The organism is Butyricimonas sp. BSD2780061689_150309_C8 (genome assembly GCF_015560935.1).
In the GTDB taxonomy this organism is placed as follows: domain Bacteria; phylum Bacteroidota; class Bacteroidia; order Bacteroidales; family Marinifilaceae; genus Butyricimonas; species Butyricimonas paravirosa.
Map to the genome: position 1 here is coordinate 1 of NZ_JADMSV010000020.1, position 57,671 is coordinate 57,671.

Sequence of the window (57,671 nt, forward strand, 5' to 3'; positions counted from 1 at the left end):
TAAGTGGGTCAGTTTCGGTTATAAAGGTGGGTCAGGTGATTTTTATAATAGTGGGTCAAGTGACTTTATATTTTCCATCAATGGAAGACTCCTATCCGGGAGAGAGCGATGGAGTTTAACGGTCACACGATTCATTATTTCCGATTAAAAGGTTTTTTCCAGCTTTTCTTCGGGGGGATGTTCGAACGATTTGAACGCCCTTATTATACATTTTTGGGTGATTATGTCGTTTTTAGTAATTCTCCTGCCACACTCGCCGAGATGATTAAAGAGTACGTGCTGGGAAACACATTGGAGAATGACGAGAAGCATACGCGTTTAAAAGGGCAGTTGGGAAGTCGGAAGAACGTGTTCGGTTACGTGCAGACGCCCAATACATACGAGTATTTATATGATTCTTTCAAGGCGGGTTCCCAAGAGAGTCTGGAGAAGAACAGAGGGGCATTTCTGAGTTTTGAAACGATCGGTTTCTCGTTATCCAAGGAGGGAGGAATTTTTGAGACTCAGATTATAGCGAATTATAATGATAAGGCTCCCGAGGAGTACAAAATGCGAGAGTTAAATCGTCAATTTGAGAATCAGGTAAACAAGATCGAGGCAGGTTTTTATTATCCCGTGATTCCCGATAGTATTGCGGTGAGTAATCAAGAGTATTACGAGTACAAGTCAGAACAGGCCATTTTCAAAGGGGCTCTGAAGGATGGAGAGCCGGATGGCGTGTGGTGCGTGTTTAATGTTGCGGGAAAGTTGCTCGGACAATTTCCGTATGGCGACGGAAAGATAGACGGGGTTGCACCGTTTTTTTACGAGAACGGGGATTTGTTGGCTCAGGTGACTTATAAGAACGGGGTGATTGCGGGCTATAAGGAGTTTTTTCCGGACGGGACACTTCGTACGGAGATCGTATATCGGAAAGGTGTACGACACGGCACGGCAAAGTTTTATTATAATACCGGGCATTTGTTCTGTGAAGGACGTTACAAGAACGGGCGACAGACCGGAAAATGGCGGTATTATAAAGTAACGGGGGAAAAACTTTATTAATTTTAGATTTTAAATTTTAGATTGAAAAATTTAATGATTTCGTGGTTAAGAAATCGTAGGTGAGGTCACTGAACTATGGAATCATAAATTTAGTGAGTTCCTCAATTTAAAATCTAAAATTTAAAATCTAGAATTATAGGGTTTGTTTTAAGATCTTCACGAGCGAGTCTCTCGTTTGAATGAAACGAGGCATATTTTCCGGTGAGATCGGTTCTTTGGGAGGTGAACTCATTTTTAACGGATTGATGGGAGTTCCATTTTTATATACCCGGAAATCCAAATGAGGGCCTGTTGCCAATCCTGTACTACCGACATAGCCGATAACATCACCTTGTTTCACCCGTTTGCCCGGTTGGATGCCTTTGGCAAATTTGGAAAGGTGCATGTAGGTTGTGGTATAGACGCTGTTGTGTTTGATGGTTACGTAGTTTCCACCACCGTTGGCTTGAAAGGCCTTTTTCACGACAACGCCGTCCCCGATGGTATGTACTTCTGTGCCTGTCGGGGCTGCATAGTCTACGCCATGATGTGCCCTGTATCTTTTTAGTACCGGATGGAACCGGTTATTGGAGAATCCCGAAGAAATACGGGAGTATTTTAAGGGAGCTTTTAAAAAGGTTTTTTGCAGGCTGTTTCCTTCTTCATCAAAATAGGCCAATTTTTCGTTTTGTTCAAAAGGAATGGCATAGAAGTCTTTACCGGAATTGGTGAAAATGGCAGCTTTCACGTTGAAGTCCTGCAAAGGTTTGTCTTCCACGTATGATTGTTCGTAAAGGACACGTACGGAATCACCTTTGGCTATGCCGTAGAAGTCGATGCTCCATGCGTAGATATCGGATAGCGTGACAGCGAGCATGGGGTCTGTTTGGGCATCAACCATGGCATTCCATAGATTGGAGTTTATAATAATATTGGCCGTTTTCTCTTTGGTCACGATGTCTTTTTTACCCACGTAAACATCTGCGGTTTCCTTGAAATCTATGACGACGTATTCCAAGGCATTTTTTTCGTAAATGAAAAATTCCGGGGTGCGAAGACTGTCTTGTGCCAAGAAAAGAGTGTAGTTTTGACCTCTTCTGATACTTCGTACGTCAAAGACGTCCTTGCAGCGTTGGGAGATTTCATGGATCTTGGCTGGTGATACCTTGTATTTGGAAAGGATTAGAGAGAGATTCTCATTTTTCCCCACGGTACCCTCTTCTATAATAAAGTTTTCATCAGGGATACCGTATTTGTAATGAATTTGTTGTTGTTCGGTCGTGTCAACAACTTCCTCTACCGCACTGGCTTCTAATATCGCCTCCTTGTTTCCTCTGTTGCTGGGCCAAAAAATAATAATACCTAATATAAGCCCTATGGTAGCCCAAATCCAAATCCATTTCGTTTTTTTCATCTTTTCCGTTTGATTCCTAATGTTCACTCAAAATCCGGGATGCAAGTTAGGGGATTCCTCTTGAAACTGCAACAAGGGAGGAATGTTTTTTTATCCACATGATTTTCAATGTGTGAAAAGATTCTTAATGTTGTTATTAATAAAAAGTTAAAGTCATTTTTTTAATATTACTCCTATTAGGATTTTACTATTTTTGACAAAACACAATATAAAAAAATGTTCCTGATTTTTTGGTGTGTATTTGTTTCTGAAGTGATGATGTAAAAGTTGAAAATGTTATTTTCTTCTGAAAATACAAAATGGTGATTAATGTAATTTGATGTAAAACAACTTGTTGATGAATTTGAATATCTTAAAGATTTCATAAAGTTGATTTTTGAATAACACTAAATTGTTTTTGGAACGTCTTTTTATAAAGTTTATACCTGTTGTTGTAGACAATATTAATTTTAATAACAAGTTTATGGAAGAGCCAATTGTAAAAGTCGAACATTTGTCACATCGTTACAGCATTCAATGGGCCGTAAGAGACATTAGTTTCGAGATTCCCCGGAGGGGGATATACGGGTTGCTAGGGTCTAACGGGGCCGGAAAGTCAACCACGATGAATATTATTAGTGGAGTTATCAAGCAAACCGAAGGGCAGGTTTTTATCAAGGGCATTGATGCCCGTAAGAGACCGGTTGATGCGAAACGTCATATCGGTTTTTTACCGCAGAAACCACCTTTGTATGGTGATTTGACGGTGGAAGAGTATTTGATTCATTGTGCAAGATTGCGTTGGGTAGCTGATAAGGATATTATCCCGGCGGTGGATGAGGTGCTGGCAAAATGTGGTATAACTCATTTCCGTAAACGTTTGATCAAGAATTTATCCGGTGGTTATCAGCAACGGGTTGGTATCGCACAGGCTATCGTTCATAAACCTGATCTGGTTATCTTTGACGAGCCGACAAACGGGTTGGACCCGAACCAGATTATGGAGATCCGTCACTTGATCCGTGATATTGCCAAGGATCGTACAGTGATTCTTTCCACTCATATTTTGACTGAGGTTCAAGCCGTTTGTGATCATATTTTGATGATCGAGGAAGGTAAGCTCGTGTTTATGGGAACGGTGGATGAATTTGATAATTATATTATCCCGAATTCTCTCTATGTTTCAATGATAGATCCCCCCGTTGCCGACGAGTTGGCAAAGATCGAGGGCGTTCTTGGTGTGGAAGAGTTAGGAAACCGGAATTTCCGTATTCGTTTCACAGAAGCACAGGAGGTTATTGACCAGATCGTGAAACTAAGCGCCGCTAACGATTGGCGTTTGTCTGAGGTTCGGGTGGAGAAGAGTTCCCTCGATAATATATTCGCAGAATTATCTAAGAAAGCACATTAAAAAATCGGGTTATGTTTAAAATGATATATAATATAGCGAGGACGGAATTGCAGATGTTGTTCTATTCTCCTGTGGCGTGGCTAATTTTAGTCGTATTTGGAGTACAATCGGGAATGCTTTTTGCCGACCAATTGGCCGGGCTTGTGAGTTCTCAAGAAATGGGATATGATATTCAAGGTTCCACGATTAGTATCTTTGCCAGCAGATGGGGGGGAGTTTTCACCACGATGCAGAATTACCTGTATTTCTATATTCCTCTGTTGACCATGAGTTTGGTAAGTAAGGAGTTGAGTAGCGGGTCTATTCGTTTGTTGTATTCTTCTCCGATTACGAATACCCAGATTATCGTGGGAAAATTCTTCTCCATGATGATTTACGGTCTTATCATGATTGGTATTTTATTCTTGATCACGCTTTGTAGCTGGGCAGTCGTTAAGGATTTTGAATTATCCATGGTTTTAACGGGGTTGTTGGGATTATACTTGTTGATCTGTGCTTACGCGGCTATCGGTATTTTCATGTCCAGTCTGACTTCTTATCAAATCGTGGCAGCTATCGGTACGTTTGCCGTGTTAATGGTATTAAGCATGATTGGTGGATGGTGGCAGGATTACGATTTTATTCGTGACGTGACTTACTGGTTGTCCATGCCCGGGCGAAGCGGAAAGTTTATTGCCGGTTTGATTTGTAGCGAGGATGTTCTTTATTTCGTTATCGTGGTTTGCCTTTTCTTGGCATTAACGATTATTCGTTTGAACTCGGTTCGTCAGAAAATTCGCTTCGTGATTACTTTAGGAAGAAATATCGGTGTTATTTTCTTAGCTTGTTTCTTGGGATATTTGTCTGCACTTCCGCAGATGAAACTTTACCATGATGCGACGTCAACGAAAATGAACACGTTGACCCCGAATAGCCAGGATATCGTGGCGAAGTTGGATGGTGGTATGACAATAACTACTTACATTAATGCTCTTGATCCGGGTGCATCTTGGTATGCTGCTCCTTATTTCCTGAAACCGGATATGGAGCGTTTCGAGCAATATTTACGTTTCAAACCGGATATGAAGTTGAAATACGTGTACTATTATGATACCACGGCGAACCCCATGCTGGACAGAAGATTCCCGAACGCAACACTTCGCGAGAAAATGGTGGAGGTTTGTAAGATCTACGGTTTGGATTCCAACAAGTTTATGGCTCCGGAGGAAATTCGAAAAATTATTGATTTGTCGGGAGAAAATAACACGTTCGTGCGTCAGATTGTTCGTGAAAATGGTGAAAAAGCATGGTTGAGAATATACAATGATATGCAACGTTTCCCGAGTGAAAAAGAGATTTCAGCCGCTTTCAAACGGATGGTGATGGATCTCCCGAAGGTCGGATTCGTGGAAGGCCACGGAGAACGTAGTTATTCTGGTGGTAAAGACCGTGATTATAGTGCGTTTGCTAATGATAAGGGTTTCCGTTACGCTTTGGAAAATCAAGGGTTTGATGTTGCAAAAGTTACGATGGATCAGCAAGTGCCTGAGGATATTAATATTATCGTGATTTCTGATATGCGGGAGTGGTTTACTCCGGAGCAGGAGGCTAATTTACAACAGTATATTGATCGGGGAGGTAATTTGTTCATCTTGGGAGAACCAAAACGTAGAGACGTGATGAATAATTTGTTTGCCAAGTTCGGTTACGAGATGACAACAGGTGTGCTGGTTAAGAGAGACACGAACCTGCAAGCTGACGTGATTCTTTCCTACCCGACGAAAGAGGCTGATAGTATTGCTTATGATTTTGGGGCAATGCGTAGTCGTCGTATGGTTATCACGACACCTAGTACCGCCGGATTGGAGCAAATTGCCGATAAGGGTTACACGGTGACGAATATGTTCAAAACTGACACGATCGGAGTTTGGAATGAATTGGAAACGACAGATTTTATTGATGATACCGTGCGTCTGAACCCGGCTATCGGTGAGGTCGAGAAGATCTATAATACCGTGGTTGCGTTGTCCAGAAAAGTGGGTAATAAGGAACAGAAAATTATTTTGACCGGTGATGCGGATTGTATCAGCAACGGGGAATTCGGACGAAGAGTTCCAGGAGTCCGGACTGCAAACTTCTCGTTAATTACCGGAAGTTTCTTCTGGATGTCGGATAACGAAGTGCCTATTGATGTGAGACGTCCTGCACTTCCGGATAATAAGGTGTACGTGGAAAAAACCGGAAGTAAGGTGATTAAATGGTCGTTCATGATCATATTGCCTCTATTGCTAGCGGGAATAGGTATCTTCTTGTGGATTCGTAGAAAAGGAAGATAAAAGATACTGAAGTTTATGATCGGGTGATCGCAAAATCACCCGATCATAAATTGTAATGGTATTAAAAAAGATTCTATAATTTAGAGAGTTAAGAGAATTAAAATATGTATATTTGTAAGGATGTGCATTTTTAATTTTCAATTTCAATTTTTAATTCATATAGGATGAGCTTTAAAATAGACAAACAGACGTTGGACGATCTGGCCATTTTCGGTAATAACCGGACGAAATCTGTTTATGATATTTTCAACCGAACCCGTACACGAGGAGGTGCGAAAATTCTTGAAGAGATGTTCTTGTATCCCCTATCGGATGCAGACCAGATAAACGAAAGAAGTGACGTGATTCGTTATTATCGTGATATCGAGGCCGAATTCCCGTTCCGAGGAGAGATTTTTGACACGATGGAATTCTACTTGGGTAACACGGACAGGCGTACACAGTTGATGACGCAGGATAACACGTTAGGACGGAAATTCAAGAATCTCGTTGGGACGGATACAGAGTATACCCAAATCCACAACGGGATTGTTTGTTGTATAGAGTTGTTGAACACGCTGGATGCCTTCTTGAAGAATTCGAAGGCGGATGCCGGTAACAAGACCATCGCGGAGTTGACGGCTAGTTTACGGGGGTTACTGGGTAACGAGAAGTGGTCCTGGTATGTTTCCGAGAAGGGAAAGAAGAAACTGGGTTACGAGCAGGCGGTAGTTTACGATCGGGTGTTGCGTTTCGAGGAACGGGATAAGCTAATGAAAATTTTGTATTACGTTTATTTGCTGGATGTTTACATGGCGGTGGCCAACGTGGCGAAAGAACGTGGTTTTGTTTTCGCGAAAGCTCACCCGAATGACAAGAACACGTTGGTTATGAAAGGGGCGTTTCATCCTTTCCTCACGAACCCTGTCGGTAACACGATCACGGTGGACGAGAATAGTAACGTGATTTTCTTGACGGGAGCGAACATGGCCGGGAAGTCGACTTTCATGAAGAGTTTTGGCATCACGGTTTTCTTGGCTCACGTGGGATTCCCTGTCCCCGCGAAGGAAATGGAATTTTCAGTTCAAAACGGGATGTTCACGACGATTAACTTACCGGATAACTTAAGTATGGGATATAGCCATTTTTATGCTGAGGTTTTGCGGGTGAAGAAGGTGGCACAACAAGTTCGGCAAACGCAACACCTGATCGTGGTGTTTGACGAGTTGTTCCGCGGTACAAACGTGAAAGATGCTTACGATGCGACAGTGGCGGTGACAGAGGCTTTTGCCGGAATCCGTAATTGCACGTTTATCATTTCGACTCATATTATAGAAGCGGGAGAGGTACTGAAAGAAAGGTGTGATAACATAAATTTCGTTTACTTGCCGACCAAGATGGAGGGAAGTAAGCCTGTTTATACCTACACGCTAGCTCCCGGTATCACGGATGATCGTCATGGTATGATGATCGTGAATAACGAACATATTATCGAAATCATTAAAAATGGAGAAGCATGAGTTTTGAGACAGATAAACAGACCCTGGATGACCTGAATCTTCTGGGGAAATACAAGAATAATTCCGTTTACAGTTTGTATGTCGGGACGATCACCCGGGGAGGTGAGCGCAAGATGGAGGACATGTTCCTGCACCCGTTGACAGACGCGAAGTCTATCAACGAGCGTTCAGCCGTGTTCCGTTATTTTAGAGATCATGATTTCGGTTTTCCTTTCGGGAAGGACGAGTTTGATGTCGTGGAACAATATATTGCCGGGGCTAGTGGAAAGCGTGCTTTTATGAACATGTTGCAAATTGCGCGGGCAAAAGCCATGTTTTACATCAGCCATGACCCGGAATTCGGGATTATCCGGGATCGTATCGTGACATCGATTGAATTTTTCCGGAAGGCCCGGACTTATTTTGACGAGTTGGGACGTGACGTTGCCGGGAATCCTTTCCAAAAGATCGCGGAGCGTGGAAAAGCTTTGTTGAGCGATAGCCGGGTGACGAAGTTGTTGGAGAATTCTCGTCGGGAGAATCCCGGTTTGATGGATATGATTTGTTTTGACCGGAATTTGCGGTGTGTTTCTCACAAGAATTTTAAGGAAGTGATCGAGTTATTGCAGGAGATTGACGTGAACGTGGTTGTAGGTAGCGTGGCCAGGGAGAGAAACTTCTGTTTTGCGGAGGCAGCTGATGACGGGGAGATCCTGGTTGCCATGAAGGGGTTGCACCATCCTCGTGTTGACGGGGCGATCTCTAACGACCTGGAGGTGACGGCCACGAAGAACGTGTTCTTCCTGACGGGTGCTAACATGGCTGGAAAGTCCACGTTGATGAAGTCATTCGGTATCGCGGTGTACCTGGCCCACATGGGCTTCCCCGTGGCAGCAACTTCCATGCAGTTCCGTATTCAAGATGGAATGTACACGTCTATTAACGTGCCGGATAATATTAACTTGGGTTACAGTCATTTCTACGCGGAGGTTCTTCGCGTGAAGAAGGTCGCTATCGAGGTGAGTCGTGACAAACGCTTGATCGTGATTTTCGACGAGTTGTTCAAGGGTACGAACGTGAAAGATGCTTTCGACGCGACACTGGCTGTCACGGAGGCGATTGCCGAGAGAAAGAATTGCGCGTTTATGGTTTCTACCCACATTATCGAGGTGGGACAGGAACTCGGGAAACGTTGTGATAACGTGACGTTCGAGTATCTCCCGACCGTGATGAAAGGTAAGTTGCCAACATATACTTACAAGTTGGAGCCGGGTATCACGAGTGATAAACACGGTATGATTATTATTAATAACGAGAAGATTATCGAGATTATTAAAGGAGAGGTTGCCTCTTAGTCTGATAAAGATTTCAGAATAATATATTGATCCCGGGAATAGTAATTGTTCCCGGGATATTTTTTTTTGTTCGCAATTATAAATTGATTTCTATTCGCTTTTTTACTTTTAATGTGATTATATTTGTGTTCGTCAAAACGTAATGCAAGATAGATGTTGAATGAAATTGAGGTTGGCTTGATCTGTTTATCAGAGAGAAAGAAGTTTAAAGAGGTGTACGAAGAGTATTTTACCGCTTTGAAGTATTTCGCCATGCGTTACGTGAAGGATGAGGAGGTGGCTTGTGATCTGTTGCAGGATGTTTTTGTCAAATTGTGGGAGAAGGGGGATCGGTTCGAGAACGAGATGCAATTGAAGACTTATCTGTACCGGGTTGTTCGGAATCATTGCCTGACTTATATTCGGGATACCCAAAGGAAAGAGAAACGTATGGAGGGTTTCGAGGTGGAAGAGACAGAGGAATCGTTCGTACACCAGATGATCGAGGCTGAGATTTACGCTTTGATAAATGATATTTTCGAGGAACTTCCGGATGCTTGTAGGAATGTTTATATGAAAAGCCTGGAAGGTAAGAGCCACAAGGAAATTGCGGAAGAATTGCATATCGCAATCACTACAATTAAAAAGCACAAGACGAACGCAAATAATTATTTAAGAGGACGGTTGAAGGATTTGCTACTTTCTGCCATATTCTGTGGAGTTTAATTATTTGTGCGTTGTATTTATTATGGATAGACTATTTGCCAAGAGACTTTTGTGCAATTTTGAGAACTTTTTGATGAAATTTTGTTACCAAAATTTTATGGGAGAGCGCTGATTTACTGTGAGGAAACCGGTACTGTTATCTGGTAGAGAGTATGATGTGGTTGATTATGAGCGGAAGAGTGGGTGTCGGGCCGTATGCCTTGGTGATCTGATTTTTTTTCACGCAATATATGTATATTTAAAGATTTAAGTGATTGATTTTTATGATCCTAGTTGTAATTTTGTCTTGATTTTTATCATAACATGATTTTTATTGAAAAAAAATCAGATTCGGAATACTACCTTTCATGCATTTTGGAGTTCTTAATATAGAAATAATTAAAAATGGATTTTCAAATAGGAAATAAGATACATCTGATAGCATGAATATGGATAGTAAGAGAATAGAAAAATTAATAATGAAAGCACTTTTGAAAGAGATTTCTGAAGGGGAGCGGTGTGAGTTGGATGGGTGGTTGAATGCTTCTGAACAAAACAGGAATTTTTTCGAGAGTTTGCATTCGGAGATGTATTTAAAGAAGGCGGTGGGAGATCATAATCGGCTATTGCGGGATGCGGGATGGAAACAAATAAAGAGAAAAACGGTGGAAGTGAGGTCTCGTAAGATTCGTTTGCAGGTGTATCGTGTTGCGGCGGCGATTATTTTCCCTTTAATGTTAGGAGGGTTTATTTGGTATATGATGGGTTCTGTGGAGAAACGGTCAGGATTACCTTTAGCACATCAAGAGATAAAGGTGGGAGGATCTAAAGCAGTGGTTACATTATCAACGGGAGAGCGGGTTGCACTTTTCGGTGACACTACGGTATGTATGAATGACGGGTTGTCCACGATGATTAATCAGCAGGATACGTTGAATTTCATGAAAAATAACGACGTGGTTGTAGCGGAAAATAGTTACACGGTTATTGAGATTCCGAGAGGTGGAGAATATATTGTTCGATTAGAAGACGGAACCGTGGTTTATTTGAATTCTGAGTCGGAATTGCGAATGCCCGTTCATTTCGGATCAGAAGAGAGACTGGTTTGGTTAAAAGGCGAAGCTTATTTCAGTGTTAAGCACGAGAACAAGCGTCGGTTTATTGTGAGAACGGATAGGGCTGATGTCTCGGTGTTAGGAACAGAGTTTGGAGTAAGGGCATACTCTGGCGAGAAAGAGTTCTTGACGACTTTGGTGAAGGGTAGAGTTGAGGTGAAGAGTGAAAATAACGTGCATCGTATTGTGCCGGGAGAACAAGCGAAAGTTGATAATACTGGAAATATAGCGGTTACGAAGGTGAATACGGATGAATTTGTCGCTTGGAAAGTGGGGCGGATCGTGTTCACGGACGCTCGTTTGGAGGATATCATGAACGAGTTGCAAAGGTGGTATGATTTCAACGTGTTTTACGCAAGTTCGGAACTCAAAGAATTGCGTTTCTCGATGGATATTGTGAAATACAAGGAGGTTTCGGAGATATTTGACCTGATGGAGAAGATTCGAAGAGTCTCTTTTGAGGTAAATGGGAATAATGTGATCTTAAAATAAAGAGAGTAGTACCGCAAATACCACTCTCTTAAATGCCTGATAACAGACAAATGTAAAATCAATACAAAGTTATGGAAAATAATTAGAACAAGAAAAAAAAGGGAACTCATTTCTACCGCAAATAGAATTGAGACTAAGGATAGATAACAGACGAATGTAAAATCAAACAAATTATTTTTATGAAAAAACATCATGAGAGTTTGCGGGGTTTTCCCCGTTGGCTGTGCCGGCTACTATTATTTGTGAATGTTGTGCTGGTGACGGTATCGTTTTCATTTGCTCAACAGAACACGAATCGGGTTACGATTGACATGAAGAATGCTTCTTTATCAGAGGTGTTTAACGAGATTAAACGACAGACGAATTTGAGTTTCATGTTTAGTAACGACGATTTGAAGAATGTTCCGAGAAAGGATGTCCAGATTAAAAATGTCACGGTAGATGAGGCAATGAAGAAATGCTTGGAAGGGACAGGCTTGGAATACGAGCTGACGAATAACGTGGTTGTTATTCGTAAAGCTGCTGCAAAAATTGAAAAAGCACAACAAGTAACATTAACTGGTACTGTGCGAGATAAAGATGGCCAGACTTTACCGGGAGTGTCCGTTGTAATTAAAGGAACTTCTTTAGGAGGGGCAACAGATATTGATGGAAAATATCGATTCACGGTTCCTTTGGCGAAGGATATGGTATTGGTATTTTCTTTCGTGGGGATGGAGACCAAGGAGGTGGTATATAATGGAGAATCGACTTTGGATGTGACCTTGGATCCTGATGTAACAGAAATGGCCGAGGTTGTCGTGACAGGTATTTTTACCCGTAAAGCGGATAGCTATACCGGTGCCGTGACGACGATTAAAAAGGAGGATTTGCAAAAGGTTGGTAACCAGAACGTGTTGCAATCACTGAAAAATATCGATCCTTCTTTCCAAGTATTGGAGAATAATGAATTCGGTTCTGATCCGAATAAGGTTCCGGATATTCAGATGCGTGGAGCGTCTAATTTTTCAGATATGAAAGATAAATACCAGACAAACCCGAATCAACCGCTTTTCATTGTTGACGGATTCGAGCAGTCGATAGAGAAAGTAATGGATATGGATATGAACCGGGTGGCTTCGATCACCTTATTGAAAGATGCAACAGCCAAGGCTCTTTATGGTTCTAAAGGTGCTAACGGGGTTGTCGTGATCGAGACTGTGACCCCGGAAGCCGGAAAAATGAGAGTTTCTTATTCGGGCAATCTTAGTATTCAGGCTCCAGATTTAGGGAGTTATGATTTGGCAAATGCGGCAGAAAAACTAGAGATCGAGAAAAGAGCAGGTGTTTACACGGATAAATCGGGACGTCCCAATGTGCAACAACAATATGATGAGAAATATAACGAGTATTACAAAGAAATCTTGCGGGGAGTGGATACATATTGGTTGAAAAAACCTTTACGTGTGGGAGTGGGACACAAACACTCGTTGAATTTTGAAGGAGGAGATGACATTATCCGGTATAGTATTGATTTTTCGTATAATAAAGTCGCCGGGGTAATGAAGGGGTCTGATCGTGAAGTGATTTCTGGTGGTTTTAATTTTCAATATCGTTACGGTAAATTCCTTTTTAGAGATCAATTGTCTGTCACTTTTAATAAGGCTGACGAGTCTCCTTATGGGGCATTCTCCGAGTATGCAAAATTGAATCCTTACTGGAGAGCTTACAATGATGATGGTAGTATTAGGGAGGTTATGGGAGATTACCAGATCGCAAATATGCAGGGAAGTCATCCTATATATAATCCGATGGTAAATGCTTCATTAAACACGAAAACCTCGACATCTTATACTGATGTCACGAATAATTTTTATGCAGAGTGGGATGCTTTCGAAGGAATGAAGGTAAAAGGACGTTTCGGGTTAGTTAGCAGCAAAAATGATAGTGAGGTGTTTTTACCGCGTGATCATACGTCTTTCCGGGATATATCGCCTGATAGCGAGGATTATTTTAATAGAGGGAAGTACACGAAAGGTAATGGCACGCGTTTAGATTATAATGTGGATCTTTCTGCGAATTATTCAAAATTGTTTGGTAAGCATTTGTTATTTGCTAATGCCCAGTGGAGTATAAGTCAAAAAAAGAGTGAGATGGTATACTTCCAAGCTCAAGGATTTGCTAATAACAAGATGGATTATATCACGAATGCGAAAGAGTATGTTTCCGGTAGTCCTTATGGAGATGAATCAGTCGTGAGGGAGACTAGTGTTTTGGCCTCTGTTAACTATTCTTATGATGACCGCTATTTATTAGATGCAACTTATCGGGCGAATGCTTCTTCTCTATTTGGTGCAGACAAACGTTGGGGAAGTTTCTGGTCTGCAGGTATTGGTTGGAATATTCATAAAGAAAGGTTCTTCGAAGGAGTCAGTTTTTTGGAGAAATTGAGATTAAGAGCTTCAACGGGGTATTCCGGTTCGCAGAACTTTAATTCTTATCAAGCGATAGCCACTTATAAGTATTATAACGAGAGCTATGATAATATTATGGGATCGTACTTGATTAGTCTGGCGAATCCGGAATTACAATGGCAAAAGACTCAGGATAATAATTTTGGTATAGAGTTTTCGGTGTTGAATATGTTGGATGTTACTTTTGACTATTACATAAAGAACACGGAAAATTTGTTGACTCCTGTTTCACTTCCTCCTTCAGCTGGTTTTGATAGTTATATGGAGAATTTAGGCGAGACGCAAAATCGAGGTATCGAGGCAAAAGTTAATCTGCGTGCGATAAGAGATACGAAGCGTGAAATGTATTTAAGCGTGTTTGGCTCCCTTATGCATAATAAGAACAAAATAACCAAGATTTCAGATGCATTGAATACATTAAATAATACTCGGGATGAGGAGAAGATAGAGAGTAATATACCGGATCACGAAAATGGAAAGGGTGTGACCAAGCCTTCAACCCGTTATGCGGAAGGGCAATCTATGAATGCAATATGGGCGGTGAGATCATTGGGAATAGATCCAATGAATGGTGATGAAATCTTTTTATCAGCGGACGGTAAGATGGTTTATAAATGGGATCCGAAAGATCAAGTGGTTGTCGGTGATGATTTACCCAAGGTTTCCGGAACTTTCGGTTTTAATTTTGAATATAAAGGCTTTTCTGTAAACACGTCGTTTTATTACAGATTGGGTGGACAATATTATAACCAGACTTTGGTAAATAAAGTGGAGAATGCCGATATACAATATAATGTGGATCGTAGAATGTACACGGATCGTTGGACAACTCCGGGAGTTGCGGCTAAATATAAAGCCTTTAATAGTAGTGAACCCTTTACCCGACCGACATCTCGTTTTGTTCAAGATTTAAATGAATTGCAGATGACATCGTTAAATATAGGATATGATTTCCGCAATTGCGGTTTCATGAAGGGGGGAGCAATTGAACGGTTAAAATTGCAATTCTATGCGAATGATTTGTTCAGATTATCAACGGTGAAAACGGAACGAGGTACTGAGTATCCGTATGCTAGAACGTATTCATTTACTTTACAGGCAACGTTTTAGATTTTTGAATGATAAAAAAGGAAATTATGAAGAATATAGTACATAGAATAAAGTTATCCGTTTGGGTTCTTCTGGTTTTGTTTGTTACAACTTCCTGTGAGAGCTGGTTAGATGTGAAACCTAAGACGGAAGAAGAAGCTGAACGTATGTTTAGTACAGAAGAAGGATTTAAGTCTGCTTTGGCAGGTACTTATATTTCTCTGAGTCAGCCCGAGTTGTACGGTAGAGAGTTAACCTTCGGAATGGTAGGTGTTTTAGGACAAGAATGGGAAAAGGGAGGAACCTTGGATCAAACCAGCTCGGCATATTCTTTTTTCTTGCGATATAGATATGATGAGACGGTGTCAAAAGCAATTGTGGAGAAAGTGTGGGGAGAAATGTATAAGACGATTGCTAATGTGAATACATTGATTGAGTACACGGATAAAAAACGGGATGTGTTGAAAGGGAATAATTATGAAATTATTCGCGGAGAGGCTTTGGCTTTAAGAGCTTTTATTCATTTTGATCTTTTACGGTTATATGCGGAAGCTGATTTTTCTGAGGCTGCAGAGGTTTCAATCCCTTATGTGAAAGAAGCTAAACCAGCGATTGCTCCACAATATACTCCGGCAGACGTGGTGGAATTAATTCTGGGAGATGTAAAAGATGCTCTTGATTTATTGGAGAAAGATCCCATTTATACGGGGCAGGATGTCTCTGGTGAGGATAACGGTTATTTAGCCAATCGGAATTTCCACTTGAATTATTATGCTGTGCAAGGTTTGAAAGCCAGGGTATTAGCTTATGCAAAACAAATGGATAAAGCGGCAGAGGCAGCTTTGATCGTGATTGGTGCGCAGGAAAGTAAAAATATTTTTCCTTGGGTGAAAAAGAATGATATAAATCCTAGTGATGTAACATTGAAAGATCGTACTTTTTCTACCGAGCATCTTTTTGCCTTGAATACGATCAAATTGGACGAAAATATCAAAGGATATTTTAAAGAGACGACGTCACCGATGCTTCCTCGGCAGGCAATCACGGGTGGTTCGAATTATTTGTATGATGTGGCTGATTATCGTTTGAAGTGGTTTGATAATGAGAATGGGTTGGTAAATGTGTTTTCAAAATTCTGGCAAAGCGATAAGAAAACGGTTGATGGGGTTGTTTTACCGAAGAGGGATAGAATGCCAGTGATTCGGATTTCAGAGATGTATTATATCGTGGCAGAGTCGATGAAGATGTCTGATCCTCAAGGAGCATTGGATAAATTGAATTTGGTGCGTAAAATGCGTGGATTGACAGAGCCTCTTACTGACTTGAATCCTGATGCGATTCAACAGGAAATACAGAAAGAGTACGAGAGGGAATTTTTAGGAGAAGGACAGTTATTTTTCTACCATAAGAGACAGGGAACGAAGAATATCGCAACTGCAAATGCTGTTTATAAACTCCCGATGCCTGATCTGGAGATCGATCTTGGAGAACGTGAATAATTTTAAATTTGTTGATTATGAGAAATATATTTAAAATATGGTTACTTGCGGGATTGGTGTCATTCTTTATGATATCATGTAGCGAAGATAAGATTGAAACTTATTCCGGTCCAGATGCGGTCAACATGTGGATTGGTACGACGAGAGATAGTGCCGAGATGTCCTTTTTGGCACTGGAACCAACATTGACCGAATATGACTTTAACGTGGAACTTCGAATTCAATCCGTATTAAGGAATGAAGATCGAGATGTGAAAATTAACTTGGGTGAATTGACAACGGCTGTTGCCGGAGAAAATTTCGAAGTCGCTGAAAATGTTACTATTCCCGCTGGGGAGACTTCCGTTATAGTACCGGTGAAAGTTTATAAAAAAGGGTTGGCCGATATTGAAGGAGGATTGGTTGTTGAGCTTGTTATTGGAACATCCGATGATTTCATTCCGGGGGTCTATGGGAAAATGAAACTTTCTTTTGCCGGTGATTTCCCCAAAAATTGGTATGCAAGTACGACTTCAGATGTAGGAGCAATACCTTATTTCTGGGGTAAATGTACGAAAAATAAATACCAATTCGTTTTTGAACATTTAGGTACTATTGATTTGAAAGATTATGCGGGATGGAATTATACTCCGATTATAGCAATGCAGAATGAGTTGAATGCTAAATTAGAAAAATATGCTGCAGATCATGACGGGGAATGGTTACCGGATGACGATGGAAGTAAAATGTGGTTCTCTGCTGGTACCTGATATTTAAGTCTATTGGAGTATTGGTATATTGATGAATTAAAATTTAGAGTTTATGAAAAATAAGATAAGACATTTATTATTTCTTTCGGTAATACTATTTTCTGTTGCTTCATGTATTGATGATAAAGGAAATTATGATTATACGGAAATTGAAGATGCAATAGTTGAGATACCGGAAGTAAAAGAGAATGGAGGTAAGATTAGTCGTGATCGCTATGACGAATTAAGTTTAAATCCTGAGATACAGTATCAAGCCGGTTCTTCTGCGGATGACTATAATTTTGAATGGGGTTTGTACACTCAACAACCACAAAAAGATGATGATGATGCTTATATTCCGAAGAAAATTATTGGAGATAAACCGCAATTGTCGTACAAGCTAATTGATGAGCCGGATAAATATTATGTAGTTTTGAAGGTGACGCATAAAGAAATGGGCTCGTGTACAGATTATAAATTTGAATTGAATGTTAATTCTATGGCTGGGTGGCTTATTTATGACGAAGCCGCTAGTGGAGATGGAGATTTTCAGATTATTCGTGATCGTGAAATTGTTCCGGACTTGTCTTCGATTCAGACAGGTATTGTTCGGAATTATTTTGCTACGGCTAATGGAGGAAAGAAATTACGGGATGGAAAGTTCTTGGGAAGAAGGAATATGAACAATCAATATGATCATTTATATCTTTTCAAAGAGGACGGGATGTACAAAATGAAAGCTGGAACTTATGAAGTTATTACTGAAGATTATTCTACTTTGTTTTCCACTCAACCAGCGAAAAATGCTCCGATGGCTCTTTATTATCCTAGCCCGATGTATGGACAAGTCGAAGTATTCGTGAATAATAATGAGATGTATACGATCAGATGGAATATGCTGGGACAGGAGGATAAATACACTACACCTATAGGAGCTTGGGGGACTGCTTATAAAGTTAATCCGTTTATAGCTCCGGTTCCTGTGACAGGCAATACTGTTCGTGCTGTTTTGTATAATGATATTAGTAATGCTAGAGGTCAGTTTATTACTATAAATAGTAGTGGCGCTGCTGGTTTTCCGATGACTCCAGAAGGGAAATTTAATACTGGAGCGATTAATACTAATGAGACCATGAAACTTAAATTGGAGTATTTGGGACAAGGTCGAGATGGTATTACTTGTGCATTATTTAAAGATGAATTAAATGCTGGGAAGCTTTCGCTTTATACTGCAGATCTTCGGGATGTTTCTAAGCCTTTAGCATTGGAGATTTACGATTTAAGTGATTTACAAAATATTGATGATGCAAAATACTTTACTTTCGGAACTCGGGGTGATGTATTGTTTTATGCGACAACTTCTAAGGTTTATAGTTACGTGTTCAACGGGGCTGTAACTGAATTGCTTTCAACATCAGGAGAGGAGATTGTTTCCATGAAATTGTACACGCATTCAGCCAATGAAGATTACAGTGGGCGTATGTTGTTCGTGGCAACTTATGATGGGGCGGCCGGAAAAGTGTACAAAATTAAATTCAATGAGTTGAACGGACAGTTGGATGGAGAGGTTGAGGAATATACCGGCTTCGGGAGAATTATTGATATGATGAATAAAGAATAAAAATATCCCCCTCGTGAATGTATGAGGGGGAACTTCTAAAATGGTTATCAATGAAAATAAATAAATTATCTAGGATCATAGGTTTTGCTTGTTTATTGCTGGTGTTGACTGTATCGGTGAACGCCCAAAAGTATAAATCAGTGTTTAAAAACCTGACTTGGGAACAGGCGGCAGAGCTGGCGCAGAAAGAAGGAAAGATCGTGTTGGTGGACGCTATGCGAAAAGCGAGAACCCCGGAGGATCAGAAAAAACAAGATGCTGCAGAGCGAAAATTGTTCTCTATTCCGGAAATTATGAATTTTTGTGATCAGCACGTGATTGCTATTCATATTGATATGGGGTCTGAGGCAGGTCAAGCATTTGCTCCTAAACTAATGATGAATATGTACCCGACATATGGTTTCTTTATGCCTAATGGGGATATTCTTGGGGTGGTAAGTCCTTATCTTTTGGCTCAAAAACCGAAAAAGTTCGTGGAAGTTGGAAATAAGGCTTTGAAAGACGCAGAGGTGAAAAGAAATAACAACCGTTCGATTCAATTTGAAGAGATCAGTTTGAAGGATGCGATGGCGAAAGCGAAGAAAGAAAATCGCTTGATTTTTATTGATGCTTATACGGATTATTGCCAGCCCTGTATGTTGATGGTAAAAAATGTATTCTCGTTGAATAACGTGGCTGATTTCTATAACCAGAATTTTATAAACTTGAAAATGCATTTCGGAAAGGAGAAAGAACTTGCGGAAAAATATGGCACGAGTGGTTATCCGGCATTCCTGTTTATTAATGGTGACGGGAAATTGGTCTATATGGAGAGCGGATACACGGAAGGAGATGAGTTTATTGGTTATGGGAAAATGGCTTTAGAGAAGGCCAAAGGAATTGAATTTATCGAAGGGGACTGGAATCGGGCATTGGAGCAAGCGCGACAAGAGAATAAACTTATTTTCATGGATTGTTATACTTCTTGGTGCGGACCTTGTAAACAACTGGCGAAAACCGTGTTTACTGATCCGGATGCGGCCAACTTTTTCAACGAGCATTTCGTGAACCTGAAAATGGATATGGAAAAAGGGGAAGGGATAAATTTAAAAGATCGTTTTGAAGTGAAAGCATATCCTACATTACTTTTTATTAACGGGCAGGGGGAAGTTGTACATTGCCTTGTTGGGGCGCCAGGATTGAAGGAATTGATGGAACAAGCTCAGCTCGCTTTTGATGGGAAAGGGTTAGCCTATGCGGATGATGAATACCAAAAGGGTAACCGGGAACCGGAATTGATTCAAGCATATCTTACTTATTTAGGAAATGCCTCCTTAGATAAAGAGGCAGAGAGAGTAAGTTTGGATTACTTTGCCACGTTAGACAAGAATAATTTAAAGGAGAGAAAGTATTGGGATATATTTGCCAAGTATGTGAATGATGTTGATTCAGATTTGTTTCAATACGTGTATGAACATCGGGATGAATTTTATTCTATTTACGGAGAACAAGATGTAAAACGGAAAATTCAAAATGTGTGGGGTAGTGGTGCTAACCAGTTTGTGCATAAAGAAGGAGATCAGATGGTGTTGGACAAAAAAGGTTTTAAACGTTACGTAAAACGCATGGAAAAAGCAAAAGTGGATGGCAGGGAGGATATTGCTTCTGGTGCGGAAATGATGAATGCGGAGAAGATTGGCGATTGGAAGACTTATATCGCTTTAGGTACAGAGCGTATCAAGCAAAATAAAGTTTCCGATCTGCTACTTTATAATTGGGGATTACGGGTAAATAAGCAATGTAAAGATAAGGAGTTAAGATTATTGGCGGCTAAGTGGTTTGATGAGGCGGCAGCTAGAGCTGCTAAAAATGAGGCAGAAGGAAAAAGTAATATGATGTCTTACCGGACATATTTTGAAAAACTGGCAAAAGATTTGAAGGCTGATGTGCAGTAAACGAAGGGATTTTAATGGACTAAAATGATATTTATGAGAAAGATTTTAAGATTATTGTTATTCACTTGTATGATGGTTAGTACAAGTAGTGTTTTCGCCCAGAAAACGATCACAATCAAAGGGAAAGTGAAATTCCCTTATAACCGGTTCAACATGGAAATTATTGAACGGCAAGGATTCGACAAGACAATTATCGATTCGTGCAAGGTAAAAGATGATGGGACATACGAATTCAAAATGAAGGTGGATAAACCGGGTGTTTACACGTTGGACTGTCAAAAGTGGCAATCTGTACAATTCTGGGCAGAGGACGAGGATTTGGAGATTAATTTCAGGGGAGAGGACACGGCTAAGATAAAAATAAAGAACCCGCCTTACGTGTATATTAAAGGTGGACCGAACAATGAGTTAATGAATTTAATGAATTGGGATGGATACCGGGGGTATCAATTAATGATTGGTATTTCTCAAGGCGTGTATCGTATTCCAGGGATTGATGATCAGGCAAAACAAGAAGTTTCCGGTAAATTTTATGATATGTTGGGAAATGAATCGAGAGCGCGAGCTAAATTTTTAGCAGAAAATTATGCTGATCGGAATAGTGTGTTGGCAATATTACCGGCTTTGAGAGGAGAAGAAAACGAGGAATTAGTAAAACAGGTTCTATCTCGTCTGGAAAGTAAGAATCCGAATTATGCTCCCTTGTTGAAATACAAGGCAGAAATGGCTGAGGCGAAAGCTCAAAAAGAACGTTTGGCCGAGGGGAAAGTTGCCCCGGAATTTTCATTCCCTACCCCTGATGGAAAGAAAAAGTTAGGACCTCAGGATTTTAAAGGAAAGATTCTTGTACTTGATTTTTGGGCTTCTTGGTGCGGACCTTGCCGGGCTGAAATTCCTCACTTGAAGGAGGCTTATAAAGAGTATAGCAACAAGGGTGTGGCATTCTTTAGTGTTTCGATTGATAAAGATGATGCCGCTTGGAGAAAAGCCATGAAGGAAGAGAATATGCCTTGGGCGCAAGCGCAGGCTCCGAAGGCTGGAAAAGACGTGATGAAACAATACCAGTTCTCGGGAATCCCTTATATTTTGGTTTTGGACAAGGAGGGGAAAATCGTGGCAAAGAATTTGCGGGGAAAGGCATTGACGGATAAGCTAGAGGAATTGCTTAGTGGTAAAAAGAAGAGCGTGGCGATGCCCGCGATGGGGATGTAGTAAAAAAGGGGCAGGGGGATGGCGTGTAAGGTCGGGAGTAAATGCTTCTTCTTATCACACAGTTCTTTGCATGCATCTCCCTACTTCTTTTAGAATATATAATGGTAAAGGAAATGAGAATATTACTTTGTTTTGTATTGATGTGTTGCATGTCCGGATTGGCTTCGGCACAAATGACTGCAGCGAAGAAAATACCGCCTGCTATCGAGAAAAAGATCGTGTTGAAAGCATCTGCTCAAAAAGTGTGGGATTACATCTCGGAACCGGCAAGTTACAAGAAGTTTTCGGGCGTGAAGGAATTTACTTGCGAGGAGAAGGCTTTGAATGCTAAAATCGAGTTGACCGGGAAAGATGGCAAAAAAAGGAGTCAATATATCAGCGTGATTGATTATGATATCTTCAAGATTTGTTATTTTGTTACCCGATCGGATTACGCGGGCGATAAACAGTGGGTTTATGCTTTTGAAGTTCATCCCAAAGGAGACAAAAAATGTGAGGTCGTGTTGTCTGTTTACAATGGGTTTGACGAACTTTCGCCAGAATTCAAGAAAGGAATGACCGAAGAGTTCGACACTATTATTGCCAGTTTGCAGAAAAAATTTAAATAGTGATATTACGAGAGGATGTTCAATTAAAGTTTATGTAATGAAGAAATTATTTGTATTAATCGTTTTGATGGCCGGGATTGTTTGGGGCGCAGAGGCTCAAAGCAAGGGGATTACTTTCGAACAGACGAAAGAATGGAAGAAAGTTTTGAAAAAGGCTAAGAAAGAGAAGAAGTTGATATTTATCGATTGTTACACTTCTTGGTGCGGGCCTTGTAAGATGTTATCCTCACAGGTGTTTACCCGTGAGGACGTGGGGAATCAGTTTAATGCGGATTTCGTGAACGTGAAGTATGATATGGAAAAGGATGCGGATGGCGTGATGTTGAAAGATAAATTTGAAGTGAAGGCTTTCCCAACTTTGGTTTTTGTGGACCCGAATACGCAGCAGGTGGTTCATAAGATGGTTGGGGCCGGTTCCGCCGAATGGTTAATGGAAGGTGGAAAGGTGGCAAAAGATCCACAAAACAATTTGAGTGGATTGACGAAGCGATACGAGGCTGGGGAGCGGAGTACGGATCTGTTAAGTCGTTATTTGAATGCTCTATCCTCTGCTTATATGCAGGAAAAACAAGGGGCTGTTGCCGCTGAATATTTGAACGCCTTGTCGGATGACGAGATTGTAACCAAGGATAATTGGGAGTTGATCAAAAAGAACGTGAGCGATCCGTTATCAAAGCCTATACGTCAAGTGATTGCAAATATCGGGCGTTTCTATGAAGTAGCCGGTAAAGAAGTGGTAGATTATAAATTGGAAAATTCGATTAAGGGAGCCGTGGCTGAAATCACGTATTGGCGTCCGGGAAACGGGGAGTTTAACGAGGCTAGAAATGCCGAGTTGATTAAATTACTTCAGTCTTTGGATTATGCTTTTATCCCGGGAGCTTTGGCTAGTTTATACACCGCCGAGTATGTTCGGAAAGGTGATTATAAAGGAATGTTGAATAGTATGCGTGAGGCATTCAAGTACAACGTGTTCAGGAATGGTGAAGAGCAAATGTATTTCCAAAATAATATTGAGGCGTTAACCGGTTGTGATGACAAGACTCTCGTGCAGGAGGGAATCAATTGGATCGATGCCAGATGTGCCCAGACAAAAGATTATTTTGCCAAAGCTAATTTGATGAATTCTAAAGCTCGCTTGTTAACCAAAAACGGGGATACGCTTGGAGCGGATAAGGCGAAAATGGAAGAAGAGAAATATAATGCAGAGGGAGAGAAAAGAAGTGGGGGAAAAGCAGTTAGAGCTATTCGAATGAATTAATAATGTTTTCTTTGTGTGATGAAGGCCGCCCGAGCGTGGGCGGCCTTTTTTTATTTATTCCTAGTAATTTTCGTGAAAAACAGAACGAAAAGACCGATTCCCACGATCGCTCCTATCGGGTAGCTGATAGAAGGGGAAAGATACAAACCACCCACTTTATAAGGGGCTATCAGGAAATAGGTCGTACATACGATACTTAAAAATGTGGCAGGGATAGACATCATCCAATGAGCTTTTCCTTTTTTAGCCAAATAGGTGGCTGCGGTCCATAGCGTGATGGTTGCTAACACTTGGTTCCCGATACCCACGTATTTCCATATCGTGGAGAAATCCACGTTACAAAGTAGATAGGCGATGATGAATATCGGGATAGAAACGATAAGACGATTCTTGATCGGTTTCTGGTTGAATTTTAAAGCGTCAGCAATGATCAATCGCATACTACGGAATGCCGTGTCTCCGGATGTAATCGGGCAAACAACAACCCCGATAATAGCGATAATCGCGCCAAAACGTCCTAACCACGAATTGCAGATTGCATCCACGATAATAGCGGGTGTTTTTCCTGCCGTGGCAGCGGCATTCAGGCCTTCCGCACCCCCAAAGTATGCCATGGCAGCGGTAGCCCAGATCATGGCCACGATTCCTTCTGAAATCATGGCTCCGTAAAAGATGGGGCGTCCGTATTTTTCATCTGTCATACAACGTGCCATCATGGGGGATTGCGTGGCATGGAACCCGGAAATGGCACCGCAGGAGATCACGATAAATAACATCGGGAAAAGAATATTGTTTGTCGGGTCTGCGTGCATATTTTTCATCGTGTCGAAGGTTAATTCTTCAAGATAAAGTTTCCCGGAAAATCCCCCGTAAAGTAGATAACTGCCCACGGCCACGGCCATGAATATTAAGGCCAATCCCATGAACGGGTAGATTTTACCGATAATTTTATCAATGGGAAGTAACGTGGCTAGAATATAGTAGGCAAAGATAACATATAGCCAGGGTGTCATACTCATGTTTGTCAGGTTACCGAGTAAATCTGCCGGTCCGTTCACGAAAGAGACTCCCACGGCCAGTAATAAAAATCCCGTGAAAAACGTCATGAATTTACGCACATTGTTCCCGAGGTATTTCCCGACAATATCAGGTAGACTTGTTCCGTCGTGGCGGATAGAAAGCATACCGGAAAAATAATCGTGAGTCGCTCCCATGAAAATACAGCCGATCACGATCCATACGTAAGCCATCGGACCGTAAGCCGCTCCTAGTATAGCCCCGAAAATAGGTCCTAGGCCAGCGATGTTTAAGAACTGGATAACGAAAATACGCCAAGGTTTAAGCTCGTGGTAATCCACCCCGTCTGCCAGGCGTTTCACCGGAGTCGCAATTGTGGATGAGGCTCCGAAAAATCGTTCAACAAATTTACCGTAGGTAAAATAAGCGACGATTAATAGACCGATAGAGATAATAAATGTTAGCATTTGCTTGGAATTTTTGCATGATCACAAAGTTATAAAAAATGTAGTATATTATAATTCCTGAAAATGAAAAAAGAAATGGCGATCAGTCAGGCTGTGTGTAGGTGTTGAGGTTGCTCTGGAGCTGATCGCCCGGCCAGGGACACGATATTGGTATAATCCGTTTTACAGGAAAAATAGGAACAGATTCCCTGTCTGACATTCCGGATTATTTCTGGATGTGGAATTGGATGTGGCCGTAGATGATATAACAAATCATTGTTATGTAAATTAATGTGTTTTTCATTAGACGTTTGTTTGTAACAAAATTAGATAGAGGATTGTGAATTCAGATAGAAATTCGGGTTGATTTTTATCTGTAACGTTTCTAAATAGATATGGTCGGGATGTTTTTGTATCTAATTTTGAAAATATTGAATTCTATGGGTTTGCGTTAATTCAATTTTTGAAACAAAATGCGATGAGAGCTTTGTTAAGTGAAAAAACGTCTTGTTTTTGTAAAATTACTTTGAAGGTTATTTTGTATAAAATCATTTTTTTTATTTCTAGGGAGAGAAAATGTATTTGCATTTATTTAGAAAAAAATATATCTTAGTCGGGGCAATAAGAAAACATTTCTATACGTTTTCGTCCGAAATGTCTATCCAGAGAGGAGTGTATACTAATCGGCAAAAATCCTGAACGTTTTTTGATAACATGGTGGAGATTTGATTGCTTTACGATTATAATGATGATTAAAGAGCGACATGAAATGAAACAGGAAGTTTTACATGATAATTTATTGAAAGCAATCCGGGAGAAACTCCCTTATGAAGAAAATCTAGCAAGTGTATTGGGGAATTTGTTGTGTATCGGTAAAGAGGCTATTTATCGACGTTTGCGAGGGGATGTCCCGTTTACCTTGTTGGAGACAGCCCAAATTTCTAAAGAGATGAATATCTCGATTGACGGAATATTGGAGTCGGTTTCGCCTAAAAGTCGGCCTTTCCAGTTGAAATTGACAGAATTTATCAATCCGTTGGAAATAGATCTTGACATGATGGATAATTTTGTAGATGTTTTCCGTTCGATAGAACCGAACACGTATTCGGAGGCAGCTTCGTCTACCAATATTCTCCCACAGGCACTCTATTTAAAATATAAATACCTAACCCGGTTTTATTTGTTCAAGTGGAAAGCACAACATGATGGTCTGGATTCCGTGCAGCCGTTACATGAGATTGTTATTCCGGAGCGTATGGTACAGATTCAAAGAAATTTTATCACGGAAACCCAGAGGGTAAAAGATTCCTGTTTTATCTTTGATAACATGATCTTCATGTATTTAATCAATGACATTAAATATTTTTCGAGCGTGAACTTGATTTCTGATAATGATGTGCATGAGCTAAAAGAGGAATTGTATCGTCTTTTGGATTACACGGAACGGCTTGCAGCCCGGGGAAAATTTGATAATGGGCACAGGATAAATTTCTACATATCCAATATTAATTTTGACACGACCTACTCGTATATTTTAACTCAGAAATGTAAACTTTCATTGATCAAAGCTTTTACCCTGAATTCCGTGGCCTCTTTAGATGACAAGACGTTTGATAGCGTGAAGAATTGGATTTCGTCGTTGAAACGTTTTTCTACTTTAATATCGGAAAGTGGTGATTTGCAGCGTATTCATTTCTTTCGAAAACAACGAGAATTGGTTTCGACGTTATAAATTATTGGCAAATAATTCATAACTTTGGGTGTAGATCTGAAGTAAGTTTACGATCTGGTGATTGTTACCATTAAAATTGAAGTTATCATGAAAACGACAGTAGTGATATTATTGATTACGCTAGGTATGTTAACTAAGACTGGAAAGTTCGAGACGGATTTTTTCAAAACGAAAGACGGGAAGGAGTTGAGAATTACTTTTATCAAGCATGGTAGCTTGATGTTTGAGTACGATGGTAAGATCATGTATGTTGATCCGGTTTCTGATTATGCTGATTATAGTAAATTACCTAAAGCAGATGTTATCTTGATTACCCACGAACATGGCGATCATTTGGATTCGAAAGCCATTTCGGCGGTAGAGAAAGAAGGGACGCTCCTGATCACGAATGCCTCTTCCCGGGAGAAATTGGGCAAAGGGCAAGTCATGAAAAACGGGGATCGTCTCAAACCTGGTTTTTGGTTTGAATTGGATGCGGTTCCGGCCTATAACACGACTCCGGGAAGGGAAATTTATCACCCGAAAGACCGGGATAACGGATATGTATTGACGTTCGGGGGAACAAAAGTATATGTGGCAGGAGATACTGAAGATATTCCGGAAATGCAAAATTTGAAAGATATTGATATTGCCTTTTTACCCGTGAATCAGCCTTACACGATGACCCTTCTCCAAGCGGATCGTGCGGCACGAGTGATAAAACCTAAAGTCCTTTACCCTTATCATTACGGGGAGACGAACGTGGAAGAATTGAAATCTTCTTTGAAAGATATTCCGGGAATTGAGGTACGAATCCGGCAACTGCAATGATAAAGTATAAAATCCATGAAGTTCTCAAACCTCATGGACTTAATCAAATCATTCCTTTTATATCACTTCGAACAAGAATTTGAACGAGGGACTGTTTACCATGTCCTTGGCCGCATTCCCCGCGTAAGTTTCTCCGTTTGCAAGGTTTAATTTCTTGACAGATGCACCTTCTGAAAAGTCTAGGTCTTTCATGTTAATCCAGAATACATTGGGAGTCATCGTGGATTCGAAGAAATATACTTTATTCTTTTGGTCGGCGACCGTTCTCCATCGGGTGGAAGAGATATTAGGCTGTGCCGGGGTAGAAATCCCAAGAGGAACCGATACATTGCGTATAACGCTAAAAACTCCGGCTACTGCTTCTCGTTGATTGTCTGTTTGCGGGATAACATTAATGTAAAATGATGCCCTGACAAAACGGTCTGCAGCCCGGTTGGTTCCCGGTAACATTACCAGGCCACCGATTTGTTGCCAGTAATTATTTAGCGTGATTTGTTGTTCGTAAGAAGGAGAGTTTGTCATGACTTGATATTCTTTCCCTTCGTGTATGATGAGTTTTCCCTTGATGTATTCAAATATGGCGCTATTCCCTGATGCGTCAGAAATGGCCAAGTGTAAAGTTGATTTCGCCCCGTTCGGCATATCCGGTGCGTCTATCCGGAATGTCTCTTTGCTTAGCTCCTTTACGGCCTCATCCACGGTTGCAAAATTGTCAAGCACGTACTGGGTCCAGATGCTGATTCCCATGACCGGACGAGTGTCGTTTGGACGGTAATAATCGGATTCTGTCAGGTATAGGAGATTGGCCACCAAACCTTTTTCATTCATCCCGTCAGAAGTACCGATGTCGTATCCCGCCGTGATGACACTTCCGTATTTGGATTTCCAATGAATCGTGTTCCCCTTGTCCGCCCCCGCTCTCTCGATTCCTCTGGGGAACACGTAAATATTGGATTTTAAATCTTCTTTCCAGTCCATGGTTCGACCTGTTACAACCATCCCGTTTTTACCGAGATATACCACACGGGTACAAGCTTGAGTGTATGTTGTCAGCATTCCTGCTACCAATAATGTTGTAATAAATAATGTTTTCATTTCTATCCTTTTTAATCTTTATATTGAACGAATAGTAGGCGTAATAAGTTCCCCAAAAGATATACAAGATGATAAAATTCATATATTTGCCATAATTTAAAACCTAAAACCTAGATTATGGGAAACAAATTTTGTCAGAGTTGCGGGATGCCGATGACGGCAGACGAACAATTTGGTCGTAACGTGGATGGTTCCCGAAATGAAGAGTATTGTTCTTACTGCTATCGTGACGGGGCTTTTACTGAAGATTGCACGATGAACTAGATGATTGACCACTGTCTGCAATTTCTCGACGAATTCAATAAAGACATGGAGCATCCTTACACGAAAGAAGAGGCTCGTGCCGAGATGCAACAATTCTTTCCAATGCTGAAACGTTGGAAAAGTTGATCGTTTTATAGTCAAAGTTGGATAGGTATAATTAGTTATCATTCTATTCTGGATGGAGTGGTAATCTTATTATTGTATCGGGCTAAAGATTCTAAGAATAAATTTTATATTTGTATCATTAAATGAACGTTTAATAATAGCCTATTTTAGCTACGGCGTTCACTTATGTAGGAATTTGTGCAAATTATAAATAACTAGTTGCCAAAAATTTGAATAATATTCGTTTTTGCGATTTTATTCGAGAGTTTTTTATTATTAAACGTTCATTTTATGACATCAAAAGTTCCAATAAATCAAGATCGTTTAATAAATGGGGATGAGAAAGAATTTAAGTCCTTGTTTGATTTGTTGTATGTTGGAATGGTGCAGCAAGCGACGTTTTATACAAATGATTTTGCTGTCGCGGAGGATGTTGTGCAGGAAGTTTTTGTTCGTTTGTGGGAAAAACGGGGGGAGTTGAAAAGTGTTCAAAATCTTGAGGGATATTTGTTGTTATCCGTAAAAAATCGTTGTTTAAATTATCTGGAACATCAACAAGTGGTGGATAAATATAAACAATATTATTTGTTGCAGGAAATACAAGATGATGATGAAGATCCAGAACAATTCATAGAAGATGTAGGTAAATTGTTGGATAAGTTACCGGAAAAACGTAAAATGGTATTGGAACTATGCGTGATAGAATCTAAATCCTACGCTGAAATTGCAGATCTATTAGGAATCTCTTTGAATACGGTAAAAGATCATGTGAAGAAAGCCTACGCTTTCCTGCGAGAAGAATTGCGCAAAGAAGTTTCTTATCCGATATTATTTTTTGCCCTTTATTTCAAGGGGAAAAGTGCATCTGAATAAATAATCTTTAATTTTTTTATTTTTTGAGCCACTCGATTTATTTCTTTTCCTGTCTTTAGAATGTAATACAGGAAAAATGGAAAAGGAGTTAGAAGAAATAATCATGAAACAGCTTGCTTCCGAAATATTATCGGAGGATGAAAAAGTATGTTTTGAAGAATGGTATAAAAATCCTTCTCACCAAGAGTATTTCCGGAAGTTATTAAAGATTCGTTCAGGAGTGATGGCGTATTCCGTGAAAAACAGAATTGATCGTGAAAAAACTTGGAAAAAGATTCGTCCGGTTCGAAAAATTTCCCGGACACGTCAAGTGTTGAAGTATGCGGCAATCATGTTGTTGCCTTTGTGTGTTGGACTTCTTTTGTTTACTTGGGAACAGGAAAAGGGACAAGTTGTTTATGTTGAACCGACGGTTAAGCCGGGAGGAAAACTTGCCGTGTTGACATTATCTACCGGGGAACAAGTCGAGCTCGCTGGGCGTGTTGCCGCTATGAGTGAACAAGGTGCGGAGATTTCGAATTCTACGGATAATGAGTTAATATATAAACAAGTTGGAGATGTGGCACCTGTTGAGGAAGTTTATAACACGATCTCGATCCCGCGAGGTGGAGAATATAAACTTGTCTTGGCCGATGGAACAACGGTTTGGTTGAATTCGGATAGTGATATCCGTTTTCCGGTTACATTCTCCGGGGATAAACGTCAGGTCGAACTACGGGGAGAGGCTTATTTCGAGGTGGCAAAGAACGTCGAAAAACCTTTTATTGTGAAAATAAATGACTATGATATTCGGGTGACAGGAACACAATTTAATGTACGGAATTATCCTGGTGAGCGTGTGACTACGACCTTGGTCGAGGGAAGTGTACAACTGGAGCGGGGAAAGGACGTTCAGAAAATGTATCCCGGACAACAGGCTCTGCTCGTTGATGGTCAATTGGTCATGAAAGAAGTAGATGTGACGGATGTCATCGGTTGGCGGGAAGGTACATTTAGTTTTAAAGAGGTTCGTTTGGAAGATATTATCAACGAATTGGCGCGTTGGTATGATTTCGACGTGTACTACCAGAACGTGGAAGTGAAAAATTATCATTTCACAGCATGGTTCCGTCGTAACGTTTCTATCGAAGAAGTAATCGAAGTATTGGAGAAAACGAAAAAAATCAAGATGAAACTGGATGGAAAAACATTAATCGTGCAGAAAAAATCAATACAATAAAAAAGGCCGGAATATGTTGGCGCATATTCCGGAGTAATTTAAAATTCCCTTGGCGGGGAATCATGTTTAATCACAGCAACAAAGTTATGAAAAAAACAATTCAAAAATTGAACCGAATCATGATTAAAATGAAGTTGGCGTGTCTGGTCGTTCTGTTAACGTGTTCGGGGCTAAGTGCGAAAGTTTGGTCTCAGCAGGAACGAATCAATCTGAAATTTGAGCAAGTGACCTTTGTTCAATTATTCGATTTGATCCAGCAAAAAACAAATTTAAAGTTCGTGTTTAATCACGAAGATGTGCAGGGTTTTCAGGCAAATAAGCAGAATTTCACGGGTAAAACCGTAAGTGAAATTTTGGATGTTGTTTTTAAAGGAAAGCCTTTCGCTTATGAAATCTTGGCAGACCATATCGTGGTTTCCCGTGTGGCTCAGGAGAAGAAACACACGGTTAAGGGAAATGTTGTCGACGAGACGGGTTTACCCTTACCGGGGGTATCCGTAATCATCAAAGGAACCACGGTGGGGGTGGCTACTGATGCTGATGGTAATTTTCAATTGGAGATTGCTAAATTAGAGGGCGTTATTTTACAATTTAGTATGGTTGGGATGAAAACCCAAGATGTAAAGATTGCTCCCAATCGTTTGTCCTACAATGTCGTTATGCAAATGGATGCACAAGAATTGGAAGACGTGGTATGTACGGGGTACCAAACCTTGAATAAGATTAATACTACGGGTTCGTTTTCGTCCATTCGTCCGGAGACTATTGAATTGAGAGGTAGTATCGGCTTGGATCGTCTATTGGAAGGAGCCGTTCCCGGGTTAACGGTATATAATAATGATATTCGTATTCGTGGTGGTAGTTCTATTAATGCAGGAACCAAACCATTGTATATTGTGGATGGTTTCGAAGTCGATGAATTACCGGATAACATGAATCTGGTCGAACGTATTTCTATTTTGAAAGATGCGGCAGCTGCGGCAATTTGGGGAGCCCGGGCTGCTAACGGTGTAATCGTAATCGAAACTAAGAAAGGAAAAAAAGGGGAGATGCGTGTCTCTTATTCCGGTAATTTTAAAGTGGAAAGTAAGTACGATTTTGACGATTTACGTCGGGCTGATAGTAAGACCGTTGTAGATTATGAACTAGAATCGTTTGATAAAGGTTTGATAGGGGGATACATTTATGAAGATGCTACTTCTGGTTATTCTCCGGCTTATTCTGCGATTTTTGATTATGAGAACCAAAGTATTACTCGTGATCAGTTAATGACGAGATTAGATTCTTTAGGCAATATATCTAATAAGAATCAGATCAAGGATAAATTATTACGGAATGCGTTCACGCAACAACATAATCTTTCTATATCTGGTGGTAGCGAAAAATTGACATATTTCCTTTCTACAAGTTATCGTGGTCAACATAGCGGGTATAAAGGAGATGATTCGCAGTCTATCAACGTTATGATGAAGAATAGTTATGAGTTACATCCTCGTTTGACTTTACGGGCGGATGTGAATGTAACTTATGACAGGCAGGAAGATGGATATGACGTAGGAAGCTATATTCAGCAAATGTTACCCTATCAATTGATTTGTGATCCAGAAACGGGTGAGCGTTTGGAGGATATCTCTGTTTTTAATGATGCTACAAACAAAAAAATGTTAGAAAAGGGTTATTTGAATAGTAGTTTTAACATATTAGATGAGATTGATTTGATGAATAGTCGGACAAACCAGATTAATGTGAGAACGAAGGTTGGTTTGGACTTTACTATCTTGGAAGGATTAAAGGCTTCTGTCGATTATCAGTACGAGCGAACAAATGGAGAGACTAAAAATATTCAGAGTCAAGATTCATATGATGTTAGGACAGGTATAATTAACCCCTTAACGATGGAGGAGAATGGAGAATTGGTTTATTATTTACCGAAAGGAGATGTGCTGGATATGACAGAGACAAATGGAACCACGCATTCTCTTAAAATTGGAGCTTCTTTAAATCGAGTATTTGGTAAGGAGGGGGAACATTACGTGAATGCAGTTGCTGGTTTTGATTTGAGAAAGCATACCAATCAGACAAATACATCCCGCAAGTTAGGGTATAATGATGCTTTACAAAGTTGGCAAACTTTTGATCAAGTTGCCTTGGCAAGTTGGCATATTTGGTGGAATGGTGATTATCAGAGCTATGATGCTGCTAATTATGATAGCTTTAAGTTTAATGATACTCGAGAAGTATCTTATTATGGTTCATTGATCTACACGTATGATAGACGTTACTCTTTGAGTGGAACTTTCCGTATAGATGAATCCAATCTATTCGGTGCGGATAAAAAATATCGTAGAAATCCTTTGTGGTCTGTAGGTGTTAGTTGGAATATTCAAGAGGAGGATTTCTTCCATTCAAATGTAATTAACCGCTTGACCCCTCGTATTACTTATGGGTTGACAGGAAATTTTGATAGAAGTGGTTCTTCCACTCCATTATTAGTAGGAAGTAGAGGTTTTTCGAATACGACTAAAGAATATTATGTACGAGTTTCGACTCCACCCAATGATAAATTAAGATGGGAGCGTACTCAGACGTTAAACTTCGCCTTAGAAGGAGAATTATTTAACCGGTTGAATTTCACGTTTGAATACTATCAAAAACGTAGTTTTGATTTGTTAGGAAATGCGTTAATGGATCCTACGTTAGGATTTGATGAACTTCTTGTAAATGCTGCTAATATGCGCAATCGAGGGGTAGAAATTAATTTGAATGCAGATGTTATTCGTACGAAAGACTTTACTTGGAACATGGATTTCGTTTTCGGGTATAATAAAAATAAGATCACGAAAAATAATATCTCGGATGGTGCCCCGGAAATCAATCGCCCGACGGGTGTACTCGGATTTGTCGAAGGATATGCCCGTGAGGCAATATGGAGTTATCGTTGGGCAGGATTGGATGACACGGGAGATCCTCAGACATATGATGCAGAGGGGAATAAAACAAAAGAAGCGGTTTTAGAATCATTGGTATGTAGCGGGACTTATTTGCCAAAATATAACGGTAGTCTTTCTGCAAATTTTAAATATCGGAATTTCACATTGATGTTCTCATTTATTTATAATTTCGGTCATGTTTTCCGGATGGAATACCCGGAAATGAATCCGCTGGAAACAACCGATTTAAGTTCTCTCGTGGCGAAACGTTGGCAAAAGCCTGGTGATGAAGCCACCACGGATATTCCGGCGATGTTAACTTGGGAACATTATCTGGATGGACGTGACCGTTTGGCTCGTTATTCTTCAAATAGTATCCGTAAAGGTGATTTTATTCGTTTGCGGGAAATTTTATTTAATTATGATTTACCGAAAAACTGGCTGAAGAAGACTCCGTTTGCTCGGGCTAGTTTCACGGCGCAAGCGAACACTCTCTGGATGTGGACAAAAAACAAAGAGGACATTGATCCTGAGTTCGTTGATCCGGCACATGGAACGCTTCAGTTGAGTGAACCGGCTTCATTTACCTTTGGATTAAGATTAGATTTCTAACGGATAAAATACAGGATATGAAAAAGATATTTGTTTATATGTTTTTTTTAGCGACTGTTTTATATAGTTGTGATGATTATTTGGATGTTACCCCGAAAGGCAAGTTATTACCGGTTTCTACGCAGGATTTCAGCGAAATGATGGGAGACCCGAGTCTACCGAGTGAGGCGTATCCGCTCATAGATGTGATGAGTGATAACTGCTATATGGAAGATGATCGCTTGGCATCCTCTTTTATGAATAGTTCCGGCAAGGCCTATTTATGGCAGGATGATTTTTTTACCAAAACGGAGGATGATCCAATATGGAATGATGCGTATGGGGCTATTTATACATGTAATCTGGTTGCAGAGAGAATTGATGGAGCGACCGGAGGAACAGATGTAGATAAAAAAAGAGTGAAGGCGGAGGCCCGTTTTAATCGAGCGTACTACTATTGGTGGCTACATAGTTGCTATGCGAAAGCTTATGATCCGGAAACGGCATCTGAAGACTTGAGTGTTCCATTACGTTTAACTTCCGATTTGGAAATTAAATTATCTCGTGCGACATCTGATAAAGTTGTAGCTCAATTGTTAGAGGACATAAAGAATCCTGAAGATTTGCCAGAGAAAGCATCAAGTCTTTACCGGGTTAACCGGGGAGGGGCGTATGCTCTATGCGCTCGTATTTACCTTTTCTTGGGAGATTATGAAAATGCTTTGAACTATGCAGAATTAGCCTTGGAACAAAATAGTGATCTTCTGGATTATAATACTTATTCGTTTAAAAATCCAGGAAATCCTTCTTCTGGTGTTAATAACAGACCCACGAATCCTTGGGAATCTCCCGAAGTGTTATTGTTTCGAGGCGATGGGTTTAACGATCTTTTTTCTTCGTTCTCTACAAGCGAAGAATTGGTTGCTAGCTACGATACTTTAGTCGACTTGCGTTACAAGTTCAATTATACCCGGTTGAATCGGAGTGGAAAGCCTCGGGAAGAAAAGACTCCGGCTTTCTTGCATAAATTCGATTTTAGCATTGGTGTTCCTGAAATGTTATTAACCAAGGCTGAATGTCTTGCCCGGAAAAATGATCGGGAATGTTTAAAGGTGTTGGATCTGTTGCGGGAGAAGCGAATACAGGAATCTGCATACAAACCTTTGGATGTTCCGAATGATAAATTATTACAAACCGTACTAGATGAACGCCGTCGAGAATTAGTCTATCAAGGATTGCGGTTGTTTGATATGAAACGGTTGTGTAAGGAAGGTATCTATACGAAAACGGTAACCCGGACATTTAAGGGAGAAACGTTCTCTTTGGCACCGAATTCTAATCAGTATTTAGTTCCAATTTCGGCAAAATTAATGACATTGAACAATAATATTTTACCAAATCCAAGATAGTCGTAATAAATAATTAAAATCGTATTGTATGAAATCATTGTATGTATTTTTTGCGCTGTTTTTTACAGTGTTGACAGCTTATGCTGTTGAAAAGCCGGTAAAAGTTACTGGGAATATAAAAGGTTTGGGGAATAATGAAGTAGTTCTTTATACTTTCGAGAATAAAGAAATGGCACGTGCCAAAGGGGTGAATGATAAGTTTACCTTGGAGCTTTCCGTGGATACGGACTATGGTCAGCCTTTTTATATACATTTTCCTTCGATTGCTCCACTAGGGCCTTCTATGAAAATACCGACCATGATGCTTTTCGTGGATTCGGATCATGTTGAAGTGACAGGGTTTATTAATGAAAAAGGAATTAACAAAGAAAGCATTAAAGGGTCTCCCCTGTCTCTTGCTTATGAGGCCGTGTTTGCAAATTTACCGGTTGCAAAGGAATTGAATGAGGCGATCCCTGCCTATAACAAGGCTTTTCATGAATATAACGAGGTGTCCATGACGGATGAAAATATGGCTATATTGAAAAAATGCGGGGCCAGAGTGGATTCTCTACAAAATGTGCAAATGCAACAACTTTTTGCTTCTATTTCTACGGATTCTAAGAATAAAGCATTGGCCGTGGTTATCAGCTCGTATGCGGCATATCAAGACGTGGAACAACAGGAAACATTGTTGAGTCAATTTGATGCCTCTATTCGTCATTGTTATGGAGTAGAAAAAATGCAGCAACGGATCGACTTGATAAAGAATTGTGCTGTTGGTGCAGTGGCTCCTGACTTTGAATTGAAGGATACGTCCGGGAAAATGGTAAAACTATCTTCTTTCCGGGGAAAATACGTGCTTGTGGATTTTTGGGCTTCCTGGTGTGGACCTTGTCGTAAAGCGTTACCTCTTGTGAAGAAAGCGAATGAAGAATTTAAAAATAAAGGGCTTCAGGTGATTGGGGTCTCTGTCGATAAAAGAGCAAAGGATTGGGAAAAAGCTTTGGAAGAAGAGAAGTTGCCTTATTTACAATTGCAAGATCCAGAGGGAATTACCGGGAAAATGTATAATTATAACGGGATACCTTTTATTATTCTGATCTCTCCGGAAGGTATTATCTTGGAGAAAGAATTATGGGGTGATGGGATTCGGGAAGCCATCACGAAGTATATAAAATAAAGTAGAATGAAATATTTGTTTTTATTTTTGGTTGTTGCGGTCTGTGCCTGTCAGTCCGGGCCGCAAGCCCGTTTAAACGGGAAATTCGGACAAGACCTGAAAAGTAAGACCATAAAAGTGAAGACCCCGAAGAGCCATCGGGATAGCGTGTTGTTTACCATTCCGATTAAGGAAGGCGGGAGTTTTTCCTGGGCGGGGAGTTTACCTGAGGGTACGATGTTGGTACTGGACTTGGATAAAGATTATATCTCTATTCCGTGGTATGCCGAGAGCCAGGATTATACTTTGGAACAGGCCGGAGAGAATTATTATCTAGTTTCTTCTCGAAAAGAATCTTTGCAAAATCGTTTTACCGAATTTCGCAAAGAACAGGATCGGAGGGAAACCACGTATAATACGGAATGTCGAGGGTATGATGCGATTACTGACATGGAAGAGAAAGTCCAGTTCTCGGATCGAATGGGTAAGATGTTTGACGAGAATCAGGAGTATTTACTTTCTGGGATTCGTCAATTTGCGGGGACTCAGATTGGGGATTTTCTGGCAGACGAGAAACTTTATTATTGGGAAGTTGATTATGTTGGTTTTACCAAGGTAATGGAGATATTAGACGGGCATATGACAGAGACCCCGATGAAAAATCGTTTGGTAGCAACTTATGATAAATTGAAGGCAAAGCAACTTACTGGTGTAGCCCCTGATTTTGAATTACCCGATATGAAAGGAAAGCTCGTTCGATTATCTTCTTTCCGCGGGAAATATGTTTTAGTGGATTTTTGGGCTTCTTGGTGTGTGAGTTGTCGGCAGAATAACCGGGAATTGTTTAAATATTACCCGGAGTTAAAAGCGGTTGGTTTGGAAGTTATTTCTATTTCTTTGGATGATGATCGTGATAAATGGATAAAAGCAGTTGAAACGGATAAAATAACTTGGACACAATTGATTGACCCGAAAGGATTCAAGGCAAGCGAATTACGTAAGTCTTATAAATTTGATTCTCTTCCGACTGTTTACTTAATTGATCCGCAGGGAAATATCGTGATGAAAAAACCAACATTGGAACAAATGCGGGAAATATTGAAAGGAAAGAAAAATGAGTAGGGGATGTGGTAAGTTGCATAAAAAAGTTGAGCCTTAAGCTCAACTTTTTTCATTGTTATTTCTTTCTTTTTTTCTCTTTCCTTCTCGTGGGAGCATCTCCTCGCCTTCCCCGTCGGAGTTTACGTTCCGGGCGCTGGCGGCTGCCACTGGCTTTGGGAGGAACCACTTTTGCCGGGGCGGCAGTTGTGGTACTCGTACTTTCCACGAGAGCGAAATCCAGTTGACGGGCAACCAGATTAGCTTTTGCTACTTTCACGAGTACCTGATCACCTAGTTGGTACACTTTCCGGTGGTGACGCCCCACGATGCAGTAGTTTTCTTCGTCGAACTCGTAATAGTCTCCTTCCAGCTCGTTGATAGAAACAAGTCCTTCGCATTTGGTGTCATTCAGTTCCACGTAGAAACCCCATTGCGTTACACCGGAGATCGTTCCCATGAAATTCTCGCCCAGTTTGTCGCTCATGAACTCGACTTGCTTGTACTTGATGGAAGCTCTCTCTGCATTGGCGGCGATTTGTTCCATGTCGGAGCAATGTTTACACATCTCCTCGTACTTCTCGGCATTGGCAGAGCGTCCGCCGTCAAGGTAACGTTGCAGCAAGCGGTGGGTCATCACGTCCGGGTACCGACGGATCGGTGACGTGAAGTGCGAATAATAGTCGAAAGCCAGTCCGTAGTGTCCCACGTTCACCGTCGAGTAGACGGCTTTTGCCATCGTGCGAATAGCCAGCGTTTCGATCATGTTCTGTTCCGGGCGGTCCTGCACGTCTTCCATCAATTTGTTCATGGAAGAGGAGATTTGGCGAGGTGTACCTGTCCGGATGCGATAACCGAACTTGGCGATAAAGCGGCCGAAATCTTCCAGTTTCTCGGTGTTCGGTTGTTCGTGAATACGATACACGAATGTTTTGGCTTTTTGGTCTTCCTTGACTTTTCCGATTCTTTCGGCAACCTTTTTGTTGGCGAGAAGCATAAATTCTTCGATCAGTTTGTTGGCCTCTTTCGAGCGTTTGAAATACACGCCCGTGGGTTTCCCGTTCTCGTCAATATCGAAACGAACCTCGATCCGGTCAAAAGCGATGGCACCGTTCTGGAAACGGGCGGCCCGTAATTTCTGTGCCAGATCGTTAAGGGTTAATATCTCTTCTTTATAGTCACCCTCGCCGCCCTCGATCATGGCTTGGGCTTCCTCGTAAGTGAAACGGCGGTTTGACTTGATGATAGTCCGTCCGAACCATTGTTTCACTACCTCGGCTTTATCGTTCAACTCGAAAACTGCCGAGAAACAAAGTTTTTCCTCGTCGGGACGCAGCGAACACAACCCGTTGGACAGGTGTTCCGGTAGCATCGGGATCGTGCGGTCCACGAGATACACGGATGTTGCACGGGAGTAAGCTTCCTTGTCCAGCACCGAATCCGGGGTCACGTAGAAACTGACATCAGCGATATGCACGCCGACTTCGTAATTCCCGTTTTTCAGTTTTTGGAGCGAGAGGGCATCGTCAAAGTCCTTGGCGTCTTTCGGGTCGATCGTGAACGTTGTGACCTCCCGGAAGTCTCTCCGGTTCTTGATTTCCTCTGCCGGGATGGCGTCCTTTATTCTCTTCGCGGCTTTTTCCACGTTTGTTGGGAATTGCACGGGCAGTTCGTATTCCGCCATGATGGCATTCATTTCCGTGTCGTTGTCTCCCGGTGTCCCGAGAACTTCCAGCACTTTACCCACGGGGTTTTTCTGGTTCTCCGGCCACTCGGTGATCTTGACGATGGCTTTTTCTCCATCCTTGGCCCCGTTCAAGTCGTTCAAGGGGATAAATATATCGTAGGGTAACTGTTTGCCCGTGGGAACGAGAAAGGCGTATTGTTTGGAGCATTGTATGATACCCACGAATGTCTCTTTCTTGCGTTCGAGGATTTCCACCACTTCCCCTTCGGGGCGTCTTTTGGAACTCCGGGCGTAGAGCAACACTTTTACCTTGTCGCCGTTTAAGGCGTGGTTCAAGCCAACCTGGGGGATGAAAACGTCTTCCTTGCAATCATCCGAGATCAAGTAGGCGGTACCTTTGGCCGTCAAGTCAATAATTCCGGTCACGTAAATGGTATTTACCTTGAATTTGAATACCCCGGTTGATTCTTCCGTGAGCATATTGTCATTTTTCATCTCGTAAAGAACGGTCATGATCAATTGCTTGGCATTCATGTTCTTGATGCCTAGTCTTTGGGCTAGTTGCTTGTAATTGAAGTTTTGATCGGGGTTACCGGAAAATATATCGTATAATAATCGGTGTAATTCTTTTTTACCGATGTCTCTCTTGCTTTTTTTCTCTTTCTTTGGCATAATCTAAATCGTAAAATATCGGGTATGGGCGATAAAAGAACGCCTGTCCCTCTTAAATAAAGTTACTAATGTACTGTTTTATTTTCGTATTTTTATATATAAAGTTTCAAAATCTCCGTTTTTCTTTCTTGAGAGATGTTTAGACAACTTGAATTGCTTGTCGGGGAGAATGTTTTAGCTTTCTTCCAAATAATCGTTTTTGATATTGTTAGTTGTATGATTTTTAGGTGGTTATTTATGCCCTTGTTAATAATGATTTATGGAATTATACATGAGCAATAGCTGATCACTTTCGTGTAAAGCGCTATTAGAACGCTATTAAAACGCTATTAAAGCGCTATACTAAATAGCGTTTTAATAGAATTTTAATAGTGTGATTATAATTTTTTATCCGGAAGTGATCATCAAGTGATCTATTATACTTGATGTAATGATTATGAAATAAGGGACTTAAAAGGTTTGTCGTGGGGAGAACGACCCGATGGGTACCCGTTTTGTATTTACGGGATACCCATTTTTTTGATCAATTTTGGGCTCGGAATTCGTTGGGGGTGCATCCGGCCACCCGTTTGAACATCCGGCTTAAATGCTGGGGATATTGAAATCCCAGATCGTAGGCGATTTCGCTCATCGTTTTGTCCGAGGAGAGTAGGTTTTCCTTGGCACGTTCGATGACCTTGGTCTGGATGTATTCCGAGGCTGTTTTCCCGGTTTGTTTGCGGATCATGTCGCCAAAATAATTCGGGGAAAGAAAGACCTTGTCTGCGAAGTATTTGACCGAGGGTAAGCCTTCTTGTTGCGGCATCGGGCCATCGAAATACTCATCCAGCAAACGTTCGAACCGGACGATGATGTCGTTATTTTGCTGGTTGCGGGTAATGAATTGTCGGTCATAGAAACGGAGGCAGTAGTCCAATAGTACTCCAATATTTGCCGTGATCAGCCGTCGGCTGTGTTTATCAATGGCGTGTTCCAATTCTGCTTGTATTTTATTCAGGCAATCCATGATCGTTTGGCGTTCTTCCTCGGAGAGGTGTAGGGCTTCATTTACCTCGTAGGAGAAAAACGTGTAGTTACGAATCTCTTGTCCGAGTGCCGTACCCCGGATGAGGTCCGGATGAAACAGTAGCCCGTGGGCCATGGGGCGAACTCCGGGAGCCATGTCAATCCCGGTGATCTGTCCCGGGCCGAAACTGACGATGGTACCGTCTTGATAGTCATAGAACTGCCGTCCGTAGCGAATGTCGCCACATTTGATGTCTTTTAGGAAAAGGGCGTAGATGCCGTAGTTAAAAATTGCCTGTGTGGGCCATTGGGTGGATTGTGATAAATCGACGACGCTGACTAACGGGTGGCGAGTTTCCAATCCGAAGAGTTTGTTGTAGTCGTCCACGTTGTTTATTTTCAGTATCTCTTCCATGTTGTTCGTTATTAGTTACTCACAAAAATAAGATATTTTATCGGAAAAATAATCGGTGTGTTTTCAAGTTCCGTAATTCAGGTATAAACTTCTGTAAATCGTATACAGGCGGGCCGCTTTTCCCGATCTACATTTGTATCAATGTAAAACGTATGATTGAAAAGACTACGATTATTAATTTGAATAAAAAGTGGAGATATGAAAAAGTTATTATTTATTCCGTTCATATTGTTGGTCCTGGTGTCCATGGCAGCGTGTGGCAGTTCGGGGGATGATTCGTTTGTACCGGACGAGGAACCCGGTATGTCCGTGGATTCGGTCGGTAATGGTCGATATTTGGTTCTTTATAGTTCCCGTTCCGGGAACACGGAAAAAGTGGCCCGTCAGATTAGCACGACACTTCATTGTGATATATTGGAAGTGGAACCTGCGACTGCTTACGAGGGGGATTATAACGCCATGCTTGACCGGGCAAGCGAGGAACTGGCGGCTATCGATAGGGGGAATTACCCGGCTATCGCAACGTCCGTGGATGGCTTTGACAAGTATGATCTTATTTTTATCGGTTACCCAATCTGGTATGGTCGTATGGCTACGCCGATGCAAACATTTCTACATGAATACGGATCCAAGCTGTTGGGGAAACGAGTTGCTTTGTTTGCCACGAGTGGGAGTAGCGGAATATCGACTTCCGCGAATGAGGCCCGGGGGTTTTGTCCGCAAGCAACTTTTACAGAGACTTTGTTGCTGACGTCAAGCGGGCTTGCCCAGATGGAGAGCCGGGTGGCAACGTGGCTTGAAGGGTTGGGGGCTACCCGGGAAGAAGAAGAGGATGAGGTGAGTTCGCTGAAAGTGAAGATTACTATCGGGGAACGGACGGTGACGGCGACAATGGAGGATAACGTGACGGCGAAGGCATTTCTGGCTCGCTTGCCGTTGGAGGTGGAGTTGAGCGATTACGCCGGGGCGGAGAAAATTTTCTATCCTTCACCGAAGTTGTCTACCGAGGGGGCTCCCCGGGGAGGTAATCCCACGGCGGGAAGTATTATGCTCTACGAACCGTGGGGGAACGTGGCGATTTTCTATAAGAGTGGCTCGGCTAGTAATAGTCTCATCCCGATGGGACAGGTTGACGGGGATGGGATCGAGGTATTCCGGGAGTCTGGTTCCCTAAGGGTGAAATTTGAAAGGTGATGAATAAAAGTATTAAAAAAGCAGCCTTTATTGGGCTGCTTTTTTAATATTTTTATTTGATCAATCCTTTGTCGAATTTTTCTTTTACCTTGATCAACATATCGTTTGTCATGCTGGTAAGGTCGAATTTCGGAGCCCAGCCCCATTCTTCGCGGGCGCAAGTGTCGTCCATGCTGTTTGGCCAGCTGTTGGCGATGGCTTGTTTCACCGGGTCAATCTGGTAATCCATCTTGAAGTCGGGGAGGTGTTTGCGGATTTCGGCAGCGATTTGCTCGGGTTCGAAGCTCATGGATGCGATGTTGAAGCTGTTCCGGTGTTTTAATTTGCTGGGATCAGCTTCCATTAATTGTACAACTGCATTCAAGGCATCCGGCATGTACATCATGTCCATGTAGGTTCCTTCTTTCACGTTACAGGTGAATGAACCTTTGCGGATGGCGTCGTAGTAGATCTCTACGGCATAGTCCGTGGTTCCGCCACCGGGGAGAGTCACGTATGAAATCAATCCCGGGAAACGCACGCTACGGGTGTCAACACCAAAACGGTTGAAGTAGTAGTCGCTTAAAAGCTCGCCTGTTACCTTGCAAACCCCGTAAATCGTGGTGTTGGAACGTTGCAGCGTGTCTTGGGGAGTTTTGTCTTTTGGGGTATCGTTTCCGAAAGCCCCGATAGAACTCGGCGTGAACACAGCACAATTGTTATCCTTGGCAATGTACAGAGAGTTGGTTAAAGCACCAATATTGATGTCCCAGGCTAATTTGGGGTTCTTTTCTCCCGTGGCTGACAACAGGGCAACCAAGTTGAAGATGGTGTCAATATTGTATTTTTTCACGATGGCACTGAAACCTTCCCCGTCAAGAGCGTTCAATTCCTCGAATGGACCTGCTTCTGCCAATGCTTTACATTTTTCAGCACTAATATCAGCTGCCACTACATTGTTGTTTCCATAAATGGATCTCAAGTGGGGTACCAGTTCGGAACCGATTTGTCCCCCTGCACCAACGATTAATATTTTTTTCATCTCTATAAGTTTTTGTGATGAATGATGTTACTTTTTCTAGTTTTAGATTGTAGCGCGAAAATAGTTATTTTAGAATCTCCTTGACTAACAATTGACAATTTTTTTTGCCTATTCACTAAAAAGTTGTTCGTCAGAATTCTGTTCTGCTTCATAATATTCATCGATTTGTAGGTTCGGGGCTTTATAGGCGGCCACGGCGAGCTGGTCACAGCGTTCGTTTTCCGGGATATTGGCATGTCCTTTTACCCAAATGAATTTCACGTGGTGTTTGCGATAAAGGGCGAGGAATTGTCGCCAGAGGTCTGGGTTCTTTTTTTTCTTGAATCCGGTCTTTTCCCAACCGAATACCCAACCTTTTTCAACGGCATCGACCACGTATTTCGAGTCGGAGTAGATGGTCACGTTGCTTCCTTCGAAGCGCAGGGCGGCAAGCCCGATGATAACGGCGAGCAATTCCATGCGGTTGTTCGTGGTCCGGCGAAAGCCTTCCGACAGTTCTTTACGATGCGGTCCGGCCATGAGTACGACCCCGTAGCCTCCCGGTCCGGGGTTGCCGCTGGCGGCTCCGTCTGTGTATATCGTGATATTATGTGACATATATTCGTTTTTATGCCGTAAAAGTAAGCATTTTGTTAAAATGTTTGTATATTTATATCGAGGAAACAACAGGCCTTTGCGTGGTCCTGATAAAATAGCAAATATGATAAAATTAAGTCGAACTGTCTTGATGTTCCTGTTCGTGGGCATTCTCGTTGCTTGCCAACCGAAGGAACGGGTGATTGATTACCCGGCCTTTCAGGCTAAAAATTCTGCATCACTTGAGATTTCCCGTATTGTTTTGAATGACACGGCTACTATTGTTTATGCCGATGGCGAGCAATTTCCCGGTGGCTGGGCCCGGGTGGATTCCGGGATCTATATCTTGGCGAACGGGCAAAAGTATCTAGCCTTGAACTCGGAAGGATTGAAGTTGAGCGAGAAATTCGAGATGCGTGATACCGGGTTGCTCTCGTTCAAGTTATTTTTCCCGCCGCTCCCGAGAGGGGTGAATTCGATCGATTTGATCGAAAGCCGGATGAATCTGGGGGGCTGGCATGTTTGGGGATTGAATTTGAATCCTGATGTTGAAGTGGTTGCCATGGCTGTCCCGTCGGACGTGTCTGCCCGGGACTGGAAGGAAGCTACCACGTTGCCGCCGGCTGAGTTGAAGACGGGGAAGACGAGGGTGAAGGTGCGTTTGTGCGGTTATCGTGATTTGATGGACGGGCGGGATGTCGAGCTTTTCGTGAGCGATATGTTTAGCCCGGGGAAGGAGTTTTCGAAGAGGATAGATCAGGATCACAGTTGTACGTTTGAATTTGATCAGTATTCCACGACGTGGGTTTATTTGAGCAACACGCTTTTCCACACGATGATCGTGCTTGATCCGGGGGATGACGTGGAGGTGTATGTCGATTTGGAAGAGGCTACCCGAAGGGTTTCTCGCTACCAGAAAGACCGGATGAAGGCTCATCGTTTGGCTTACGTGGTCGGGGAAAGTCGATTTATCCCCTTGAATTACGCGTTGCAGGATGAATATGAGGATGGATTTTCCATGTATTCTTTCTATGAGGATATCAACGGGATGAATGCCGACGAGTATATCGCGTACGTGATGAAGCTTTACCGGGCCGAGATGGAGCGTCTGGCAAATGACAAAATGCTACCGGACGGGGTACGGAAATACCGGGAGATCGGGGTGAAAGGTTTTGTGATGAGGTTGGTTTGTTCCGGGGAGTCTAATTTGGAAACGGCTTACCGGGAGGCGAATCATATCGGGTGGGATCAACGGGAGATCAATTTCAAAGCCCCGGAGTTCACGGATAAGCATTTTGCGGTGTTGAAGGATTTGGATGTGAACCGGTTGGATATGTTGTACGCTCGTGATTTCCCGTATTGTTTTGATATTGTTGGTTACCGGATTCCCTCGTTGAATCGGTTGGAAAAGATACTGGGGAGCCAAGAAGGATTTTTGATCGATTATTTCAAATTGCAAGGTATTTATGATCAACTGGAGAATATGAAGCCCTTGACAAAAGAGCAACAGCGGAATCTGGCTACTATCGATCCCTACTACACGAAGGCTTTTGAACAGGTGAAACGGCAGATCGATGCTAAAGTGGCGGAAAGTAAGGTGAAGGCGGAAAAACGAATCCGGGAGGTGCCGTCGGTGTCTGAGAAAAAGTTATTCGACGCGATCATGGCCCGTTATAAGGGGAAAGTGGTGATGGTGGACTTGTGGGCCACGTGGTGCGGACCTTGCCGGGGTGCGATTGCCGCTTTTGAACCCCGGAAAAACAAGTTCAAGGATAAGGATGTCGTTTTCGTGTATATCACGAACGAATCTTCCCCGGAATCCAAATGGTTGGAGATGGTGGCAGGAATCGAGGGGGAGCATTATCGTTTGAATCGTAAACAATGGGATTATATATGTGATCACTTCGGTGTAGATGGAATTCCCTCGTACGTTATTGTCGATCGGGACGGGAATGCCCGGTTGAGAAATGATTTGAGGGGATCGGGGATGTTGGAACAGGAATTGTCGGGGATGCTTTAAGTGTCCCGTTGATATTTCATGGTGAACTCTTGCCGACCGGTTTGTTCGTCGGTTTGTTCACGGGTGATCGTGAAGCCTTGGTGTTTGTAGAATGTCAAGGCTTGCGTGTTTTCCGCGTAAACGTTTAATTCCAGTTCGGGGTGTTGTTGTTTGATATATGCCATGAGGGCTTGTCCGATTCCTTGTCCTTGTCGGTTGGGAGAGACGAAAAGGGCGGCGATGTAGTTGCCGATCAGTGAGATGAATCCCGTGATTTCGTTCGTGTGTTCGTCTTCGTGGACGTGGGTTTGGCTTTGTGGCAGGTATGCGTTACGCATATCCAGAACTTTGTTTTCCCAGTAGGAACGGGGAATGAAGGAGTGGGCAATGGCGGATGCTTCGAGCCATATCTGGATAACGGCGGCCTCGTCTTGTTGTTGAAAGTGGCGGATCATGGTCTTGTATATTTTTGCGTTTATGTGAGCGAATGTAATAAAAAATAGGTGAGATTGAAAGTGTTTTTTAATGAAGAGGAATAAATGTTGGAAGAGAGGGGAATAAAATTGTAATAGCCTGAAGTGCTGATTTTCAGAAAAAAGTTGTTACTTTTGCATGGTTGCGATTCATTGAGGAGGAATGGAGACATTGATTTTTTGTCATGAGGTGCGGCGCTTTACCAAAAAGTGTATGTTTAAATATTTTTTGCATTAAATAAAAATAAGAATAATGGATTTTGTATCTCCTGAACATTTGTTCGAGGAACTTCCTCTCACGAAAGAAGAGGCAGGCATTCTTGACGAGTATATTTGCGATTATGATTTCACGGTTGTTGGAAAACAAGGGCCGGAGTGGATATTTTCTTTCTTGGGTGTTGTTCGTGCGGAGTTAGGGGGAGAGGAAATGATCTTGGAGGATTATGATCTTCTGAATGATATTTTTATTCGTATATTGGAATGGATGCTTGAGGGGTCCGATTATTTGAAATGTTTTGAAGGGGTCAAGCTGAATGATGCCCGAATGCAGGTGGAACGTTATCTGGATGAGGCTATTGCCAGTAGAGAGGCGATCCGGTTGATTGATGCTGGGGAAGAAGGGGAGTATATTACTTCGAAGTTAGAGAAATTGATGGTGTCGGGTTACCTGTACAAGAAATCGCTCGTGTGGATAACGCTACTGACGATCGTTCGGTTTAGTCCGAGGTTGCATTTATTGCCGGCACGGGGGCTTGTATTGCTGGTGTATAACACGCTGAATAAGCCTAATCCAAGGGTGATGGAACGTTTTAACGAACGGGTCGCTCTTGTGAGGGAACAGGATGATGTGTTGTGTTTTGAGGGACATACCCGGGATCAGATTCAAGAGGCTGTTTGGATTCTGGGGGCCCGGATCTTGTTGGGGGATCCCGTGCAGGAAGAGCTGGCAAGCTTGCGTTCCATGTTTTTCAGGTACTTGTATGTGTTACGGGATAAGGAAGATGAGGTGATTCGGAAGAACGCATTTAATTCTTTGTTATTTAACCAGAAGAATGCCGTGTTCACGTGGGAGGAGTTGTTAAAGTTCTCTATTCCCGTCCTGATGGAATCTATTGAAGAAAAGACGGTTGATGCGATTAGAAATTGTCAGGGGCGTCTGTACGAGGGACACGGGCAATTATTAGTGGAAACGAAAGCAATCACGCTTGCCGCCCCGGTTTCATTAAAGTTTGACACGCTGATGGAGATTGACGGTGTTGCTCTGAAACTCGGGTACAGTAAGAAAAAGTTGAGTTTCGAGGAAGGGTTGGTGGGAACGACTCAAGCGTGGAGAGGTATCCTCGCTGACTTTTCGGATGAATTGAGAAAGAGCGTGATTCATAAAAAACGGCCGCCCGTGGGGGCTGTCGTGAATATACGGGTAAAGCTGGTGCATAATTTTAAACCCACGCTGGCTTTCGTTACGATCGTGGACCCGCAGTATGATGGACAGGGCATTTTGCATGTCAGCCAAGTGACACGGGCAAGGCTGGATAGTTTGAAAGATATTCTTCATCCCGGGGATATTATGACGGCGACGGTAGTGGAGTCGGAGGATGACCGCTTGCAGTTCTCGATCTGGGAGGAGCTGAATCAGGTGGCCGTGGAGCATTTGCGGGTAGGGGATCAGTGTAACGCCTTACTTCTGAGTGAGAAGAATGATTTCGTGACATGGCTGTCGGAAAGTGGTTTCTTGGTTTCTACTCCTCTGGCAGAGGGGGTAAGCGAGGAAAGGGGTGGTTACTATCTTTTGGAAATCACGGATGTTCCCCCGGTAGGGAGGATCAAGGGAAAGATTCTAGAAGCGACGAAGGAACGGTTTGACCGGCACGAGGCAGTGGCCAATCTGGTTTACAGTTATATAGAAGAGTGCAAGAAATATAAAAACGGGGACGGACAGGGAAAGTTTAACACGGGTAAGATCGAGCGTTCTATCGGGGTTTCGGGTAAGTACGTGAAGGAGTTGATCCGGTTGTTGCAGCTTTACCTGACGCAAGAGGTCTGTTTGGAGAATCTGAATTTACTTTATTTTATTCGCTTGTTGGCTCACGTGTTAGGTGATTATCGTTTGAAAGGATATTATGATTGCCTGATTAATCATTTGATCGTGAAGTATGAATTTATAGAGGGACGTTTGGAAACGTTGGATCTAGGCGTGTTGGAAAAGGACTTCCGGGCTTACCCGGCATTGGAACCTTTGTGGGCGGTGATCCGGATGCTGGCGTCCTACGGGGATCGTTCTTTTGCGGGGGATTTGGAACATCTTTCTCATTCAAAGGATGATTACGTGGCTAAAGTGGCCGAATCTATATTGGCAAAAGAGGGGCAGGGAAATCTTACGGAAGAATCTCGTTGGAGGGAGGATGAGTTATTGGAATTGTTGTCTTTGAAGGGGAAGGAAGATACCATAGTCGGGAACATGAAAGAAAAGCAAACGTTTAAGAACTCGCTGGTCTATCCGGTGGGGGCGAAACACGTGGACGTGGAGGCTCAACTGGATTCGATCATGCAGGATATATGTAGTTTTTTGAATGGACAGGGGGGAACCGTGTATATTGGGATGAGTGATAAGGGGGTGCCTGTGGGGATTCAGGCGGATTTGGATTACTTGTGTTGTAATCTGGATAAGTATGAGTTGTTCCTTCATCAAAGGATAAAGGAGGCTTTCGGGGAAGAAGTGGACCGGACAATTCAGATTGAAAGGAAACAATTCGGAGATAAGGTGGTGGAGGCTCTCGTGGTGCCGCGTTTCGATCGGGAGGTGGAGTATCATTCGGAGAATTGAAAGGCCGTTAGAGGTGAAAGTCGGTTTCAAGAGTTTTGGAGGGGATTGTAACATGAATAATTGGGATTATGGAATGGAATCGAGTGGGTAGCGTGATATGCCTGTTAGGTGGAATCGTACTTGTTTTTGGTGGGGTTTATATGATCTTGACGGGACAGACGTCTGGGGGATATACTTCCGGGTCAATGGGGAATGTCCAGTATGGCACGATGGATGGGTACGGGGTGTTGTTCGTGGGAGGAGGAATGCTTGCAACTGCTCTTGTTTGTTATTTGAGCTATAAGAATCAGATTAAGAAAAAGAAGAAGAAAAAAAGAAAAGGTGGTTCGAAGAAGAAATTATAACCAATACTAAATATTTTTCATATATTTGTTTTTAAGTAGCACATTTATATGGAGCTTGGTGATGGATATACGAAATTAGTTTACGGGGTAAATCGTAAAGACGAAAAAGCGTGGCAAGAGTTGTTCGACTCTTACTATGAAAGTTTGTGTCATCATGCGGCTCGAATTTTATTGGATGATCACGTGGCGGAGGATGTCGTGCAGGAGGTGTTCGTGAACTTGTGGAACGGAACAGCTGTTTTCGAGAACGAGAAGGCTTTGACGGTTTATTTGTATCGTTCGGTGACGAACAACGCATTGAAATATTTGCGGGACCGGAACACGGAAGAGGCCCGGTTGAGGTTGTGGAGTGAGGTGGAACGGGAGATGTCCGAAGAGGATTTTTCGAGCGTGGTGCGGGAAGAGGTGTTGCGCAAGTTGAGGGAGTTGATCGATTTATTACCGGGAGAACGTCGGAAAGTGATCTTGATGAGCATGGATGGGATGAGCGGGGAGGAGATTGCGGCGAAGTTGGGCGTGACGATTCATACGGTTAAACAACAAAAATATCTAGCCTATAAATTTATAAAACAGGAACTTGGCAAGTACTGGATCGTGGCCATGTTATTTTTTCTGTAAAAAAATCATTTTTCTTTTTATACTTTTTCGGTTTTTTGGATTTGATAAATGAATCCAATATAAAAAGTGTAATGAAACGTCACGGTCATACTATATTTGAGGTTGTTCAACAAGTGGTTCGAAACTTTTTCAACGAGGAAGATGAAGAGACGAAAAAGGAGTTTCAGCAATTGATGCGAGAACCGGGCTTGTTGAATAATGCTTCCGGGCTGGAAGACAAAAAACAGCTTGTGTCTTGGCTGAAGGAGCCTTCTCGTTTTTCTTCGAAGGATGGGTACAAGAAATTTCAGACATACGTGAGACGGGGACGGAAAGTCCGGGTGATACGGAAGGTGGGGATTGCTGCCTCATTTTTACTGGCTCTTGTTCTAGGAGGGACAGCTTACTGGTTGAATGTACATTGGGAAAAACGGAATCACGTGGAGTTAGTTGAAGAGATACAGCCCATCATGTCAAAGGGATATATTATGCTGGACGATGGGACCCGGATTGATTTGGGTGAGGATAAAGGAGAGGTTCGGGAGGCGGATGGGATAAAGATTACCCGGGATTCCGTGAAGGTGGTGTATGCCTCGGAAAATGTAACGCCAACGGATAGAATTGCTTATAACGAGTTGAATGTCCCGCGGGGAGGGGAGTATATGTTGGTGCTGACGGATGGAACGAAAGTGTGGGTGAATGCTGATTCCCGGTTGAAGTTCCCGGTACGTTTTCGAGAGGATCGCCGGGAGGTGTATCTGTTGTCGGGGGAGGCTTATTTTGAGGTGGAGAGAGATGCATCGAAACCTTTTCTAGTGCATACATCCCGGGGATGCGTGACGGTGTTGGGGACGGAATTTAATGTGCGTGATTACCCGGAAGAGTACCGGGTGGTGACCACGCTGGTAAATGGTTCCGTGCAGTTCACGGGGAAGGATAAAAAGAAGGTTGTACTGGAACCGGGGTTTCAGGTTATCGCTGATTCTTTGACGGGGACGTGGGATGTGCGGGAAGTGAATCTGAAAGAGTACGTGGGATGGCGTAACGGGCTTTACGTGTTTAGTCATTTGACGCTGGAGGAATTGATGAGGGTGGTCGAGCGGAATTATGACGTGACGGTCTTTTTTGCAAACGAAGAGTGTAAGCGACTGGTTTTTTCGGGAGATTTACAGAAGTACGAGACGGTCGAGCATTTTTTGAGATTTATAGAGACGGGCGGGGATGTTCGCTTTGTGGTGAAGGAGCGTACGATTACTGTGTATAAAAAATAAGACAGGGTTGCCCTGGTCCGGCAACCCCGTCTAAGTTGTTATAATTACCTATAATTAAACATTCAAATGTATGAAAAAAAATTGGATTAGTAGGCGTGGTGTGCCTATCCATGTCTTAAAAAAAGTTTTTTTGATGATGAAACTGACTTTCTTATTAACCGTTGTGTTGCAGGTCAGTACTTGGGCAACGGGGTTCTCCCAGGAGAACAGGGTGTCTTTGCAGATGAAAGATGTTTCCTTGGAAACGATTATTCTGGAGTTACGGGAACAGACGGGGATTCGCTTTTTTTATAGCATTGATAAGATAAAAGCGATCGATCATCTTTCTATTGATGTCAAGAACGAGGTGCTGAAGGACGTGTTGAGTCGCTTGTTGGAGGGGACGGGGCTCACGTACACGTTGCTGGATGATGTGATCGTGATCAAGGATTTGGTGGTCAATCAAGATCCCGTGAGGATTTTCATCCGGTTGAAAGGATGGGTTGTAGATGAGAAAAGGCGGGCGATGCCGGGGGTTACGGTAAAATTATCGGGTACTTCTCTCGGGACGGCCACGGATGCGAAGGGGTGGTTTTCGTTGCAATTACCCGTTCCCGAGGGTAGGTTGGAGTTTTCTTTCGTGGGGTTTGCCACCCAGATCGTTGACTTCTCGGTCCGCACGGCGAGAGACACGATGCGAGTTGTTTTGAAAGAGGATCTGATTAAAATGGATGAAGTGGTTGTCACGGGCTATCAGGCCGTGAAAAAGAAAGCGATGGCCGGTTCATACTCGAAAGTGGATGCCGATGAATTGGTGATGACCGGATCGCAGACGCTCGAACAAATGTTGCAGGGGAAACTACCGGGTGTGATGGTGATTAACCAGAGCGGTTTGACCGGAACTCGTCAGAAGGTGCGTGTTCGGGGTACTTCCACGCTGGTCGGGAATGCCGATCCGGTGTGGGTGGTTGACGGGATTATCCAACAGGACCCGTTGCCTTTCAGCACCAGTGAATTGACCAATATTGGTGATGATAATATGGATATGATTAAAAACTTTGTCGGAGGGGCCATTGCTTGGTTGAATCCCAATGATATTCAGGATATAACCGTGTTGAAGGATGCTTCGTCCACGGCCATTTATGGGGTAAAGGCCGCTAACGGGGTGATCGTGATCACGACGAAGAAAGGGGAGCGGGGACGTTTGTCATTGAACTATTCCGGTAATTTCTCCGTGGGGGAGAAGTTGAATTATGACAAGCTGGAGATTATGAATTCCAAACAGCGGGTTGATCTTTCCCGGGAGGCTTACCAGAGAGGGGCTCAGGTGCCGAATGATAAAATCGGTTATATTGGGTTGGCGTTGGCTTACCAGCGGGGAGAGATTTCTTACGACGAGTTTGATCGGGGGGCTAAGGCGTTGGAATCCGTGAACACGAACTGGTTTGACGTGCTTTACCAAACCCCGTTTTCTCATTCTCATTCGTTGAGTTTCTCGGGAGGTAATGAAAACTCGACTTATTATGCCTCTCTGGGTTATTCAAGTAACCAAAATACGGCAAAGGGAAATTCACAGACTTCTTATACCGGGCGGTTGAATCTGAGTTCGACGTTTTGGAATAAGCTACGGTTGAATGTCTCTTTATCCGGCTCGCACACGGAGACAAAGGCTTTTGCCAATGGGGTGGACCCGTTCAATTATGCTATCAATGCCAACCGGGCTATTGCTTGTTACGAGGAGGACGGGAGCCTGTTTTATTATGCTAGCGGAGACGACGGGTATGATTATAATATTTTGAATGAATTGAAATATTCCGGGAATGAAAATAGGAGTAGAAGTCTGAATTTGAGTGTTGATGCACGCTGGACTATTCTGGATGGTTTTGTTTTCTCTACCACTTTGGGGGGAGGTTCTATTTCTACGTTCGGGGAGTCGTGGTTTACGGAACGGACTCATTACATTGCCGGAATTCGTGGGTATAATTATGGCGAATACGATGTGTTTGACACGGATTTCAAAGTTTCGCCTTTGCCCTATGGAGGCGAGTTGAACGTGGATGAGAATGAAGGATTCAATTATAGCTGGCGAGGACAGTTTGAATATATAAAGAATTTTGGTCGTCACGCCGTGAATGTGATGGTTGGGGGTGAGTTGAGTAGTAATAAGCATAAATCTTATGCGCAAACGAATTATGGTTATATGCCGGAGCGGGGCTTGTCGTTCGTGGATGTGCCTCTGGGTACGAGACCGAGTACGGATGCTAATTACACGCTGAACGGGTATGCGCGTACGGCTCCCTCTTTGACGAAATCGTTGAATAACACGTTGTCTTACTATGTTTCGGGTTCTTATATGTATGACAATCGGTATGCCTTGAATTTTTCCGTGAGAGGTGATGGTTCCAATCGTTTCGGGCAGGATGAGAAGGAGAAATATCTGCCGGTGTGGTCTATCGGTGCCCGTTGGAACGTGACGGATGAACATTGGTTACAGGGACAGGATTTGTTGAATTATTTGTCTTTGTCGGCAACCTTCGGTTATCAAGGGAACGTGGTGGAGAACGTGAGCGCGAATCTGATTGCTAAAATCTTGCCTTTGGACCCGGAGACGGGAGAGTTTAAGATGACTTACACGAAATTACCGAATCCTGATTTGAAATGGGAAAAGACGAAGTCGATTAATTTAGGAATTAATTTCAGCGTTTTGCATAGTAAGGTAAACGGTTCGTTCGAGTATTATTACAAGAAAACGGAGGATTTGGTTACCCAACGGGAGATTCCTTACGAGAACGGAGAGCATTCCATGTACGTGAATGGTGGTAATATGAAAAATTCGGGTTGGGAGTTGTCGTTCAGTCTGGTACCTGTTCGGACACGAGATTTCGTGTGGAGCTTGGGATTCAATACCTCGAAAGTGTATAACGAGGTGAGTTCGGAATTTGAACCGACAGGGGATTGGAAAGAGGTTACAGGCGGGAAATATAACAAGAAAGGGTATCCTGTTTCCAGTTTCTGGGCATTCCGTTTTGCCGGGTTGAACCCGAAAAATGGCGGGCCTTTATTCGATATGTCCGGGGCGGCTACGAACGCGGGGGAACTGGACGTGACACAGTACATGGTTCATGCCGGGAAGCTGGACCCGGATTTAACGGCGGGGTTGAATATGAACTTCCGTTACAAGAATTGGACGCTGGCGACTTCTTTCTATTTATCAACCGGGAACCAGTGTTTTTTGAGTTCGCCGTATGGAGAGATGAAGAACACGTACGGTATGCCGAGCGAGTACAAGAATGCCTCGACCCAGCTGTTGAAACGCTGGCGGGAGTCGGGCGACGAGAAGTACACGAATATTCCTTCTATCCCGGTGGGCGAGAATTGTTTGCCGATGTACCCGTTTAAAGATTCCAGCGTGAGCCTTTATCCTTACGAGGCGTGGGCAAATTCGGATGTCCGGGTTGTGGATGCGTGGTATTTGCGTTGTAACAGTATAAGTCTTTCTTACGTGTTCCCGGAGAGATTGATTCGCCGGTTTGCCCAGAACGTGGGTTTTACCATGACGTTATCCAATCCCTTCCAGATCGTGAGTAGCGATTTTGATAGCCGGGATCCGGAGGTGGCGAAGGGAAGCCAGCCATTGACGAGGAATTTTACCTTTAGTTTGAACGTGAGTTTTTAATTAAAATAGATAAAGAGCATGAAATCGATCGTATTAACACTCGTTGGTTCGTTCATGTTGTGGATGCTTGTCGGTTGTGACGGTTTCCTTGACGAATATAGTATAACTGAAGTTCGGCCGACAGAACTTACCGATATAGAACAGTTGTTGCTGGGAGATGCTTATCTGGATGCCGGACAGAAAGAGGTGCAGTATAATATCATGGATATTTTTACGGATGATATAAAGTGTAACGGGTTGGGAAATGAAGGTTTCCGGACTTATTTCGAGAGTATGAGGTGGCGTTTTTTGTGGGATGCGGATATGTTCAACAATGCCGGGGGTGGGTATGATGCTGCCTTTTGGGAGTTGCCTTACAACAAGATCTTGGGATGTAATATCGTGCTGGATTGTCTGGATGACATGACCGGGGAGGCATCTTTGAGGGAGAACCTTCGGGGGGAGGCGTTGACGTTACGTTCCATGTATTACCTGATGTTGGTGAATATGTATGGAATGCCTTATAATGAGGGTGATCCGAGCCTGAATCCGGGAGTACCTTTGAAGTTGACGATGGAGGTGCGGGATGAACGATTTCCTCGTAATTCCGTGGCCGAGGTGTACGGGCAGATCGAACAGGATTTGTTGAGGGGTAATCGGCTGTTGACAGAGAATGATTATAACCGTAACTTTTTGAGGATAGGTCATTTGGCCGCCAAGGCTCTTTTGTCGAGGGTGTATCTGTACATGGAGGATTGGGACCGGGCGATTGCTTACGCGGACAGCGTGTTGCAGGTGAAACCGAATCTGTTGGATTTGAACACGGTGGGATGGGGTACGCCTAGATCCCCGGAATCGTTATCCGTGTACGCTACCGGAACGCCGGACGAGGTGATCTGGATGCGTGAAGGTTACCGGGAGTTGGGGGATATGCAGGCTTCCGATCCTTGTTATATGGTTTCCGATGAACTGTTGGACTTGTACGGTTCTTGTAACCAGACGATGGTGCAACAAAAGACGATTCGGGATATACGGGGTTGCTTGTATTTTGCGTGGAATTTTAAAATGGGATTCCCGTCTGTGACGTATTACCGGAGTTTTTTGTCTATCGGGGGGAGTGATAATGGCGTGTATCAAGGGATTCGCACGGCTGAAATGTATTTGAATCGAGCTGAGGGATATATCCGTAAATATATGGCCGGAGGGGATGCGTCTTATTGCCGGAAGGCTTTGAACGATTTGAATGAATTACGTCGTCACCGTTTTAATAATAAGTACACATACGAGGAAGTGAATATCACGGATCCGAATGATTTGTTTGAATTTTACCAAGAGGAACGCCGTCGGGAGTTAGCTGGGGACTGGATACATCGTTGGTGTGATTTGAGAAGGTACGGTATGCCGGAAATTAATCATACTCTTTTCGAGACAGCTTCCGGCAACAAGACCGAGGCGACTTTGCAGAAGAACAGGTACGTGTTGCCGATCGCGGAAGAGGTGATCCGTTTGAATCCCAGATTGGAACAGAATAAATAGTCATGGAATTTAAAACTAGGGT

The 57,671-nt window shown here is 42.5% G+C and carries 39 protein-coding genes and 1 pseudogene; 32 read left to right on the forward strand and 8 right to left on the reverse strand.

Annotation, left to right across the window (positions count from 1 at the left end; all coding sequences use genetic code 11):
• Positions 1–108: 108 nt before the first annotated feature.
• Positions 109–1,044 carry a toxin-antitoxin system YwqK family antitoxin gene (locus I2I33_RS14240; protein WP_229128309.1) on the forward strand — a complete coding sequence of 312 codons (936 nt, stop codon included), beginning with the start codon at positions 109–111 and terminating at the stop codon, positions 1,042–1,044.
• Positions 1,045–1,177: 133 nt separating this feature from the next.
• Here I2I33_RS14240 and I2I33_RS14245 read toward each other — a convergent pair whose 3' ends face one another.
• Positions 1,178–2,437 (reverse strand): M23 family metallopeptidase, encoded by a 1,260-nt coding sequence (locus I2I33_RS14245; RefSeq protein ID WP_087419376.1) that lies wholly within the window; start codon positions 2,435–2,437, stop codon positions 1,178–1,180.
• 463 nt (positions 2,438–2,900) lie between these two features.
• Between I2I33_RS14245 and I2I33_RS14250 the strand changes: the two genes are divergently transcribed.
• The 14 genes from I2I33_RS14250 (at position 2,901) to I2I33_RS14315 (ending at position 23,671) form a co-directional block, all read left to right on the forward strand.
• Positions 2,901–3,827, forward strand: a complete 927-nt coding sequence (locus tag I2I33_RS14250; RefSeq protein WP_087419776.1) for an ABC transporter ATP-binding protein — start codon at positions 2,901–2,903, stop codon at positions 3,825–3,827.
• Between the two features lie 11 nt (positions 3,828–3,838).
• Positions 3,839–6,142 carry a Gldg family protein gene (locus I2I33_RS14255; RefSeq protein WP_087419377.1) on the forward strand — a complete coding sequence of 768 codons (2,304 nt, stop codon included), beginning with the start codon at positions 3,839–3,841 and terminating at the stop codon, positions 6,140–6,142.
• A 164-nt stretch (positions 6,143–6,306) separates the two neighbouring features.
• Positions 6,307–7,641, forward strand: coding sequence for a MutS-related protein (locus I2I33_RS14260; protein WP_087419378.1), 1,335 nt, complete (start codon positions 6,307–6,309; stop codon positions 7,639–7,641).
• Positions 7,638–8,975: a MutS-related protein gene (locus I2I33_RS14265; protein WP_087419379.1), complete on the forward strand. Its 1,338-nt coding sequence runs from the start codon at positions 7,638–7,640 to the stop codon at positions 8,973–8,975. The genes I2I33_RS14260 and I2I33_RS14265 overlap by 4 nt, the downstream gene beginning before the upstream one ends.
• Before the next feature lie 153 nt (positions 8,976–9,128).
• Entirely contained in the window at positions 9,129–9,680 is a 552-nt protein-coding gene (locus I2I33_RS14270; protein WP_087419380.1) for an RNA polymerase sigma-70 factor, read from the forward strand.
• A 458-nt stretch (positions 9,681–10,138) separates the two neighbouring features.
• Positions 10,139–11,266 carry a FecR family protein gene (locus I2I33_RS14275; RefSeq protein ID WP_162613684.1) on the forward strand — a complete coding sequence of 376 codons (1,128 nt, stop codon included), beginning with the start codon at positions 10,139–10,141 and terminating at the stop codon, positions 11,264–11,266.
• A gap of 179 nt (positions 11,267–11,445) precedes the next feature.
• A complete protein-coding gene (locus I2I33_RS14280) occupies positions 11,446–14,829 on the forward strand; it encodes a SusC/RagA family TonB-linked outer membrane protein (RefSeq protein WP_087419382.1) in 3,384 nt (1,127 codons plus the stop codon).
• Positions 14,830–14,855: 26 nt separating this feature from the next.
• Positions 14,856–16,307 carry a RagB/SusD family nutrient uptake outer membrane protein gene (locus I2I33_RS14285; protein ID WP_158571997.1) on the forward strand — a complete coding sequence of 484 codons (1,452 nt, stop codon included), beginning with the start codon at positions 14,856–14,858 and terminating at the stop codon, positions 16,305–16,307.
• A gap of 17 nt (positions 16,308–16,324) precedes the next feature.
• Positions 16,325–17,056 (forward strand): DUF4843 domain-containing protein, encoded by a 732-nt coding sequence (locus I2I33_RS14290; protein ID WP_087419384.1) that lies wholly within the window; start codon positions 16,325–16,327, stop codon positions 17,054–17,056.
• Positions 17,057–17,108: 52 nt separating this feature from the next.
• Positions 17,109–18,656 (forward strand): PKD-like family lipoprotein, encoded by a 1,548-nt coding sequence (locus tag I2I33_RS14295; protein ID WP_087419385.1) that lies wholly within the window; start codon positions 17,109–17,111, stop codon positions 18,654–18,656.
• 50 nt (positions 18,657–18,706) lie between these two features.
• A complete protein-coding gene (locus I2I33_RS14300; protein ID WP_162613685.1) occupies positions 18,707–20,590 on the forward strand; it encodes a thioredoxin family protein in 1,884 nt (627 codons plus the stop codon).
• Positions 20,591–20,623: 33 nt separating this feature from the next.
• Positions 20,624–21,802, forward strand: coding sequence for a TlpA disulfide reductase family protein (locus I2I33_RS14305; protein WP_158571999.1), 1,179 nt, complete (start codon positions 20,624–20,626; stop codon positions 21,800–21,802).
• 113 nt (positions 21,803–21,915) lie between these two features.
• Positions 21,916–22,410 (forward strand): SRPBCC family protein, encoded by a 495-nt coding sequence (locus tag I2I33_RS14310; protein ID WP_140402530.1) that lies wholly within the window; start codon positions 21,916–21,918, stop codon positions 22,408–22,410.
• Between the two features lie 37 nt (positions 22,411–22,447).
• On the forward strand, positions 22,448–23,671 hold the full coding sequence (locus tag I2I33_RS14315; RefSeq protein WP_087419389.1) for a thioredoxin family protein: 1,224 nt from the start codon (positions 22,448–22,450) through the stop codon (positions 23,669–23,671).
• Between the two features lie 50 nt (positions 23,672–23,721).
• Here the strand turns inward: I2I33_RS14315 and I2I33_RS14320 are convergent, their stop codons facing one another.
• Positions 23,722–25,155 carry a carbon starvation protein A gene (locus tag I2I33_RS14320; protein WP_087419390.1) on the reverse strand — a complete coding sequence of 478 codons (1,434 nt, stop codon included), beginning with the start codon at positions 25,153–25,155 and terminating at the stop codon, positions 23,722–23,724.
• A gap of 748 nt (positions 25,156–25,903) precedes the next feature.
• Between I2I33_RS14320 and I2I33_RS14325 the strand changes: the two genes are divergently transcribed.
• Both I2I33_RS14325 and I2I33_RS14330 read left to right on the forward strand, forming a co-directional pair.
• The gene (locus I2I33_RS14325; protein ID WP_087419391.1) at positions 25,904–26,866 is read left to right on the forward strand and encodes a hypothetical protein; all 963 of its coding nucleotides are present in this window, start codon (positions 25,904–25,906) and stop codon (positions 26,864–26,866) included.
• A gap of 87 nt (positions 26,867–26,953) precedes the next feature.
• On the forward strand, positions 26,954–27,676 hold the full coding sequence (locus tag I2I33_RS14330; protein WP_087419392.1) for an MBL fold metallo-hydrolase: 723 nt from the start codon (positions 26,954–26,956) through the stop codon (positions 27,674–27,676).
• 57 nt (positions 27,677–27,733) lie between these two features.
• On the opposite strand, the gene I2I33_RS14335 is transcribed toward I2I33_RS14330, so the two are convergent.
• Positions 27,734–28,771 (reverse strand): linear amide C-N hydrolase, encoded by a 1,038-nt coding sequence (locus I2I33_RS14335; protein ID WP_087419393.1) that lies wholly within the window; start codon positions 28,769–28,771, stop codon positions 27,734–27,736.
• 117 nt (positions 28,772–28,888) lie between these two features.
• Here I2I33_RS14335 and I2I33_RS14340 point away from each other — a divergent pair.
• The 7 genes and pseudogenes from I2I33_RS14340 to I2I33_RS14370 all read left to right on the forward strand — a co-directional run bounded on the left by I2I33_RS14340 (position 28,889) and on the right by I2I33_RS14370 (position 38,425).
• Positions 28,889–29,161 (forward strand): annotated as a pseudogene (locus tag I2I33_RS14340) (zinc ribbon domain-containing protein).
• 270 nt (positions 29,162–29,431) lie between these two features.
• Positions 29,432–30,013: an RNA polymerase sigma-70 factor gene (locus tag I2I33_RS14345; RefSeq protein ID WP_087419394.1), complete on the forward strand. Its 582-nt coding sequence runs from the start codon at positions 29,432–29,434 to the stop codon at positions 30,011–30,013.
• A gap of 76 nt (positions 30,014–30,089) precedes the next feature.
• Complete coding sequence (locus tag I2I33_RS14350; RefSeq protein WP_087419395.1) at positions 30,090–31,232, forward strand: FecR family protein; 1,143 nt, start codon at positions 30,090–30,092, stop codon at positions 31,230–31,232.
• 86 nt (positions 31,233–31,318) lie between these two features.
• The gene (locus I2I33_RS14355; RefSeq protein ID WP_158572000.1) at positions 31,319–34,774 is read left to right on the forward strand and encodes a SusC/RagA family TonB-linked outer membrane protein; all 3,456 of its coding nucleotides are present in this window, start codon (positions 31,319–31,321) and stop codon (positions 34,772–34,774) included.
• Positions 34,775–34,791: 17 nt separating this feature from the next.
• Positions 34,792–36,162, forward strand: coding sequence for a RagB/SusD family nutrient uptake outer membrane protein (locus tag I2I33_RS14360; protein ID WP_087419397.1), 1,371 nt, complete (start codon positions 34,792–34,794; stop codon positions 36,160–36,162).
• 28 nt (positions 36,163–36,190) lie between these two features.
• Positions 36,191–37,324 (forward strand): TlpA disulfide reductase family protein, encoded by a 1,134-nt coding sequence (locus I2I33_RS14365; RefSeq protein WP_087419398.1) that lies wholly within the window; start codon positions 36,191–36,193, stop codon positions 37,322–37,324.
• Positions 37,325–37,330: 6 nt separating this feature from the next.
• Positions 37,331–38,425: a peroxiredoxin family protein gene (locus I2I33_RS14370; RefSeq protein WP_087419399.1), complete on the forward strand. Its 1,095-nt coding sequence runs from the start codon at positions 37,331–37,333 to the stop codon at positions 38,423–38,425.
• Positions 38,426–38,480: 55 nt separating this feature from the next.
• Here the strand turns inward: I2I33_RS14370 and rnr are convergent, their stop codons facing one another.
• Positions 38,481–40,760 (reverse strand): ribonuclease R, encoded by a 2,280-nt coding sequence (rnr, locus tag I2I33_RS14375; protein WP_087419400.1) that lies wholly within the window; start codon positions 40,758–40,760, stop codon positions 38,481–38,483.
• A 523-nt stretch (positions 40,761–41,283) separates the two neighbouring features.
• Positions 41,284–42,180 carry a helix-turn-helix domain-containing protein gene (locus I2I33_RS14380; protein ID WP_087419401.1) on the reverse strand — a complete coding sequence of 299 codons (897 nt, stop codon included), beginning with the start codon at positions 42,178–42,180 and terminating at the stop codon, positions 41,284–41,286.
• 198 nt (positions 42,181–42,378) lie between these two features.
• Between I2I33_RS14380 and I2I33_RS14385 the strand changes: the two genes are divergently transcribed.
• Positions 42,379–43,374, forward strand: a complete 996-nt coding sequence (locus tag I2I33_RS14385) for a cyclophilin-like fold protein (protein WP_087419402.1) — start codon at positions 42,379–42,381, stop codon at positions 43,372–43,374.
• 52 nt (positions 43,375–43,426) lie between these two features.
• Here I2I33_RS14385 and I2I33_RS14390 read toward each other — a convergent pair whose 3' ends face one another.
• Together I2I33_RS14390 and rnhA are read right to left on the reverse strand one after the other, a co-directional pair.
• Positions 43,427–44,395, reverse strand: coding sequence for an NAD-dependent epimerase/dehydratase family protein (locus I2I33_RS14390; protein WP_087419403.1), 969 nt, complete (start codon positions 44,393–44,395; stop codon positions 43,427–43,429).
• Between the two features lie 108 nt (positions 44,396–44,503).
• A complete protein-coding gene (rnhA, locus tag I2I33_RS14395) occupies positions 44,504–44,992 on the reverse strand; it encodes a ribonuclease HI (protein ID WP_087419404.1) in 489 nt (162 codons plus the stop codon).
• Between the two features lie 103 nt (positions 44,993–45,095).
• Here rnhA and I2I33_RS14400 point away from each other — a divergent pair, with 103 nt between their 5' ends.
• Positions 45,096–46,991, forward strand: a complete 1,896-nt coding sequence (locus I2I33_RS14400) for a TlpA family protein disulfide reductase (protein ID WP_162613686.1) — start codon at positions 45,096–45,098, stop codon at positions 46,989–46,991.
• Here the strand turns inward: I2I33_RS14400 and I2I33_RS14405 are convergent.
• Positions 46,988–47,425, reverse strand: coding sequence for an N-acetyltransferase (locus tag I2I33_RS14405; protein ID WP_087419406.1), 438 nt, complete (start codon positions 47,423–47,425; stop codon positions 46,988–46,990). The two genes, I2I33_RS14400 and I2I33_RS14405, sit on opposite strands and share 4 nt — an antisense overlap.
• 271 nt (positions 47,426–47,696) lie before the next feature.
• Here I2I33_RS14405 and I2I33_RS14410 point away from each other — a divergent pair, with 271 nt between their 5' ends.
• The 6 genes from I2I33_RS14410 (at position 47,697) to I2I33_RS14435 (ending at position 57,649) form a co-directional block, all read left to right on the forward strand.
• Positions 47,697–50,267, forward strand: a complete 2,571-nt coding sequence (locus I2I33_RS14410; protein WP_087419407.1) for an RNA-binding domain-containing protein — start codon at positions 47,697–47,699, stop codon at positions 50,265–50,267.
• Between the two features lie 68 nt (positions 50,268–50,335).
• Positions 50,336–50,611 (forward strand): hypothetical protein, encoded by a 276-nt coding sequence (locus tag I2I33_RS14415; RefSeq protein ID WP_087419408.1) that lies wholly within the window; start codon positions 50,336–50,338, stop codon positions 50,609–50,611.
• A gap of 48 nt (positions 50,612–50,659) precedes the next feature.
• Positions 50,660–51,229: an RNA polymerase sigma factor gene (locus I2I33_RS14420; RefSeq protein WP_087419409.1), complete on the forward strand. Its 570-nt coding sequence runs from the start codon at positions 50,660–50,662 to the stop codon at positions 51,227–51,229.
• Positions 51,230–51,300: 71 nt separating this feature from the next.
• Positions 51,301–52,479 (forward strand): FecR family protein, encoded by a 1,179-nt coding sequence (locus I2I33_RS14425; protein ID WP_087419410.1) that lies wholly within the window; start codon positions 51,301–51,303, stop codon positions 52,477–52,479.
• 133 nt (positions 52,480–52,612) lie between these two features.
• Positions 52,613–56,134: a SusC/RagA family TonB-linked outer membrane protein gene (locus I2I33_RS14430; protein WP_229128310.1), complete on the forward strand. Its 3,522-nt coding sequence runs from the start codon at positions 52,613–52,615 to the stop codon at positions 56,132–56,134.
• A gap of 18 nt (positions 56,135–56,152) precedes the next feature.
• Positions 56,153–57,649 (forward strand): RagB/SusD family nutrient uptake outer membrane protein, encoded by a 1,497-nt coding sequence (locus tag I2I33_RS14435; protein WP_087419412.1) that lies wholly within the window; start codon positions 56,153–56,155, stop codon positions 57,647–57,649.
• Positions 57,650–57,671: the final 22 nt, after the last annotated feature.

Coding starts and splice junctions, on each gene's coding strand:
- I2I33_RS14265 (WP_087419379.1), top strand. CDS start 7,638: ATGAGTTTTGAGACAGATAAACAGACCCTGGATGACCTGAATCTTCTG.
- I2I33_RS14275 (WP_162613684.1), top strand. CDS start 10,139: ATGAAAGCACTTTTGAAAGAGATTTCTGAAGGGGAGCGGTGTGAGTTG.
- I2I33_RS14330 (WP_087419392.1), top strand. CDS start 26,954: ATGAAAACGACAGTAGTGATATTATTGATTACGCTAGGTATGTTAACT.
- I2I33_RS14240 (WP_229128309.1), top strand. CDS start 109: ATGGAGTTTAACGGTCACACGATTCATTATTTCCGATTAAAAGGTTTT.
- I2I33_RS14420 (WP_087419409.1), top strand. CDS start 50,660: ATGGAGCTTGGTGATGGATATACGAAATTAGTTTACGGGGTAAATCGT.
- I2I33_RS14400 (WP_162613686.1), top strand. CDS start 45,096: ATGATAAAATTAAGTCGAACTGTCTTGATGTTCCTGTTCGTGGGCATT.
- I2I33_RS14250 (WP_087419776.1), top strand. CDS start 2,901: ATGGAAGAGCCAATTGTAAAAGTCGAACATTTGTCACATCGTTACAGC.
- I2I33_RS14355 (WP_158572000.1), top strand. CDS start 31,319: ATGAAAAAAACAATTCAAAAATTGAACCGAATCATGATTAAAATGAAG.
- rnhA (WP_087419404.1), bottom strand. CDS start 44,992: ATGTCACATAATATCACGATATACACAGACGGAGCCGCCAGCGGCAAC.
- I2I33_RS14300 (WP_162613685.1), top strand. CDS start 18,707: ATGAAAATAAATAAATTATCTAGGATCATAGGTTTTGCTTGTTTATTG.
- I2I33_RS14315 (WP_087419389.1), top strand. CDS start 22,448: ATGAAGAAATTATTTGTATTAATCGTTTTGATGGCCGGGATTGTTTGG.
- I2I33_RS14320 (WP_087419390.1), bottom strand. CDS start 25,155: ATGCTAACATTTATTATCTCTATCGGTCTATTAATCGTCGCTTATTTT.
- I2I33_RS14245 (WP_087419376.1), bottom strand. CDS start 2,437: ATGAAAAAAACGAAATGGATTTGGATTTGGGCTACCATAGGGCTTATA.
- I2I33_RS14425 (WP_087419410.1), top strand. CDS start 51,301: ATGAAACGTCACGGTCATACTATATTTGAGGTTGTTCAACAAGTGGTT.
- I2I33_RS14360 (WP_087419397.1), top strand. CDS start 34,792: ATGAAAAAGATATTTGTTTATATGTTTTTTTTAGCGACTGTTTTATAT.
- I2I33_RS14285 (WP_158571997.1), top strand. CDS start 14,856: ATGAAGAATATAGTACATAGAATAAAGTTATCCGTTTGGGTTCTTCTG.
- I2I33_RS14405 (WP_087419406.1), bottom strand. CDS start 47,425: ATGATCCGCCACTTTCAACAACAAGACGAGGCCGCCGTTATCCAGATA.
- I2I33_RS14415 (WP_087419408.1), top strand. CDS start 50,336: ATGGAATGGAATCGAGTGGGTAGCGTGATATGCCTGTTAGGTGGAATC.
- I2I33_RS14410 (WP_087419407.1), top strand. CDS start 47,697: ATGGATTTTGTATCTCCTGAACATTTGTTCGAGGAACTTCCTCTCACG.
- rnr (WP_087419400.1), bottom strand. CDS start 40,760: ATGCCAAAGAAAGAGAAAAAAAGCAAGAGAGACATCGGTAAAAAAGAA.
- I2I33_RS14305 (WP_158571999.1), top strand. CDS start 20,624: ATGAGAAAGATTTTAAGATTATTGTTATTCACTTGTATGATGGTTAGT.
- I2I33_RS14370 (WP_087419399.1), top strand. CDS start 37,331: ATGAAATATTTGTTTTTATTTTTGGTTGTTGCGGTCTGTGCCTGTCAG.
- I2I33_RS14350 (WP_087419395.1), top strand. CDS start 30,090: ATGGAAAAGGAGTTAGAAGAAATAATCATGAAACAGCTTGCTTCCGAA.
- I2I33_RS14310 (WP_140402530.1), top strand. CDS start 21,916: ATGAGAATATTACTTTGTTTTGTATTGATGTGTTGCATGTCCGGATTG.
- I2I33_RS14380 (WP_087419401.1), bottom strand. CDS start 42,180: ATGGAAGAGATACTGAAAATAAACAACGTGGACGACTACAACAAACTC.
- I2I33_RS14385 (WP_087419402.1), top strand. CDS start 42,379: ATGAAAAAGTTATTATTTATTCCGTTCATATTGTTGGTCCTGGTGTCC.
- I2I33_RS14295 (WP_087419385.1), top strand. CDS start 17,109: ATGAAAAATAAGATAAGACATTTATTATTTCTTTCGGTAATACTATTT.
- I2I33_RS14435 (WP_087419412.1), top strand. CDS start 56,153: ATGAAATCGATCGTATTAACACTCGTTGGTTCGTTCATGTTGTGGATG.
- I2I33_RS14260 (WP_087419378.1), top strand. CDS start 6,307: ATGAGCTTTAAAATAGACAAACAGACGTTGGACGATCTGGCCATTTTC.
- I2I33_RS14430 (WP_229128310.1), top strand. CDS start 52,613: ATGATGAAACTGACTTTCTTATTAACCGTTGTGTTGCAGGTCAGTACT.
- I2I33_RS14325 (WP_087419391.1), top strand. CDS start 25,904: ATGAAACAGGAAGTTTTACATGATAATTTATTGAAAGCAATCCGGGAG.
- I2I33_RS14255 (WP_087419377.1), top strand. CDS start 3,839: ATGTTTAAAATGATATATAATATAGCGAGGACGGAATTGCAGATGTTG.
- I2I33_RS14270 (WP_087419380.1), top strand. CDS start 9,129: ATGTTGAATGAAATTGAGGTTGGCTTGATCTGTTTATCAGAGAGAAAG.
- I2I33_RS14335 (WP_087419393.1), bottom strand. CDS start 28,771: ATGAAAACATTATTTATTACAACATTATTGGTAGCAGGAATGCTGACA.
- I2I33_RS14390 (WP_087419403.1), bottom strand. CDS start 44,395: ATGAAAAAAATATTAATCGTTGGTGCAGGGGGACAAATCGGTTCCGAA.
- I2I33_RS14345 (WP_087419394.1), top strand. CDS start 29,432: ATGACATCAAAAGTTCCAATAAATCAAGATCGTTTAATAAATGGGGAT.
- I2I33_RS14280 (WP_087419382.1), top strand. CDS start 11,446: ATGAAAAAACATCATGAGAGTTTGCGGGGTTTTCCCCGTTGGCTGTGC.
- I2I33_RS14365 (WP_087419398.1), top strand. CDS start 36,191: ATGAAATCATTGTATGTATTTTTTGCGCTGTTTTTTACAGTGTTGACA.
- I2I33_RS14290 (WP_087419384.1), top strand. CDS start 16,325: ATGAGAAATATATTTAAAATATGGTTACTTGCGGGATTGGTGTCATTC.